Below are 57,007 nucleotides of genomic sequence, written 5' to 3' on the forward strand. Positions count from 1 at the left end.
CTAGCGCGCCGTGCGCGTGCCGTGCACCGTCGCGTAGTCCGGCGCCGCGTTCCGTCGTCCCTCGACACCTCCCCGCACGGCGCCCTGGTTCACCAGCCGGACCGCGTCGGGTCCGACACCGGTCTGCTCGGCGGTGACCGCCAGCGCGATGCTGTTGGCGCCCTGTGGCTCCAGGAAACCGGCCGGGATGACGAACTCCTTCTGCGGGCCGACGTTGTTGACGTACTGGCCGGTGTTCCAGCCGTTGACGAAGATCTGGACGCGGTACTTGTCCGCCTTCGCGCTGTCGTCGTCGATCCGCAGGCCTACCGCCGTGTCCGTACCCCTGGGAAGGTTCAGCCGGGCCGTGGTGCGGTACCACCGCACCCCGGGGCGGTCGCTCTTGAGCGAGCCGGTCCGTTCCCAGGACCCGTCCGGTGCGCCGGGCAGGTGCCAGCCCATGCGCTCGCCGTACAGACCTCCGTTGTTGTAGGGACCGCGTGCGGTGTCGGCGGGGTGCGGCCCGCCGAGGGCGCCCTGGATCCTCCAGTCGACCTTGCCCGCTCCGGCGATGTCGACGTCGGACAGGCCCCGGCCGCCCTTGGACCGGCCGTCGGAACTCCAGTCCTCGTACTGGCCCATGTTCCGGACCAGGACCGCGAGTACGGCGGGCTTGCCCGGTTCGGCCAGTCCGGCAGGGACCGTGTGGGTGGCGGTGCCGTCCCCCTGGGCGCCGAGGTAACGGCCGTTCAGCCAGACGAGAGCGTGTCCGGCGGTGCCGGTCTTCACCGTGACCTGGACCGTCCGGCCGGCGGCGGCCGGCGTGTAGTGGCCGCGGTACCAGGTGTCGCCCTCGTGGAAGCCGTACTCGTCGGTGTCCAGCACCACCCCGGAAACCGCGCCGGGCCCGTGCCGCGGATTGGCTGCCGTGGTCCGGTCCGCCACCGTCCAGTCCGAGTCGTCGAACGCTGTCGTGTGTTCGGGATCGGACCCCGCGGCGCGCCATGTGTCCAGGGCGGGCAGCGACACCTCCGCCGGGCCCGGCACGTCGGCGACGAGCGCTCCTGCCTCGTCCCGGCTCACCGCCAGGCGGCGTCTGTTCCAGGTGAGGCTGTCCACGCCGGCGGGGGCGAAGACGCGCACCCGCCCGGCCCGGCGGGTGTCGCCGGTCAGATCGAGCCGGGCGCCGGCGACCCGGGCCGTGCGGGCGAGTTCCGGCCCCAGGACCAGCACGTCGCTGCTCCCGGCGTCGAGCTGCCAGGTGGCGGCGACGCCCTCCCGGTCGGAGATCACGAGGGTGAGCACACGGTCACCGCCGCTCACGCGCACCGTCCGGGTGCCCTCGTGCACGTAGTTGATCCGCAGGTCGCCCCGCTCCGGGTCCCAGGTGGTCTCCACCGGCGCCCCGTCCAGGCTGGTGACCTCGGGCTTCTGCGCGTAGCGCAGCACGGTCTCGCCGTCCGTGCCCTTCGCGCCGTCGAGGACGAGCAGATCACGCCCGGCGTTCAGCCGGGTCAGCAGCTGCGAGGTGGAGTAGACGAGCCGGTGCGGCCCGAAGGCGTAGTCCGCGACGAGGGTCGCCGCGTCGCGCCCGCCCACGGTGATCGCGGTGCCCTGTTTCTGTGGGACGCGTGGGTAGGCGGCGGGCCCGGCGGAGGGGCCGGCCAGGTCGAGCGGGAAGGTGACGCGGCTGGTCGTGGTGTCGTCGGAGTCCGGGTGGCGCAGCGTGATCAGCCGCGTCCCGTTGCCCGAGACGGAGGTGTCGCCCGCCTTCTCGGTGGACAGGCGCTGCTGGGCCTTGACGGGGCCGCCCCCCGTGACGGTGACCGCCGGGGCGGTGACGGCCTGGGCGGAGGCGATCGGCTTCACGGCGTTCTGCAGGGAGCCGAACTCCTTCTGCACGGCGAGCTTGGGAGTGATCGCGCGGTTCTCGGCGATCGCCGCCCCGTAGTCGTAGGAGGTGAATCCGGAGCCGGGGTCGCCGGTCCAGCCCCAGTTCGTACCGCCGTACTCCATGTACGTGTTGAACATGGTGGCGCCGTTGGCCAGGTTGTTCACGGCGAACTGGCGGGTGAAAGCGGTGTCCGTGAACGTGGCGCACTCGTTCGTTTGGAAGTCGCGGCCCCAGGCGGTGAACGCGCCGCCCTGCCCCTCGGCGACGAAGACGGGCGTGCGGGGCGCGTAACCGCGGATGCGGGACTCGTAGTCCTTCAGCTGCCCCCGGCTGCCCGCGCAGTCGAAGCCCAGCGGGTAGGTGTCGAAGGCGTAGAGGTCCAGCCGGGAGCCGCCGGGCCCGCCCGGCACGTTCCAGCCGTGGCCGGTGCCGTAGTCGTTGTGGAACAGGGGCACGGTGATGCCCTGGTCGACGACGGCGCTCTGCAGTCTCTCGATGTAGTCGACGTGCTCGGGCGAGTTGTCGATCTGTTCGTTCTCGACCTGGTAGGCGATGACGCTGCCGCCTCCGTCGGTGATCTGGTGTCGGCGGATGATGCCGTTGACGGCCTTCAGCCACTCCAGGTCGGCCGCCAGGTTCTGCGGGTCGGCCGTGCGCTGCTCGCCCTGGTACGTGGTCATGTACGGCGGCAGGCCGCCCATGCTCACTTCGGCGTTGATGTACGGGCCCGGGCGGGCGATCACGTACAGGCCCTCCTGCTCGGCCATGGTCAGGAGCCGGTCGATGTCGCGGACCCCGCTGAAGTCGTACGTGCCGGGTTCGCCGGAGTGGTAGCCCCAGAAGAAGTACAGCGACACGGCGTTGAAGCCGGACGCCTTCAGCTTCTGCAGGACGTCACGCCACTGGTCGGGGCTCGGCAGCCGCCAGTAGTGGAACTCTCCGGACCACACGACCAGCCGCTCGCCGTCGACCTTGAGCGACTTCTCGTCCCAGGCGACGGTGTGGGGCCGGTGGTCGTTGCCCGGGAAGCGGTGGGGGACGGCCGACGCGGCCGCGGGGGCCCGCCCGGGCGGGCCGCTGGTGTGCGCGGACGCCGGCAGGGGCGAGGCGAGGGACAGCACGAGACCGGTGGCCAGGCCGCCGACGACGGCCCGCCGTCGTAAGACGTGCAGCCGGTGGGGGTGATGCGTCATGAACGCCCTTTCGCTGTGTGCTCATGGTGCCGCTCCGTGGGCCACGGAGCCGGTCGTGGTGAGCCGTGCGGGTCAGCCGATGCCGACCGCCACCTCGGCGGGGACCAGTCGCGTTCCGTCGGTCAGCCGGAAGTCGAGCGTGATCCGGCCCGAGCCGGGCGCCGCGTCCGCGGTGGCGCGCACGCCCACCCGCTGGACGCCGCCCCGGGTGCCGCGCACCCTCAGCGTGCCGTGGGCGGGCTCCACGAGGACTCCGCCGGGCGCGGTCGCCGACCAGTGGACGGTGTGGCCGGAGAAGTCGACGTCCTGGGCCTCCACGTCGAGTGGCACGGAGTCACCGCCCGCTTCGAGAGCCAGGAATCCCGGGTTCCCGAAGCCCGCCGCCGCACTCGCGTAGGTGTCGACGACGGCCTGGCGGATCCGCGCGTCGTCGTACGGCGCCTGGCCCGCGGGGCCGTTCCACCGCCACCACGCCTGCATGTTCGGCAGGCAGATGCCGGTGAACCGGTTGCGGTGCACGAGTGTCCGGTATTCCCGCCGTGCGGTGTCGAGTTCGGCGCTGCCGGCCGGGGCCAGGCCGATCCTCATGTCGGCCAGGGCGATGTCGAGGTTGCGGGTCAGCCGGTCGAGCAGGGTGCGGGGCGCCGCCCCGTTCACCTGACCGGTGGCCTCCTGGAGAGCGGCGCGGGCCTGCGTGTAGTGCGTGGTGAGGGCTGCGGGAGTGTGGGTGTCCGGGTCGAGGCGCGTGAGGTCGTAGTAGCGCCCCATCGCGGCTGCCGCCCCGGCGCCGAAACGTGCCTGGAGGTACCCGTCGAGGAAGGCACCGCCGTCCAGGGTGCTGTCCCAGGCAAGCGCGGCGAAGAGGTTCTGGACGTGCTCGTACGTGATCCAGTCGCCCGGCTCGCTGTACATCCCGTAGCCGTTGACACCGAGCCCCGACTCGAAGCCGATGTCGCCCGCCATGGTGGTGAGCGGGTGCACCGGCAGGCTACGCCAGCGGTAGCGCCGGTAGTACTCGTACATCGCGAGCGGGCCCCGGTGCGTGGTGCGCCAGGCACGCAGCGCGTTCGCGAAGGAGACGTTGGCCCCGACCGCGGGGTCGCCGAGGTGGCCGTCGTAGTTCCGGGAGTACGGGGCGAAGTCGACGATGACCTCGGGATCGCTCGCGTACTCCGGGTCGGGCGGCCGGACGGTGGAGGCGTACGCGATCCGTTCGACCCGGACCCCGGGCAGTTCCTGACGCAGCACCCGGACGAGTTCGTTGACCACCACCGACTCCGCGTTGGCCGCACTGCCGTACCGGTCGAGGATCGGCTTCTGGAAGGCGCCGACGTCCGGCGGCCAGCAGTCGAAGACGGTGATCTCCGGACGCTCGCGGAGGAAGGCGAGGACCTTGGCCACGTACGCGTCCAGGGCCTGAGGATCGTAGATGTCGAAGAGCGGGCCGCCGGACGTGTAGAACCGCGGGTAGTCGGCCTTCGGCAGGAAACTGTCGTACCCGTGGCCGCCGGTCTCGATGCGCAAGGAGCGCTTGGCGGCCTCGCGGACCAGCACCTCGCGCACGCCGTCGTACGTGGTGACGCCCAGGCCCAGGTAATCGGTCGGGTAGACGAAGGTGTTGAGCCGGTTCTTCGCCATCCAGTCGAGCAGGGGCGGCAGGCTCGCCGCGGTGTGGCTGAAGCCCTCCTCGGCGTACTGCCGTCGCAGCTGCGAGGCCGGCCGGTCGGTGAGGCGTACGGCGGTCAGGGCGAGGGTGCGGCTCTTCGGTACGTACTCGTGGTGGCCCTCGTACGCCGGGAACGCCGGGGCGAAGAAGCGAACACCGACCCGTTCCAGCAGGGCGTAGACGGCGTAGAGCGGCGCCCGGTCGCCCTGGCCCGTCAGCAGGAGGGAGGTGCCGTCGCCGAGCAGGGTGAAGGAGTCCTCCGGGGCCCCGGACAGTTCCCGGCCTGCGTCCCCGAGCCGGGCCTCGGGTATGCCGTCCCGTGCGCCGGATCCGGCGCGCAGGGCGACCAGGCCGGTGACGCCCTCGGGCAGGGCGGTGCCGGGAGGGGCGGCGGCGCGCAGCGGGAGGCGGGCGCCGGTGATCCTGTGGAGGTAGTCGCGCAGCTCGGTGGCGGCGAACTCGGCGCTGCCGCCGCCCCACCAGAGCACGGAGGCTCTGGCCCGGCCGCCGGAGGCGACCGGAAGCCGGGCGCCTTCCGCCGCGGCGTCCGTGGCGGTGATTCCCGGCAGGAGGGCGGCGCCGGCCAGGCCGGCGGCTCCCACCAGGAATCCGCGCCGTCTCACGGCACTCGGTGCGGTGGTGAGGTCTTGGTGCGAGGCGTCATTCATGAGCGGTCCGCCTTTCCGGCTGCGGTGTACAGGTCACCGAGGTAGTAGTCCGAGGCCTTGTCCGCCTTCGGCAGCTTTCCCATCCGGTTGAAGACGCCGGACAGTCCGTCGAACCAGCCGTCGACCGTGCCGTCCTGGGTAAGCTTCGTGAGCTCGGCCGAGGGCAGGATCTTCACGTACTTGGTGGAGCCCTTGAGCTGCCCGGCCGGCAGCTTCAGGAAGTCGGCTGCCACGGTCTCCGACTCCTCGGGGTGTGCCGCGATCCAGTCACCGGCCTCCTTGAGCACCCCGGTCACCTTCTTGACGAGCTCCGGGTCGCCGGAGGCCAGCTTCGGCTGGGTGACGAAGACGTTGGGGAAGGTCATCTCGGGGTAGTAGTCCTGCGTCTGGCTGATCTCCTTCAGATCGGGCACCTTCTTCTTCATCGTGTCGATGAGCGGGTACCAGGTGGCCGCCGCGTCGACCTGCCCCGAGGAGAACGCCGTGACGACGGTCGAGGCGTCCATGGCCACCTTCGTGACGTCGTCCGGCTTCAGACCGGCCTCGTTCAGCGCGAGGTCGAGGATCATGTCTCCGGAGGTGCCTTCGGCGACGGCCACCTTCTTGCCCTTGAGGTCGGCGGGCTTCTCGATGCCGGAGCCGGGCCGGGCGATGACCCGGTCGGCGAGACCCAGCATGTTGACGGAGACGATGGAGGCGCGGCCGGAGGCAGGCAGCCACAGTGCGCCGGGGCCGAGGTAGCCGAAGTCCAGACTGCCGGTGCCAAGGGCGGTGACCTGGAGCGGCCCGTTGGTGAAGACCCTCAGTTCGGGGGTGACGCCCGCCTTCTTCCACAGCCCCTGCTTCTGGGCGACGGCCAGCGCGACGGAACCGCTGTAGTCGGCGATGTATCCGAACGTCACCTTCCGCGCTCCGCCGGCACCGTCGGAGGAGTCGTCCCCGCAGGCGGTGGCGGTGGTCAGGAGCGCCAGGGCCATGAGCAGACCGGCGGTTCGGCGGCGGACGGCGGGGATCGACTTCATGACGTCATTCCTTCGAGAGCCGGCTGGTGGTGGACGGCGTGCCACACCCGGGCGCGCAGCTCGGCGAACTCGGGCGACAGCCGCTGTTCCTCGGTGCGCGGATAGGGCAGCGTGACCGGGATGACGGTGTGGACGCGGCCGGGGCGGGCCGCCATGACGACGACGCGGCCGGCGAGGAAGACGGCCTCGTCGACGTCGTGGGTGATGAACATGACGGTGCGCCGGTCGCGGCCCCAGGTGTCGAGGAGGGACTCCTGCATCCGGACCCTGGTGAGGGAGTCGAGCGCGCCGAAGGGCTCGTCCATGAGGAGGACCTTGGGGTCCACGGCGTAGGCGCGGGCGATGGCGCAGCGCTGTTTCATGCCGCCGGAGAGGGTCTTGGGCAGGGAGCCGGCGAAGTCGGTGAGGCCGACGAGTTCGATGACCTCGCGGGCGCGGCGCCGCCGCTCCGTCCTGGCGACACCGGCGACCTTGAGTCCGTACTCGACGTTGGCGGTGACGGTCATCCAGGGGAAGAGCGCGTACTGCTGGAAGATGACGCCGCGTTCGGGGGCGGGGCCGTGGACGGGTGTACCGTCCACGGTGACTTCGCCGCCGGTCGCGTCGAGGAGTCCGGCGGCGATGTTCATCAGGGTGCTCTTGCCGCAGCCCGAGGGGCCGACGACGGTGACGAACTCCCCGTCCTCGATGGTGAGGCTCACTCGGTCGAGGGCCAGGAAGTCGCCGTTCTTGACCGCGAAGTCGCGGGTCACGTCGTGGAATTGGATCGTGGGCATGGTTACCGCCGTTCCTGCCAGTGGGTGAGCCTGCGCTCGGCGACGAGCAGCAGCCGGTCCATGACGAGGCCGATCGCGCCGATCGCGATGAGCTGGACGAAGATGGTCGGCAGGTCGTAGTAGAGCTGTGCCTGTTGCATCCGGAAGCCCAGTCCGCCCTGGGCCGCGATGAGTTCGGCGGCGACGACGGTCGCCCAGGAGGCGCCGAGCCCGATCCGCATGCCGACCAGGATGAACGGGGTGGAGGCCGGCACGACGACGCCGAGGAAGACCTGCGGGTCGCGGGCGCCGAGCACCCGGGCCGCGTTGACGAGGGTGACGTCGACGGCGACGACGCCCTGGAAGGTGGAGACGACACAGGACAGGAACGAGGCGAGGAAGATCACGAAGATCTTGGGGGTCTCGTCGATGCCCATGAGGACGATGGCGAGCGGGATGATCGCGAGCGGCGGCACCATGCGGAAGAACTGCAGCCACGGCTCGATCAGCCGGCGGACGACGGGGTACCAGCCCATGAGGAAGCCGACGGGAATCGCCAGGAGGACACCGAGGACGTAGCCGGTGAGGACGCGTTTCAGGCTGGCGCCCGCGTCTTCGAAGAGCGTGCCGTCGGCGATGAGTTCACCCGCCCTGCGCCCCACGGAGACGGGGCCGGGGAAGCCGTCGATGCCGCTGTGGGCGAGGGCCACCCAGCTGAGCAGTCCGAGCGCGGCGGAGGCGAGGGCGAGCAGGACGGCGGTGAGCCGGCCGGTCCCCCGCGCCGTGGTGCTGGTACCGTGCGCACTTTTCGGGGGCGACGGCTTCGTGCGCGGCGGGCTCGTCCGTCGCTCCTCGGGGGCTCGGGCCGGCGCCTTCATGCCACTTCCTCCGCGACGCCGTCGACGTCCGCGGCGCGGTCGCCGCCGATGTCGGCCATGTAGCTCATCCAGGTGTAGGCCGGGTCGCCGCGGCGCAGCAGCTCGCGGTAGAGCCGGACGGTGAGGTCGCGCCGGACCTCCGCGTAGGCGGGCGCGTCATAGACGTTGTGGAGTTCGTGCGGGTCGGTCTCCAGGTCGTACAGCTCGTGCACGCTCTCCGGGTTGTGCACCAGCTTGTGGCGCCGGTCGCGGAGCATCCGCTGGGAGTACGGGAAGTGGTGGCCGTGGAACTCGGCGACGATCTCGTGGCGGCTGTCCCCGCTGTCGGCCCCGTGCAGCAGGGGCAGCAGGCTGGTGCCGTCGCACAGGCCGGGCACGGGCGCGCCGGCCAGTTCGAGAATGGTCGGGTTGAGGTCGACGAGGCCGGCGAAGTCGTCGCTGACCTGTGCGGGGGCGCCGGGGACCCGGGCGATGCCGGGGATGCGGTAGATGTCCTCGTACATCGCCGGGCCCTTGTCGTTCAGCCGGTGGGCGCCGGTGAACTCGCCGTGGTCGGCGGTGAAGAAGACCGCCGTGTCGTCCCACAGGCCGTGCCCCTTGAGCGCGTCGATCAGCCGGCCCGCCTGGTGGTCGATCATGGTGACGTAGCCCCAGTAGACGGCGATGAGCTTGCGCCAGGCGGCGGCGTCGAAGTCGTCGGACGACCAGTAGGCGCTGTACTGGCGCTGCACCTCGGGTTTCCCGGCGAAGGTCTCGGCCATCGAGGCGGGCAGGGGTACGTCGTCGGGGTCGTACAGGTCGTAGTAGCTGTCGGGGATCAGGTAGGGCAGATGCGGGCCGTACCAGTGGCACGACAGCATGAACGGCGTGCCGTTCGCCTTCCAGTCGGCCGCGTAGCGGTCGAGCAGACCGAGCGTGCGGTCGGTGAGGAAGGCCTCGATGGTGGCTTCGGCGGGCTGCTGGAGCCGGCCCGCGATGAGGTGGCCCCGGCCGGTGCCGTTGGCCGCGGTCCCGAAGACGGGCTCGCGTACGGAGAAGGGCGGGAAGCCGTTGTCCTCCAGCCACTTCTCGTACGAGGGGTGGTGGACGGGGTTGAGCGCGCCGGGCAGGTGCTCCCCGTCCAGGCCGTAGAACTCGGGGCCGCGCTCGCGGCCGATGTGCCACTTGCCGACGTGGCCCACCGAGTAGCCCTGATCCGTCAACTGCCGCCAGAGCATGGGGTGGTCGTCGGCGAGTTCGTCCTTGCTCCCCCCGTTGCGTTCCGGGTTGTTCAGCATGCCGTGACGGAACGGGTGCAGGCCGGTGGCCAAGGAGGCGCGGGCCGGGGTGCAGATCGCCGTCGGGGTGTAGAAGCGGTCGAAGCGGGTTCCCTCGGCCGCCAGGGCATCCAGGGCGGGGGTGTCGACGAGCGGGTTGCCGTAGCAGCCCAGGGTGTCGACCCGGTGCTGGTCGGTCATCAGGAACAGGACGTTGCGCGGAGCCACTCGGGCCGCCCTTTCGGTGGTCGCTCACGGTGCTGCAGGGAGGCCGGCACGCGGTACGGCGTCGGCTCGACGGGTGCCGGTGCAGGCAATTGACCGGAACTGTAAGGACGCCGAGTTTTTTACGTCAACCCTTGGGAATAAACATCGTGTGAATTCGTCCGGGCCATTGACAGAAACCCCTTGACCGATCGACCATGCGTCCATGACGGAACGCACCGATGCCCTCCAGCGCCTGCGCCGGGCCAACGAAGCCGCCGTACTCGGTGAACTGCGCAGGTCGGGCGCGCTGAGCCGCGGCGAGCTGAAGGCGCGGGTCGGTCTCTCCCGCACGACCCTGTTCGCGATCGTGTCCGATCTGCTGGAGCGCAAAGCCGTCGTCGAACAGCAGGCCCCCGACCCCGAGCAGCCACGCGGCCGTGGCCGGCCGGCCCTGGAGGTCACGCTCAACTCCCGCGGTGCCGAGCTGATCGGCATCGACCTGCAGCGTCACCACATCCACGTGGTCGTGGCCAACTGCGCGCACGAGATCGTCGGCCGCCACAGTGCCCCCGTCCCGGCGGACAGCGGCGCCGCCGAACGCGCCGCACAGGCGATCCGCGCGGTCGAGGACCTGGTGCGGCGGGAGGACATCGACCTCGCCCCCGTCGCGGGCATCGGCCTCGGCCTTCCCGGCTTCGTGCAGAACCCGGCCTCCGGTGATCCGCGCACCATGACGCCGTTCGCCGGTCATGTCGCCGACGTGCTGGGCCGGCACTTCGACGCCCCCGTGCTCACCGACAACAACTCGCGGCTCGCGGCGCTGGCCGAGGTGACCTGGGGGGCGGCTCGCGGGATCGACAACGCCGTCTACCTGCGCTGGTCGGAGGGGGTCGGTGGCGGGCTCGTCGTCAACGGCGCTCTGGTGCACGGCGCCCATGGCACCGCCGGGGAGATCGGCCACACCAGTTGCGACCCCGAGGGGAAGCCCTGCCACTGCGGTGGCCGGGGCTGCCTGGAGGGGCTCATCTCCGTCCCCGCCCTGCTCGCCGCCTGCGCCGATCGCGGCGTCACGGCGACGGACGCCGGGCAGCTGATCGCACTCGCCGCCGAGGGCCAGCCGGACACGGCCGAGGTGATCCGGAGCGCGGCCGTCGTCGCGGGGCGGGTGCTCGCGGCCCTCGCCGCCCAGGTCGACCCCGAGTGCGTCGTCGTCTACGGGGAACCGGCGTCCCTCGACACCCTGGTCCTCGCACCGATCCGCGAGCAGCTCGCCGCGCTCTCCCTGCCTTCGGCGCCCCGCACCATCGAGGTCCGCGGATCCACCCTCGGCGGTGACGCGGCCGCGCTCGGCGGGGTGGCCCTGCTGCTGCGCACCACCGGCCAGGACCTGGCGGAGCTTCTCGACCGCCCGGCCCCCGCGCTCCCTGAGGGCACCTCACGGTGAACGCCTGCTGCGGACCGGCCCGCGACAACGCCGCGACGGCGGCCGCGACCACCCTGGCGGCTCCCCCGGCGGACTTCGCCGTACCCGAGCGCCGCCGCGCCGAGCTGCTGCGCGGCATGGTGGCGGTGCCCGGCGGTCCGTTCCTGATGGGCGGCGAGGACGAGGACGCGTTCCCGGCCGACGGCGAGGGGCCGGTACGGGAGGTGACCCTCGCCCCCTTCCACATCGACGCCGCCTGCGTCACCAACGCCCGCTTCGCCGTCTTCGTCAAGGCGACCGGCTATCGCACCGAGGCCGAACTCATCGGCTGGTCCTATGTGTTCGGCGCCCTCGTCCCGCAGGAGGCCCGGCACGCCGTGCTGCCGGGCACCGTGCCCGGCGCCCCCTGGTGGCGCGCGGTGGCCGGAGCGCACTGGCGCGCCCCCGAGGGGCCCGGTACCTCGATCGGTGACCGCCGCGACCACCCGGTGGTCCACATGTCGTGGCACGACGCGACGGCCTACGCCCGCTGGGCCGGCAAGCGGCTGCCCACCGAGGCCGAGTGGGAGAAGGCGGCCCGGGGCGGACTCGTGCGGGCCCGCTTCCCGTGGGGCGACGAGCTGACCCCGAACGGCCGGCACCGCTGCAACATCTGGCAGGGCGACTTCCCCGTACGCGACACACGCGAGGACGGCTTCGCGGGCACCGCGCCCGCCAAGGCGTACGCCCCCAACGGCTACGGCCTCTACAACACCTCGGGCAACGTGTGGGAGTGGTGCGCCGACCGCTTCAGCGCCGAATGGCACGCCGACGCCCGCCCGGAGACCCGCTCCGACCCGGCCGGGCCGCCGCACGGCGAGAACCGGGTGCTGCGCGGCGGCTCGTACCTGTGTCACCGCTCGTACTGCAACCGCTACCGGACCGCCGCGCGGACCTCCAACACCCCGGACAGCACGACCGGACACGGCGGCTTCCGCTGCGCGGTGTCCGTGCGCACGTGAGGCCGGACACCGATTTCATGCTGCGTATGGGGGACGAGGCCCCGAATGGGCAACCGCCGGCTCCTCACGACCGCCTGCCTCAAGGCCTCGCGCCGCGAGCTCGACGAGGAACGCACCACGGAGGGCGCGCCCAGCCCCGCCGCGCGCGGTGCCGGTCGAGCCGGGGCATCGAGGAGTACGTTCTGCGCGTCCACCCGTTCACGGCGGCGTTCCCGCCCGGGCACAAGCGGGTCGTGGCAGGAGGTGTCGAGCCACGGCGACGTGACCGACGGGCGCGGCCGCTTCCGTCCGCCGCACGCCGCACGCCGCACGCGTCAGCGATGAGTTCGGGCGGCGGATCGAGTCTGCCCTTGCATGACTCGAATCATCGCTGACATCTCGGTCTCTCTCGACGGTTTCGTCACCGGGCCCGACCCCAGTCCGGACAACGGTATGGGCACCGGCGGCGAGGCCCTGCACACGTGGGCCTTCTCCGACGACCCCGACGACCGCCGGTTCCTGAGCGAGGGGACCGCCCGATCGGGCGCCGTCATCCTCGGCCGCCGCCTCTTCGACGTGGTCGACGGGCCGAAGGGCTGGGACGACACGTCCGGCTACGGCGCCGGAGAGGTCGGCAAGCCCGCGTTCGTCGTCGTGACGAGCTCGCCGCCCGAGTCGGTGCGGACGAACGAGCTGGACTGGACGTTCGTCACCACCGGGCTGCCCGACGCCGTCACCGCCGCGCGCGAGCGGGCCGAAGCGGCCTCGTCGGCCCGCGGCAAGGACCTCGACGTCATCCTCATGGGCGGCGGCGCCACGATCGGCTCGGCGCTCGAAGCCGGACTGGTCGACGCCCTGACACTGCACCTCGCGCCCGTCGTGCTGGGCTCCGGGACACCCCTGTTCACCGGCGGAACGCCGCGCACGCTGGTACAACGGAGCGTGATCTCGACATCGACCGCGACCCACCTGACCTACGACGTCTCCCGGTGATCCGATGACCATCGTCCACGCCCGGGGGATCGCCTTGGGCATCGAATCGTTCGGTGACGACGACGCGCCACTCGTCCTGCTCGCGGGCGGGACGACGATGCTCTCCTGGCCGGACGCGCTGTGCGAGCGCCTCGCCGCCGGCGGGCGCCGCGCGGTGCGCTACGACCTGCGCGACAGCGGGGAGTCGACGACGGCCGACCTGGACGCGCCCGCCTACACCCTGCGCGATCTCGCCGCCGACGCGGCGGCCCTCGTCGACGCGCTCGGCGGGGGGCCCGCCCATCTCGCGGGGATCGGCGTCGGCGGGATGGTCGCCCAGGTGGCCGTGCTCGACCACCCCGGCGCGTTCTCGGCGCTCACCCTGGCCGGCACCCGCGCGGTCGCCCCCGGCCCGCCCGACGACGACCTCCCCGACCATGACCAGGCGACGATGAACCGGTTGTTCACGCGCCCGATGCCCGAGTGGACCGACCGCGAGGCGGTCGCGGAGTTCGCCGCCGCCGGCGCGGAGATCCTCGGCGACGACCCCGTCGCCGCGCGTGCGATCGCCGCACGCGTCTGGGACCGCACACCCGGCACCGCGCCCCCGGTCCAGATGGCCAACCAGATGGGCCTGGTGTTCTCCCGACTCGACTGCACACCTCGCTGGCGCGAGCGTCTGACCGCGATCGCGGTCCCCACGCTCGTCGTCCACGGCCGCCGCGACCGGTTCTTCCCCGTCGGCAACGGCGAGGCGATCGCGCGGGAGATCCCCGGGGCACGGCTGCTCGTCCTCGAGGAGGCCGCCACCGCGATCCCCGACGCGACGATCGGGGAAGTCGCCGACGCGATGCTCACGCTCGGGTAGAGGACGGCGGCTGCCGCGCGGGTCCGGCCTCCCTGCGCGGCACCGGCCGTCGCACGCTCTTACCGGGCGGCCGAAGCGTCACACCGCGGAACACAGCCGCAACGTGGCGGAGCGGTCTCTGCTCACCTGTCTTGAATCGCTTCAATCACCCTGTCCGCTTCAGCCTTCCGACGGGCAGCGCCTACGCCAGGTCGATCAGTGGGGAGCCAAGGTGGACTGACGTACGACCAGCTCCGGCTGAAGCACGAGGTGCTCGTGCCGGTGAGCGGCCGTCCCGTCGCTCAGCTCCCTCAGCAGCAGTTCGGTCGCTCTGGCTCCGATGGTCAGGGCCGGCTGACGCACGGACGTGAGGGGAACCGTCGCCGCAGCGGCGAACTCGATGTCGTCGTAGCCGACGAGGGCCAGATCATGCGGAACCCGGACGCCGGCCATGTACAGGGGCTGCAGTACACCGAGCGCCAGCAGGTCGTTGGCGCAGAACACGCCGGTGGGCCGCCGCGCCGCCCCCAGAACGCGGGCTCCGGCGTCACGTCCGGCGGCGACGTCGAGACGCTCGGTGGGAATCTCCAGCAGCGCGTCGGGAGAGAGTCCCGCCTCGCTGAGCGCGGCGTGCGCGCCGAGGCGCCGGTCCCGCACCTGCGTGAGGTGGCCCGGCCCGCTGACGTCTGGGTGGTGCCGCACAGGATGCGGAGGAGTCAGAACCTGAACTGGTCGATGTTGGCCTTGTCGAAGACGGTCGGCTTGCCGAGTGAGACGACGCCGTCCTTCCCGATCGTGAACGAGCCCAGGTCGCCGGCCTTGTAGGTCTCCCCCTCGGCGCCGGTGATCTGCCCGGACTCCAGGGCGACGGCCGTGTGGGCGGCGAGGGCGCCGAGCTTGGCCGGGTCCCACAGCTCGAAACCTTCGACGGTGCCGTTCTTGACGTAGGCGCGCATGTCGTTCGGGGTGCCCAGGCCGGTCAGCTTGACCTTGCCCCTGTACTTGGAGCCGGACAGGTATTGGGCGGCCGCCTTGATTCCGACGGTGGTGGGAGAAACGATCCCCTTCAGATGGGGGTGTTCCTGGAGCAGGCCCTGGGTCTGCTGGAAGGACTTCTGGGCGTCGTCGTCACCGTAAGCGGTCTTGACGAGCTTGATGTCCTTGTACTCGGGCTTCTTCAGCTCGTCCTTCATGAAGTCGATCCAGGTGTTCTGGTTGGTGGCCGTCTGGGCCGCCGAGAGGATCGCGATCTCGCCCTTGCCCCCGATCTGCTTCGCCAGCAGCTGGATCTGGGTGCGGCCGAGGTCCTCGGCGCTGGCCTGGGAGACGAAGACCTGGCGGCAGTCGGCCTGCGTGTCGGAGTCGTACGTGACGACGCTGACGCCGTTCTTCATGGCCTGCTTCAGCGACGTGCACAGGGCGCCCGGGTCCTGGGCGGAGACGGCGATGGCGTCGACCTGCTGCTGGGTGAGCGTGTTGACGTAGGAGACCTGCCCGGACGTGTCGGTACCGCTGCTGGTGCCGACCTCCTTGTAGGTGGAGCCGAGCTGCTCCAGAGCCTTCTTGCCGCCGTTGTCCGACGTGGTGAAGTAGGGGTTGTTGACCTGCTTCGGCAGGAAGGCGACCGTGAGGCCCTTCTCGGTGGCCTTGTTCGGGTCGGCCTTGCCGGTGGCGGCTGCCGGGCCGGCTTCCTTGTTCGCGGAGTCCTTGGTGGTGCCCGAGCAGGCGGTGGCGCCGAGGGCGAGAACGGCGGAGACGGCGAGGGCGGCGGTCAGCCGAGTGCTTCTGGCGGTGGGGCCGTACATGACGGTTTCCTTTCGCTGCCGCGAGCGGCAGGGGCTGGCGGGCGGATGCCCGAAGGGTGACGGGATGCGGGCAGGGTGGTGCGCGGCTCCACGGTGGCGCGGCGTGTGGAGGCAGCGGGTGTCGTGCGGTACGGGACGGTCAGGCGCTGCCGGCCGTGGCCGTGGTTCTCCTGCGGGCCCGGGCTTGGGCCGCCTGGCGGCCGAGCCGGGGGGCGAGGACGGAGATCACCAGCAGGACGCCGGTGACGACGATCTGGGACTGGGCGGAGACGTTGATCAGGCTCATGACGTTCTGCAGCGTGCCGAGCAGCAGGACGCCGGCGATGGCGCCGCCCAGGGTTCCCTTGCCGCCGTCGAAGTCGATGCCTCCGAGCAGCACAGCGGCGATGACGGAGAGTTCGAGGCCGGTGGCGTTGTCGTAGCGGGCGCTCGCGTAGTGCAGGGCCCAGAAGACTCCGGTGAGTGCGGAGATCACGCCGGTGGTCACGAACATGGAGAGTCTGAGCCGCTTGACGCGGATGCCGGAGAACCGGGCCGCGTCCTCGCTGGCGCCGGTGGCGAACAGGGAGCGGCCGATCGGTGTGGCGTGCAGGACCACCACGGCTACGGCGAGCAGCACGGTGAAGGGGATGGCGGCGTAGGGGATGAAGGTGTCGCCGATCCGGCCGGCGCCGAAGTCGAGGTACTGGGTGGGGAAGTCGGTGACGGAGTCGGAACCGAGGACGATCTGCGCGATGCCGCGGTAGGCCGCCATGGTGCCGATGGTGACGGCGAGTGAGGGCAGTCCGAGCCGGGTGACGAGCAGTCCGTTGATCAGTCCGCAGATCACGCCGAGCAGCAGGCACAGCGGAATGATCGTCTCGATCGTCATGCCGGCGTTCCACAGCGCGCCCATCACCGCTCCGGACAGGCCCGCCGTGGAGCCGACGGAGAGGTCGACCTCGCCGGAGACCACCAGCATGGTCATGGGCAGGGCTATGAGGGCGATCGGCAGGGTGTTGCCGATCAGGAACGACAGGTTCAGCGCGTTGCCGAAGTTGTCGACGAAGGAGAACGAACAGATCAGGAGGGTCAGCAGGAGGGCGCCGACGGCGGTGTCCCATCGCACCGCTCCCCCGAGGCGCGCGAGGGCCGGCGGCTGGGCGGCGGGGGTCGTGGTCTTGGTGGTGTCAGGCATGTCGGGCGCTCCTCATCTGTGCGGCCTTCTTGCGCAGTCCGGCGGCCACCCGCAGGGCCAGGATCCGGTCGGCGGCGATTGCGAGCAGCAGCAGGAAGCCGTTGATCGCGGTGACCCAGACAGAGCTGACGCCGATGGCCGGGAGCACGCTGTTGATGGAGGTGAGCAGAAGGGCGCCGAGGGCGGCGCCGTACACCGTGCCGGAGCCCCCGGTGAAGGCGACGCCTCCGACGACGACGGCACTGACCACGGTGAGTTCGTACCCGTTGCCGGTGGCGGAGTCGACGTTGCCGAACCGGGCGAGGTACAGGGCTCCGGCGAGGCCGGCGAGGGCGCCGCAGAGCACGTAGGCCGTCATGATCCGCGCCCGGACGGGGATGCCCGCGAGGCGGGCGGCCTCCGGGCTGGAGCCGAGGGCGTAGAGGTCGCGCCCGCTGTGGTAGCTGCGCAGGTAGTAGGCGACGGCAGCCAGTACGGCTATGGCCATCAGGGCGAGATAGGGCAGTACCCAGATTCCGTCATGGCCGAAGTCCACGAAGGCGGTGGGCAGGGCGTCGGCCGTGATCTGGCGGGAGCCGACCCAGATGGAGTCGATGCCGCGGACGATGTACAGGGTTCCGAGGGTGACGACGAGTGCGGGGACCTTGCCCAGGCTCACCAGGGCCCCGTTGAGGACACCGAAGAGCGCGCCGAGGCCGACGGCGAGCAGGACCGCGATCAGGGGATTGCCGCCGTCCTGGAGGTAGAGCCCGGCAGCGAAGGCGGAGATCCCGAGGACGGAGCCGACCGAGAGGTCCACGTTGCGGGTGATCACCACCACCGCCTGGCCGACCGCGACGAGGACCAGGATGGTCGCGTTCAGCATCAGGTCCTTGATGCCCTGCTCGGACAGGAACTCGGTGTTGGACAGCTGGGTCGCGCCGAGCATCACGACGAGCACGAGGGCCACGGCCAGTTCGCGGGCCTTGAACACCGTGTCGACCAGGCGTCGCGAGGCCACCGCCTCGGGGGCCGGCTCGCGCCGCACCGGGTCTGCAGTCATGGTCATGCCGCGTTCCTTCCTCGGTCGGCACGGCCGGTCGCCGCCGCCATCACTGTCTCCTCCGTCGCCTCGGACCGGGGGATCTCAGCGGTCAGCCTTCCTTCGTGCATCACGAGCACCCGGTCGGCCATGCCGAGGATCTCCGGGAGGTCGGAGGAGATCATCAGTACCGCGACCCCTTCGGCGGCCAGTGAGGAGAGCAGGCGGTGGACTTCGGCCTTGGTGCCGACGTCGATGCCGCGGGTCGGCTCGTCGACGATCAGCACCTGCGGGGAGGTGGCCAGCCACTTGGCGAGGACGACCTTCTGCTGGTTGCCACCGGAGAGCGTGCCGACGACGTCGGCGAGCCGGGCGTACTTGACCTGGAGCTTGACCGCCCAGTCCACCGCACGGCTGCGCTCGGCCGCGCGGTTCATGAGTCCGGCCCGTGTGGTCGTGGCGAAGCCGGTCAGGCCGATGTTCCGCTCGATGGACATGTCCATCACGAGGCCCTGGGCTCGGCGGTCCTCGGGTACGAGGGCGAGGCCGGCGGCCATCGCCACGCTCGGGGCTCCGGACCGCAGCTTGCGGCCCAGGACCTCGACTTCGCCGCCGTCGAACCGGTCGACGCCGAATACGGCGCGGGCCACTTCGCTGCGACCGGCTCCGACGAGGCCCGCGAGGCCGACGATCTCGCCGCGCCGGACCTCGAAGGAGACGTCCGTGAATACGCCCTCGCGGGTCAACCGGCGCACGCTGAGGGCGACTTCACCGATCTTCGTGCTCTGTTTCGGGTACAGCTCGTCCAGATCGCGGCCGACCATGCGGCGTACGAGGTCGTCCTCGCTCAGCCCTTCGAGCGGCTCGCTGGAGATCCAGGCGCCGTCACGCAAGGTGGTGACACGCTGGCAGAGCGCGAAGATCTCTTCCAGGCGGTGCGAGATGAACAGCACGGCCGCACCCTGCTTACGGAGCGTCCTGACGACACCGAACAAGCGGGCGACCTCGCTGCCGGTGAGGGCGGCGGTCGGCTCGTCCATGATCAGGACGCGTGCGTCGAAGGAGAGCGCCTTGGCGATCTCGACCAGCTGCTGGTCGGCGATCGACAGCCCGCGCGCCGGCTGGTCCGGGTCGAGGTCGACGCCGAGGCGTTCGAACAGGTCGGCCGCCGCCCGCCTGACCGCACGGTGGTCCACCCGGCCGAGGGAGCGGCTGGGCCGGCGGCCCACGAAGATGTTCTCCGCGACGGACAGGTCCGGGAAGAGCGTCGGCTCCTGGTAGATCACCGCCACGCCGGCGTCGCGGGCGTCGGCCGGACCATGGAACTCGACCGACTCGCCGTCCAGCAGGACCCTGCCCGTATCGGGGCGGTGCACGCCGGCGAGTGCCTTGATCAGGGTCGACTTGCCGGCGCCGTTCTCGCCGGCCAGGGCATGGGCCTCCCCGGCATACAGCCGCAGGGACACGCCGCGCAGAGCACGGACGGCACCGAAGGACTTGCTCACCCCCTCCAGCGCGAGTACCGGAGTCGTCTCCGGTTCGGGGTGCGTCATGGGTGTTCTCCCGTGCTTGTGCCGAGCAGAGCGCTCGACATGAAATGTTTCAGTGGAGTTGCCGGGAAGCTAGCCCCGCCCCGCCGAACACGTCAAGGGGTGCTGCGCACCGAACGCCGCGAATCGTCCGGCGACCCCGAGGACAACCCCTTCACGCCGCCCTGAACTGCGAATGCGCGGCGGCGAGGTCCCTCGACACCTCGATGAAGACACAATCCGGTAACGCGTCGGCCATCCGGAAGGAAGTCTTGACGGCTCTCCTGCGGCCCGTTAACTTCATCCGCAGAGTGAATCGATTCATTGCATACGTTCCGGCCCCCGCTGCTCGGGCCGCCCGCACAACCCGAGGTGGACATGCCTGATATCGCCGCAGTGAAGACCGCCCTTGCCGACCAGCGGATCGAGACCCCCTCCTGGGGCTACGGAAACTCCGGCACCCGCTTCAAGGTCTTCGCGCAGGCCGGCGTGCCACGGACCCCCTACGAGAAGCTCCAGGACGCGGCCAAGGTCCATGAGTTCACGGGGGTCGCGCCGAAGGTCTCACTGCACATCCCCTGGGACCAGGTCGACGACTACGCGGCCCTGGGCGCCTACGCGAAGGAGCGGGGGCTGGAACTGGGGGCGATCAACTCCAACACGTTCCAGGACGACGACTACAAGCTGGGGAGCGTCTGTCATCCGGACGCGAAGGTCCGTCGCAAGGCCGTCGGCCATCTGCTGCGATGCGTCGACATCATGGACGAGACCGGGTCCACGGATCTGAAGTTCTGGTTCGCCGACGGCACCAACTACCCCGGCCAGGACGACATCGTGGCCCGCCAGGACCGGTTGGCCGAGGCGCTGGCCGAGGTGTACGAACGCCTCGGGGAGAACCAGCGGATCCTGCTGGAGTACAAGTTCTTCGAGCCCGCCTTCTACACGACGGACGTGCCGGACTGGGGCACCGCGTACGCACACTGCCTGAAACTGGGATCGAAGGCACAGGTCGTCGTGGACACCGGGCACCACGCTCCGGGTACCAACATCGAGTTCATCGTCGCGCTGCTGCTGCGGGAGGGGAAGCTCGGCGGATTCGACTTCAACTCCCGTTTCTACGCGGATGACGACCTGATGGTCGGCTCGGCCGACCCGTTCCAGCTGTTCCGGATCATGCACGAGGTCACCAAGAACGGCGGCCTGAAGGCCGAGACGAACGTGGCGTTCATGCTGGACCAGTGCCACAACATCGAGGCGAAGATCCCGGCTGTCATCCGCTCGGTCATGAACGTCCAGGAGTCCACCGCCAAGGCTCTGCTCGTCGACATGGACAGGCTGGCCGCGGCCCAGCGGGACGGTGATGTGCTCGGCGCCAACGAAGCCCTGATGGACGCCTACAACACCGATGTGCGTCCCCTGCTGCGCGAGCTCCGCGAGGAAAAGGGCCTCGCGCCCGACCCGATCGCCGCCTACCGGGCCTCCGGCTGGCAGGAGCGGATCGTCGCCGACCGCGTCGGCGGCGACCAGGCCGGCTGGGGCGCCTGAGGGCTGTCCGCCCGCCTGTCGGTTCCGGCTCCGCGCGTCCCGCACCTCACACCTCGAAGGAATCCCCTCATGTCCTCCGCCTCACATGTCACGGCCTCCGCACTGATCGCACGTTCCCGCCGGCTCGGCTCGGACCCGCGCAACACCAATTACGCGGGCGGCAACACCTCCGCGAAGGGCACCGGGACCGACCCGGCCACCGGCGGCGATGTCGAGCTTCTGTGGGTCAAGGGGTCGGGCGGCGACCTCGGTACTCTCACCGAGCCGGGCCTGGCGGCGCTCCGGATGGACCGGCTGCGGGCGCTCAAGGACGTGTACCCCGGGGTGGAGCGCGAGGACGAGATGGTCGCCGCCTTCGACTACTGCCTGCACGGCAGGGGTGGAGCGGCCCCCTCGATCGACACGGCGATGCACGGGCTGGTGGACGCCGCGCACGTGGACCACCTGCACCCGGACTCGGGTATCGCGCTGGCTTGCGCCGCCGACGGCGAGAAGCTGACCGCCGACTGCTTCGGCGACAAGGTGGTCTGGGTGCCCTGGCGCCGGCCCGGGTTCCAGCTCGGCCTGGACATCGCCGCGATCAAGGCGGCCCATCCCCAGGCCGTCGGCTGCATCCTCGGAGGTCATGGCATCACCGCCTGGGGCGACACCTCCGAGGAGTGCGAGGCCAACTCGCTGTTCATCATCCGCTCCGCCGAGGAGTACCTCGCGAGGAAGGGCAAGGCCGAGCCCTTCGGGCCGGTGCTGGCGGGGTACGAGCCGCTGAGCGAAGCCGAGCGGCGCCGGCGGGCAGCGGCTCTCGCCCCCGTGATCCGGGGGCTGGCCTCGCAGGACCGGCCGCAGGTCGGCCACTTCGACGACGCCGGGACCGTACTGGACTTCGTCTCCCGCGCCGAGCACCCGAGGCTCGCGGCGCTCGGCACGTCCTGTCCCGACCACTTCCTCCGTACAAAGGTCCGCCCGCTGGTCCTGGACCTGCCCCCCTCCGCCCCGCTGGACGAGGCGATCACCCGGCTGAAGGAGCTCCACCAGGAGTACCGCACGGAGTACCGCGCCTATTACGAGCGGCACGCCACCCCGGACTCCCCCGCCCTGCGCGGAGCGGACCCGGCCATCGTGCTCGTGCCGGGCGTGGGCATGTTCTCCTTCGGCAAGGACAAGCAGACCGCGCGCGTGGCCGGGGAGTTCTACCTCAACGCCATCAACGTCATGCGCGGTGCCGAGGCCGTCTCCACGTACGCGCCCATCGAGGAGTCGGAGAAGTTCCGCATCGAGTACTGGGCGCTCGAAGAGGCCAAGCTCCGGCGGATGCCCGCGCCGAAGCCCCTCGCCACCCGCGTCGCCCTCGTGACGGGCGCGGGAAGCGGTATCGGCAAGGCCATCGCGCACCGCCTGGTCGCCGAGGGCGCGTGCGTCGTCGTCGCCGACCTCAACGCGGGGACCGCCGCCGCCGTCGCCGAGGAGCTCGGGGGCCCCGACAAGGCCGTGGCCGTCACGGTGAACGTCACCTCGGAGGACGAGATCACCGAGGCGTTCGCGACCGCCGCCCTCGCCTTCGGCGGCGTGGACCTGGTCGTCAACAACGCCGGGATCTCCATCTCCAAGCCCCTCCTGGAGACCACGGCCAAGGACTGGGACCTCCAGCACGACATCATGGCCCGAGGGGCGTTCCTCGTCTCGCGTGAGGCCGCCCGGTTCATGATCGCGCAGGGGCTCGGCGGCGACATCGTCTACATCGCCTCCAAGAACGCGGTCTTCGCCGGCCCGAACAACATCGCCTACTCCGCGACCAAGGCCGACCAGGCCCATCAGGTGCGGCTGCTGGCTGCCGAGCTCGGCGGGCACGGGATCCGCGTCAACGGTGTCAACCCCGACGGTGTCGTCCGTGGCTCGGGCATCTTCGCCGCCGGCTGGGGCGCGCAGCGCGCCGCGACGTACGGCATCGAGGAGGAGAAGCTCGGCGAGTTCTACGCCCAGCGCACCCTCCTCAAGCGTGAGGTCCTGCCGGAGCACGTCGCGAGCGCGGTGTTCGCCCTCACCGGTGGCGACCTCACCCACACGACGGGCCTGCACATCCCCGTGGACGCCGGTGTCGCCGCCGCTTTCCTGCGCTGACGGCGGAGTCCCGCCGACCGCACCTGGGGCCGCCGCATCGGCGCGACGGCCCCGGGTGTACGCGTGTACGACCGGCCGGCGAAGTAGTGCAGGGGAGCCGGGACACGCCTCGGCCCCCTGAGCGGAAAGCCGCCACGGGGCCCGGGCCGGCTTTCCCGTCCTGCCCCCGCCGTCCTCCTGCGTTCCCCCTCCCCGACCGGCCGCTCCCAGCGGAGGCAAAGCCCGTGACCACCACACCCCCCTCCTCGGCGTTTCGTTCCGCGTTCGCGGCAGTCGACCTCGGTGCCACCAGCGGCCGTGTGATCCTCGGCCGGGTCGGCCCGCACAACCTCGACCTCACCGAGGTGCACCGCTTCCCCAACACGCCCGTGCGCCTGCCCGACGGACTGCGTTGGGACGTCCTCGCCCTCTTCCAGGGCGTCCTCGACGGGTTGCGGGAGGCCGCTCGGGCCGGCGGCGTCAGCTCCATCGGGGTCGACACCTGGGCTGTGGACTACGGGCTCCTGGACGCGGACGGCGCGCTGCTCGGCTCTCCCCACCACTACCGGGACAACCGGACCGACGGCGTCGCGGAACGGGTATGGGAAACGGTCGGCCCCGAGGAGCTGTACCGGATCACGGGCCTGCAGCACCTCCCGTTCAACACCGTGTTCCAGCTCGCCGCCGCCACCACCAGCGCGCAGCTGGCCGCTGCCCGCACCCTGCTCCTCGTTCCCGACCTGCTCATCCACTGGCTGACCGGATCCCTCGGCGCCGAGGAGACCAACGCCTCCACCACCGGTCTCTTCGACGCCCGTACCGGCGGCTGGTCCACGGACATCCTCGAGTCGCTCGCGATCGACCCCGGTCTGCTGCCGCCGCTGCGTGCGCCGGGTGACCCGGCCGGCACACTTCTGCCGCATGTCGCCGCCTACTCCGGTCTCGACGCCCGCACCCCGGTGACCACCGTCGCCTCGCACGACACCGCGTCCGCCGTCGTCGCCGTCCCGGCCACCGAACCGCACTTCGCCTACATCTCCTGCGGCACCTGGTCCCTGGCCGGACTCGAACTGGAGGCGCCGGTTCTGACGGAGGCGTCCCGGGCCGCCAACTTCACCAACGAGCGCGGCATCGACGGCACCATCCGCTACCTGCGCAACATCATGGGCATGTGGCTGTTCGAGGAATGCCGCCGCACCTGGGACAAGCAGGGCCTGCCCACGCACATCCCCACTCTGCTCGCCGACGCCGCACGCGCCACACCGTTCACCGCGCTCGTCGATCCGGACGCTCCCGTGTTCCTGGCCCCCGGGGACATGCCCGCCCGCATTCAGGAGTACTGCCGCCGCACCGGGCAACCGGTCCCCGACAGCCAGGGCGCCCTCGTCCGCTGCATCCTGGAGAGCCTGGCCCTGGCCCACCGGCACACCCTGCGCCAGGCGGCCGAACTCGCCGGTCGCGACGTCGCCCGCATCCACCTCGTCGGAGGAGGCTCCCGCAACGACCTGCTCTGCCAGCTCACCGCCGACGCCAGCGGACTCCCCGTCATCGCCGGTCCCACCGAGGCCACCGCGCTCGGCAACATCCTCGTCCAGGCCAGGGCCGCCGGGCTGGTGGGAGATCTTCCGGCGATGCGCCGCCTCGTCGCCTCCACCCAGCACCTGAGGCACTACCGCCCTCGTGGCGACGCGACAGCCTGGGACGCGGCAGCCGCCCGACTCGGCCCGGACCTCACCCGTGCTCACGATGACGCCCTCGGGCACGACCACGCCCTCTGGTAATGGGTCCTCTCTAGTGCCGCGGCAGCCAAGGTTCGCCCCGTCGCGACGCCATGCACGCACTCTCGCCGCACCGGCCGAAAGTCCAAGTACGTCCAGTACGAGGACTTCCGGCCGGCACGCCGAGAGCACGCACCTGACGCCGCTCCTACCGGGCAAACCTTGACTGACGCGGCACTAGTCAGGACCGCTCCAGTCGAACGGGAAGTGTTTGCTCGACTTCCCCGAGCGTTCCCAGGAGAAGCCGAACGCGTCGGCGCGGTCGGCGGTAGCCCGCCCCCAGGTGGCGACCTGGCCTGGGCCGACCTCGGCGCCCGGGGCGTTATGGACCTGGACGCGTGTGCCGTCCGGCGTCGTCGGGCCGGTGAGTGCCTCGGCGGTAGCCGTGACCTTGCCGGGAATCTCGGCTCGCCAGGTGGCGAGGTCCTCGTCGATCTCCACGTGGATGGGGGCGCGGTCCATGCCGCGCATCTCGGGGTGGAACATCTCCCCGAACTGCGCCGGCCATCCGCCCGCCTCGCCGCCGAAGATGGCCCCGAGTGCGGCGCGCTGCTGTTCGTCGGCTCGTTCGTCGAGGAAGATCGCGGCGTACGCGTCGGTGTGCGTGCCTGCCCAGGGGTTGCCGACGAAGGAGCCGAGCATCAGGACGTTGAGATCATCGAGCCGCGTGTCGCCGAAGCTGCCTTCCCGGATACGCCACACCAGCACGCCCTCGCAGTCCCCGTAGGTGGGGGGTTGTGCAAACGTACAGGGGCACGGTATGGCGCACTTGCACACATCGAACCAATCACCGGCCAGGCGCCAGCGCGTACCGGTGGTGACCTGCTCAGTCATCTCGCTTCCCTCCTGCCGAGCCCGACAGGGCTCCTCGGAGTGGCCGGACCGTGTGTACCGAGCCCGTACCCGGGATGGCGACGCGGCCTCCCTTCCAGCTTGCACCTCTCGCATTGACAGGGGGAACCCGGTGCTTGCGCGCGAGCTTCGGCCCCGGCCACCTTCTCTTCACGCTGTGTGACAGATCGCACGCGTCGCGGAAGCCTTGGGGCCGTGCCAGGTCCCGCCGATGGAGCGGACGAACGTCGCGATCGCCACCAGGGGGCCGAGGAGCGCTCCGATCAGCTTGGTGGCGAGCGGGTGGTCCGCCAGGAAGAAGGTGTGCCAGAAGTCGTCCGGCACCCAGGCCGCGATCACCCCGTGATCAGCAGCCCGGCCATCAGGCCGTGAACTGCCGGCCCATCAACAGCGCCAGGATCACGCCGAGTTCCACGACCAGATGGGTGGAGGCGATCTCGAACGCCATCGCCGCTGCGAAGTACGCGCCCTGCGGAACAGCGAACGGGCCCGAGCCACGGCCGCGTACGGGCAGGACGACGAGGCCGCCCCGAGCCCGGCCGGAAGGGCGAGTGTGCACGGCCGGTCATCGCCCAGCAGCCGGACGACCGTCGACCGGCGCACGACCGCCTGTACCACCGCCGCCAAGACGAACCCGAGGATGCGCCCAGGTGCCCTTCCAGGTCATCGATCCGGCGATGGACAACGCGTGGCCGATCGTGTCCACAGTGTGTCTGCCCGTCGCCTGATCTGGCGCGGATCTGAGCGAGTACACACATGAGAGCCGGCGAAGCCGCACGGCTCGTGGCGACGGTGTTCTCGGCCGCCTCGTCGTTGAGGTGCGTACCGCTCGGCCTCGTGATCGGCACGCTGCTCTCACTGATCGACCAGGTCACGGTGACAGCGTCCGGCGACGCCACGGTCGCGACCTGGCTTCGGGTGCTGTTCACCTACCTGGCGCCGTTCCGCGTGTCCAGCGCGGGATTCTTCGGCTGCCGGCGTGCCACCGGGCGAGCAACACCGACAACGCGGACAGCACGGCCTTCAGGACCGGGCGCGTCACATGCCGCCCATTGACGGCATTGCCCCCTGCAGCCCCGGCAGCAGCCAGTCGTGGAACGGCGCAAGCACGGCCAGCACGAGAAACGCGACGCCCATGACCCGGCCGAGCAGCGGGCCGCGGGACCACAGCTTCTCCAAGAAGACCACCACGGCCAGTCCAGCCATCGCCGCCACGTTCATCACGCCGAGCGGGATCAGGACGACCATGAGTCCCGCGCAGCAGCCGACACAATAGGCGCCGTGATGGACACCCACCCGAAGGTCCCGGGCCGGCTGCGGGAACCCGGCGTAGCGCACCAGGTGGCTCATGGGGTCGCGGCAGTGCCGCAGACAGACGTACTTGAGGGGGCCCAGCTGATAGAGGCCCGCAAGCAGGAAGGCCGCCGCGCCGATCCAGCGCCCGGCGGTCGGATGGTCGTCCACCAGGCCGCCGGTGAGGGCCAGGGCCGCGTAGGCGAGTAGTCCGAAGGCGGTCCACACCAGCAGATACCCGCCCGCGAACTCCACGGTGCGCGCGGTCCGCGTCCAGCCGGAGGACTGCCGGCCGATCCCGCGCACCCACGTGATGGCCACCGGCGCCATGGACGGCAGCATCATGGCTGCCATCATCGTCAACCACAGCAGCAGGAACAGCGGCAGCGCCATCCCCATCGTGCCGGGCTCGACCCCCATGTCCCGGGCCTGCCCGATCGTCAGCGCCCAGGCGGGCACCGCGATCAGGACGACCAGGAACCAGGCGGCCGCGAGATGCCGCGCCGGCAGCAAGCCACCACCCGCTCCGGTCGGCGAGGGCGACCGGGCGGGTACGACGGTGAATTTCCGGCTGTGACGCATCGGCGTGTACTCCAGCGGGGGCTTCCAGGACAGCACGCATCCCCCCACGGCGCGACCCCGCTCGGCGCTGGTGGACCGAGACACTTCCTCGAGCAGGGCCGGCGCACACGGTGGTGCCGACGGAAGACCGATCCCCTCTGCTCGGACGCCCAGGACAAAAGGTGCTGCTGACGGTCGAGGCGATATTCTTCAGCCCCCTCCCGCCGAGTGCACGGATGCGGCGACGTGCGCGAGCATGAGAACGCACTGGCGGGTTCTGTCCTGCCGCCTCGACGGCACCGCGGCACCCCGGAGGGCGGAAAGTGCACACGTCAACGGAACGTATGGCGCCCCTTGACCGAGTCAGGGAGCGCTTCAGCCCCGTCAAGTGTGCGGGTCCCCAACCGGGTCCCCAAAAAATGATCAAGGGGCCGTTTCAGATCTCCTCTGAAACGGCCCCTGACCTGCGACTTCGCAAAGTCGGGACGACAGGATTTGAACCTGCGACCCCTTGACCCCCAGTCAAGTGCGCTACCAAGCTGCGCCACGTCCCGCTGCCAGTCACCCGGTTGCTCCGGGCGGCTGCGCAGGACAAACATTACCTCACTCCGAGGACCGGATCGACGCCCGTGCCTGCTGGGCGCGGGTCGCCAGGGCCTCGGCCCCGCAGGCCGTGGCCAGTTTCTCCGCCCGGGCGAGCTCTCGGCGCGACCGGATGGCGACGCCGTGGTCGAACAGGGCGAGGGCGAGTTCGTAGCCGGACGGCGACGCCTCCAGATGGCGGACCGCCTCGCCCAGCAGGTGAGCCGCCTCCTCCGGGCGGGCGAAGAGGGAGACGCACCGCAGGGCCTCACCGATCGCGGTGTCGGTGCCGAACCGCTCGGCGTGCACGCGGGCGGAGTTGGCGAGCTGGGCGGCGCGGGCCGGGTCGTCGTCGGCCAGGGCCCGGGCCAGGTCACCGGCCCAGGGGGCCCAGATGCCGTTGAACCTGCCGCGTGGTTCGAGGGACTGGCCGGCCGCCTCCAGTTCCGTGACGGCCTCCTTCGTACGGCCTTCGGCGAGCAGCAGGCGACCGCGGACGCACGGGGCGTCGGGCAGCACCATCGCGCTCGGGTAGGGCAGGCCGAACTGGTACTGGTCGGCGATCTTGCGGGCCTCGGTGATCCTGCCCCGGGCCAGCAGCGTGTCGATGAGCAGACAGGCGGCGTCCCAGTGGACGGGCAGTCCGCTGCCCACACGGTCCGCGAGGCGGAGTCCCTCGCGGAGGAAGCCCTCCGCCTCGGCCAGCCGGCCGCGACGGCGGTGGACCAGACCCAGCAGCGTGTGGGCGAAGGCCAGATGGGCACCGCTCCAGCCGGAGATCTCGAAGGCGCGCACGGCCTCGCCGAAGAGTTCCTCGGCGCGGTCGACCCGGTCGGTGAACGCGTAGGTGATGCCGAGCAGGGCCGGGAACTCGAAGCCCCATTCGGTGTCGGTCCAGCCGAGACCGCGGGCGGGGTGGCCGTTGACCAGGGCGCGTTCGCACAGGTCCACGATCAGCTGGGAGTTCTCGCCCCGCAGCATCGCGTCGAAGGCGCGCAAGGTGAGCAACGCCCGTTCGGCGTTGTCCCGGCCGTCGAGGTGGTCGGCGTTGGCGGCGAGCCGGCGGGAGCGGCCGGGGCCGTCCTCCTCGGTGGCCTGCATGCCCTCCCAGAGGAAGTGGGCGGCCTGCAGACGCATCAGACCGGGGCCGGGCGCCGTGCGCTGGGCCTCGGCCGCCAGGGCGAGAGCCGCCTCCTTCAGCTGGTTGTTGTGCGACAGCGCGGCGGCGAGCCGGAACGTGGCGTCGACCCGCAGCTCGTCGGCGAGGCCCGGCATGTCGAGGGCGGCCCGCAGGTGCTGCACGGTGGTGGGCGGCGAGCTGAGCAGCGTGGCGCAGCCCAGTTCGTAGAGCAGAGTGGCGCGCACGTCGTGGCGCGGAGGTTCCTGGAGCGCCCGTTCCAGGCAGCGGCGGGCTGCTTCGGGGCGCCCACCGCGAGGTGCTGGCCGGCGGCCGCCCGCAGTTGCTCGACCAGCTCCTGGTCGTCGTCGGGGTGGACTTCGAGCAGGTGCCGGGAGGCGGCGGCCGGGCCGAGTCCGGCCCGGGTGATCGCCCAGGCCGCCCTGCCGTGCATGGCGGTGCGGGTGGCCGGTGGAATGGAGCGGTACACGGCGGTGGCGATGAGGGGGTGCACGAACTCCAGCGGGTCGAATCCACTGACGATACGCGCCTCGCGCAGCCGGGCGGTGCAGTCCGCCGCCTCGGCGGAGCTCATGCCGGCCAGGGTGGCGGCGAGGTCCTGGGAGATGTCGGTGCCCAGGACGGCGGCGGCCCAGGCGAACCGGTTGGCGTTGGTGCCGAGCCGTTCGAGCCGGGCGACGAGTCCGCTGCCCCGGGCGGAGGCGCCGAGTTCCCGCAGCAGTCCGGCTGACTCCTCCAGCGGGGCCAGTTCGCGGTCCTGGACCTTGGCGACGAGTTCGACCGCCTCGTACGGGTTGCCGCCCGTGACGGCCCACACCTCGCGGCAGAACGGGTCGTCGGCGTGTTCCCCGAGGGCTGCCCGGACCAGTTCGGCGGTGGCGTCGGGGGTGAGCGCGCGCAGGGCGACCCGGATCTGCGCCGGATGGCTGCCCGCGGCGGTGCGCTGCGCCTCGCGGGCCGCGAACTCGTCCGGGCGGTGCGCCTGGACGACCAGGACCTTCAGTTCGCCGAGCCGTGCGGTGAACGAGGAGAGCCAGGCGAGGGATTCGCCGTCCGCCCAGTGCGCGTCGTCGATGACGAGCAGCAGCGGACGGTGGCTCAGGCGGGAGGCGAGCTGGGAGACGACCCAGTCGAGGCCGTCGCGCACACCCTGCGGGTCGGGCTGCGGGCCGGTCGGCTCGGAGAGACCGAGGGCCGGTGCCGCGATCTCGTACCAGGACCCGAACAGGGCCTTCACGTCGTCGGCGGGGAACTGGTCCAGTGCGGGCTGGAGCAGTTGGCGTACGACGTGGAACGGCACCGAGGTGACCGTCTCGCCGCCGCGGGCGGACCAGACCGTGCACCGGTCGGCCGCCATGGCCTGGATCTCGGCCAGCAGCGCCGTCTTTCCGATGCCCGCTTCGCCGCTGAAGATCAGCAGACCGCCGGTGGCCTGCGCGCCGCACAGTGCGTCAACGGCTTGTGCGGCAGCGGCGAGTTCCGGTTCGCGCTCGTACAGCAGCCGGGACGGCTTCATGCCTACCCTCCCCCAAAGTCGTATCGATGACAGTCGAGCCTAGTCGTGCGCGGGGGCCCACCGACAGGGGTTCAGGCAGTTCGTCGCAGGTGCGAGGCACAATCGAGGGGTGGACGAGACGCGCAGGGACCGGGATACCGAAGGCAGGGCGCACAATGCGCGCCCCCGGGACGGGCTGGGGCGCCCGCTGCCGTACGGCACGCCAGGGGTGGAGCGGCAGCCCGAGGGCGTGGTCCGCGCCCCCCGGGAGACCGTACGGGAAGCACAGCGCCTGTTGGACGCGGGCATGCCGTTCCACGCGCACGAGGTCTTCGAGGACGCGTGGAAGTCCGGCCCCGGTGCGGAACGGGAGTTGTGGCGCGGGCTGGCCCAGCTGGCCGTGGGGCTGACCCACGCGGCCCGGGGGAACGCGACCGGCGGGGCCCGGCTGCTGCGGCGCGGTGCGGCGGCGCTGACGGAGTTCGCGGCGTCCCAAGGGGGCGATCGGGCCCCGGAAGCCCGCGGGGCGACGGCGTACGGGATCGGCATCGACGCACTGACCGGCTGGGCCCTGGAGCTGGCGGCGCGGGTGGAGGAGGCGGGCGCGCCGGCCGTCGACGCGGCCGCCGAGGCACCACGGCTGCGTGCGGACGGCGGGTGACGCCGGCGCCGCCCCGGCTGCCGGCCAAGGCCGGCGCGGGAGTCGCGCGGCGCGAACTCCCCTTACTTTCCCTGCCCTTGACCGAGAGCGGTGAACAGCGCCGCGCGAAACCATTACCATCCGGCGTCATGAGCACTTCTGACCAGGACCAGGACCAGGCCGTGGACGCACCGATATCCGCCCCCGAGGACACCGAGGAAGCCGCGGAGACCGGGGACCGCAGACTGACGCCACGCCAGGCCAGACGTCTGCGCGTCGTCCTCTCCTCGGTCGGGATGGCGGCGATGGCGGTCGTCCTCGGGCTGCGGATCGCGAGCCGGTCCTCGGTCCTGGTGGTCGGGGTGTACGGGCTGGCGCTGATCCTGTGCGGGATCGTGATCGAGCTCAGCAGGAACGGCCGGACCCGGCTCGGCAGCTGGCTGCTGGGGGTCGGCCTGGTGGCGGCGATCGGTTCGGACTGGCTGCTGATCCCCTGAGTGACCGGTCGGCAGCCCCTCGCGGCTCCGCCTCCCTGAGACTCGGTCAGCGGGCCGAGATCCGCACCGTGCCCCCGTGCGGATCGGCCCGGTCCAGCCAGTCGGCGGGGAGGTGGAAGGGGCCGCCCGGCCGGGCGGGGCGCAGCAGCCGTCGGCGGTACAGCTCCCGCCCGTCTTGACGGGCCACGAGGAGCGGGGCCGTCAGCTGCCGGGCGGTGCGCAGGACGAAGCGGTCGTTCAGGGGCCGGTCCCCCTCGGGGCCGAGCAGATTGGGTGCGATCCACTCCAGCGGGGCCTCGACGGCGAGCGCGGGCCGGCCCGCGGGCCAGGTACCGGTGCCCAGATGGCGTCGTACGGACGCGGCGAGGGCGCGGCCCTCCGCCGCCGCGGTTGCGGCGCTCTCCACGGCGTGGAGGAGATTGCCGACCGCGAAGACCCCGGGCACGCCGGTGCGGTAGCCGGTGTCGTACGCGGGGCCGCGGGTGCCGGGGTCCAGGGGCACGTCGCCGCGCCGCGCCAGTTCGTGGTCGGGGATCCAGTCGCCGGTGAACACGACCGTGTCGCACCGCAGGGTCGTCGTGCGGCCGTCCTGGTGGCGGACCGCGACTCCGGTGAGCCGGGTGCGGCCGGTCAGGGCCGTGACGGTGGTGCGGGTGAGAAGCGGGGCGCCATGGCGTGAGGCCGGCATCGGGGGAAAGGCCGGCGGGCGGTCGGTGACCCGGGCGACGAGCTCGACTCCGGCGGCGCGCAGGGTGCCGGCCGCCGCGATGCTGACCGCTTCGTCGCCGACGATCACGGCGCGGGTGCCGATGGTCTGGTGGTGGATGTGGACGGCCCGCTGGAGTTCGCCGGTGGTGTAGACACCCGCCGGGCGGGTGCCCGGGACGAGCCGGGCGCTGCGTGGGCGTTCGCGGGCTCCGGTGGCGAGGACGACGGCGTGCGCGGTGATCCGTTCGAGTCCGCCCGGTCCGGTGGTGTCGAGGGTGCGGGGTCCGGCCCAGCCGGTGACGGTGATGCCTGTCCGCAGGACGGCTCCGGCCCGGGTGGCCGCCGCCGTGCAGCGCCGGGCGTACTCGGGGCCGCTCGTCCGGCCGTCCGTGCGGTCGCCGAAGCCCCCGTGGTGGCAGTGGCGCGGGATGCCGCCCGCGCTCTGTTCGCGTTCCAGGACCTCGACCCGCGGCACGCCGGATGCGGCGAGCCCGGTCGCGGCGCCGAGTCCGGCGGGTCCTGCTCCGACGATCAGCACGTCGACGGTCCGCTCTCGGCGGGTCATGGCCGTGCTCCTTCGAAGAGTGCGCGCGTCATGGCCGGGCCCCTTCGGTCCGTGCGCGCGTCATGGCCGGGCCCCTTCGAAGAGTGCGCGCAGCCGGGCTCCGCAGTTGAAGCCCTGGCAGCGTCCGTTGCCTGCCCGGGTCCTGCGGGCGAGTCCCGCCACGGACCGAGGCGGGAGGGTGGAGGCCAGTGCGTCACGGATCTCGCCCGCGGTGACGCGTTCGCAGTGGCAGACCAGGGTGCCGTAGGCGGGGTCCCGGGCGATGAGTTCCGCGCTCAGGTAGGGGCGTTCGGCCGCCTCGCCGAGGTAGGGCATGCGGAGGGGCGGGAGTTCGGCGGCGGCGCCCAGGTCGAGCCCGGTCCGGGAGAGCAGGGAGGTGACGTGGTCCGCGATGGCCATGGACGCGGTCAGCCCGGTGGAGCGGATGCCGCCGACGGCGATGTAGCGCCGGTCGGCATACTCCTGGATCCGGTAGTCCTCCTGGCCGGTGGCCGCCCGCAGTCCGGCGTAGACGGCCGTCACCTCCTCGTCGAGGAGCCGGGGCAGGATCCTGCGGCCCTTCTCCCTCAGCAGGGCGATGCCTTCCTCGGTCGACTCGGTGGCGGTCTTGTCCTCGAGTTCCTCCGCGGTGGGGCCGAGGAGGACGTTGCCGAAGACCGTCGGCGCCACCAGGACGCCCTTGCCCGCGGCGGTGGGGACGGGGAGCAGGATGTGCCGCACCAGGCCGCGGGCGAGTTCGTCGAACACGATCAGCTGGCCTCGGCGCGGGGTGACGGTGAAGACGTCATGGCCGAGCAGACGGTCGACTTCGTCGGCGTGCAGTCCGGCGGCGTTGATCAGGAAGCGGGTGCGCAGCGGCCCCCGGCCGGTCGTGAGGGTGTGGACCGCGTCGCCCGGTTCGATGTGGCGGACCGGGCAGTCCAGGTACAGATGGACGCCCGCGCGAACGGCCTGGGTGGCGTAGGCGAGGGGGGTGCTCCAGGGGCAGATGACGGACTCGTCGGGGACCTCCAGCGCGCCGAGTGCTCCCGGACCCAGGTGGGGTTCCCGTTCGGCGACCTCGTCGGCGTCCAGCAGCCGGGCCGCGTCGTAGCCGTTGGCTTCGGCCTTGGCCAGCAGGGCGGGCAGCGCGGCGAGTTGTCCGGCGTCCCAGGCGACCAGGAGCGCGCCGACGCGTTCGACGGGGATGCCCGTCTGCGCCGCGTACGCGGAGAGCCTGCGCTGTCCTTCGCGGACAAGGCGGGCCTCCAGCGAACCGGGGACGGCGTCGAAACCCGTGTGCAGGATCGCGGTGTTGGCCTTGGACGTGCCGTCGCCGATGTCGTCCGAAGCCTCGACCAGGGCGGTGCGCACGGGGTAACGGGCCAGTTCGCGGGCGATCGCGGTGCCGACCACGCCCGCTCCGATGACGGTGACGTCGTACGGGGCGCCGTCGGGGAGCGCCGGCAGCGGTTCCCCGGCGGTCGTGACGGTGGGCGTCATCGGGACGCTCCGGCAGGGCTCATGACCGTTCCAGGAGGACGTCGACGGCCGCACGGAACGCGGCGAGGCGCTCGGCCGCCTCCTCGGGGCCGATCCGTGGTGCGTAGACCGCGGCCGGCCGCCAGGGGGGTACGACCTCGGTGAGGGAGAGCCCGGGGTCGAGGCCGAGCCGGGCGACGGCTCCGGCGCCGAGCGCCGTGACGTCGGGCAGCGCGGACACTTCGACGGGCCGTTGCAGCAGATCGGCCTGGGTCTGCATGAGGAGCGCGGACCGGGTCAGCCCGCCGTCGACGCGGAGCGCGGACAGCGGCGAGCCGAGATCGTCCGCCACCGCGTCGACGAGCCCGACGACCTGCGCGGCGATCCCTTCGCACAGCGCCCGCACGAGGTGACCGGCGGTGGTGTCCAGGCTGAGGCCGGTCACCGAGCCGCGCAGGTCGCCCCGCCACCAGGGGGCGGCGAGCCCGGCGAGTGCCGGTACGAAGGTGACGCCGCCCGAGTCCGGGACGCCGCCGCCGACGGGATCGAGGTCGGCGGCGCCCGAGATCACCTTGAGGTCGGTGAGCCAGCGCACCGCGGAGGCGGCCGTGTAGACCTGTCCGTCCAGGCAGTAGCTGGTACGTCCGCCGAGCCGCCAGGCCACGCAGCTGACCAGGCCGCTGGAGCCTCGTCGCGGTACGGGACCGGTCTGGGCCAGGAGGAACGCGCCGGTGCCGTACGTGCACTTGGCGGTGCCCGGTTCGAGGGCCCCCTGCGCCAGCAGGGCGGCCTGCTGGTCCACGAGCAGCCCGGTCAGCGGGATTTCGCCGCCGAAGGAGGCCGTCGTGCCGAACTGCCCGGCCGCGTCGACCACGGACGGCAGGCGTTCGCCGGCCAGGCCGAAGACGTCCAGGGCGGCGGGTGACCAGGCGACGTCGTCGAGATCGAGCAGCTGGGTGCGGCCGGCCGTGGCCGCGTCCGTCACGAACGCGCCGGTGAGCCGGTGGACGAGCCAGGCGTCGCTGGTGGTGACGACGCCTTCCCTCGTCAGTTCGCGACGGATCCAGGCCATCTTGGGCGCGGCGAAGTAGGGGTCCAGCGGAAGACCGGTGAGGCGTTTCAACTCTGCCTCGCGATCGCCGAGTTCACCGCAGAGCTGCTCGGATCTCCGGTCCTGCCAGACGATGGCCGGGGTGAGCGGCCGCCCGGTGTCCGGGTCCCAGGCGAGCACCGTCTCGCCCTGGTTGGCGAGGCCGACGCCGACGACCGGTTCGGCGGCGTCGGCCAGGGCCCGCGCCCCGGCGTCGAGGACCGAGCCGAGCAGTTCGGCGGGGTCCGCCTCGACCGCCCCCGCGGGCCCGTACCGCGGGCGCACCGGAGCGGAACCGGAACCGATCACACCCCGCTCGGGGCAGATCACCAGCGCCTTCGTCCCGGAGGTGCCCTGGTCCACGGCGAGTACCGGGCCTGTCATCGGGTCTCCAGCGGTACGCAAGCGCTACGGCTTGAACGGAATCGTGATCTTCGGTCGCGGGACCCCAGGGTGGTGCAGCCCGGCGGCTACGTCAAGCGCCCGCAAGGCATACGCCCAGAAGCCACCCCGGTGGCTCAACGTCCTGTTTGCAGACGTTACTTGAAGAAGATCCACGAATCGTTCAGACTTCGGCACCGAGGGCTCTACACTCACCGCCGAGCAACAACCGGACACTTCACAGCAGTTCGTATTTCAACTGCTGCTTCGCCCCCCACGCGCTGAGGATCGATGAGCCCGACACCACGCCCCGAGCACGTCCATGGCCAACAGTGACTTCCGGCCGGTCTACCATCCGGCCGGCCACGACAACGAACTCCGGTCCGCGTTACAGGACTTACGCACCGGGCGCTGGCTCTCCATGCGCGACCTGCTGGAGAGCACCCCGGACTGGTCCCTGTGGACCCAGCGGACCCAGGTGCTCGGGGCGGTCGCCGCGGGATCGGACGCGGTACAGGCCTGGCTGACCGAGGAGCCGCGCAGCGTCGCGGCCGCCGTGATGCACGCGCGGGTGGCCGTGGAGCGGGCGGTCCGCGCCCGGCGCGCCGGCCATCCCAGCGGTCAGGAGCTGTGGCAGGAGGCCTGGGAGGCGTGCCGTTCGGCCGCCCACGCCTCACCCGCGGACCCGGTACCCTGGGTGTGCCTGCTGGCCCTCTCCCAGCTGGACGAGCGCCAGCGGCTGGAGGAGCACCGGCTGCATCCGCCCGGGCCCATGCTCTTCCCCGGGCCGTGGGGCCTGCTGGCGGAGGCCGACAAACGCGATCCGTACAACCGCGAGGCCTACCACCGCATGCTGCAGTTCGTCTACGCACGCAAGGCCGGGGGCTCTCTCTCCGAGGCGGTCAACTTCGTCCAGTGGGCGGCCTCTTCGGCGCCGGACGGATCGGCGCTCCATGTGCTGCCGCTGTACGTGAGGGTGGAGCGCTACCGCCGCGAGCGCGGCCAGGAGAAGGCGCTCGACCTGCACTGGGTCACCGAGGACGCGGAGCGCGAGGCCTTGCGCGCCCTGGAGATCTGGTTCCGCCGCACACCGCGGGCCGCCCACACCCTGCTCGATCTCAACCACCTGGCCCACGCGCTGTGGGGCGCGCTCCAGTTCGCCGAAGCGGCTCCCGTGTTCCAGGAGCTCGGGCCGTATTTCACCTCGCTGCCCTGGGCGTACCGCACCCGGACGCCCAAGGACCCCGGCGGCGCCGAGGAAGTGTTCCTGCGCGCCCGTAGCCGCGCCCTCGCCGCCGGCCGCGATCCCGGCCGGGGGCCGCACGGCTGAACGTGACCACGCCCTCTCCCCCTTTTCTGTGTCCCGTCCCCTCACCGCTCACGGAGGTCCCCCATGTCCCTGTCCACCTCGAACCGGAAGGGTGCCGAGGCCGCGCCGCCCAAGGACGAGGAGCAGCGGCTGCGCGAACTCGGCTACCAGCCGGTGCTGGCCCGCCGCATGGGCGGCTTCGGCAACTTCGCCATCAGCTTCTCCGTCATCTCGATCCTGTCCGGCTGCATGACCCTGTACGGCTTCGGCATGTCCACCGGCGGCCCGGCGGTGATGCTCTGGGGCTGGGCCGGGGTCGGCCTCTTCGTCATCTGCGTCGGCATGGCGCTCGCCGAGGTCACCAGCGCGTACCCGACGTCCGGGGCGTTGTACTACATGGCGGACCGGCTCGGCGGTCGCAAGTGGGGCTGGTACACCGGTTGGCTGAATCTGCTCGGCCTGCTCGGCGCGATAGCCGGCATCGACTACGGGGCCGCGCTGTTCACCGGTGCGCTGATGAACCTCCAGTGGGGTTTCACGCCCACGCCGGGCAAGACGATGATCATCTTCGTGTGCATCCTGCTGCTGCACGCCGTGCTCAACCTCTTCGGCGTCCGGCTGGTCAGCGTGCTCAACTCGATCAGCGTGTGGTGGCACCTGGCCGGTGTCGCGGTGATCGTGTCCGTGCTCGCGATCGTTCCCTCGCACCACCAGTCGCCGTCGTTCGTCTTCACCGAGTTCGTCAACGACACCGGCTGGGAGAATCCGCTCTACGTGGCGGCGATCGGCCTGTTGCTGGCCCAGTACACCTTCTGCGGTTACGACGCCTCCGCCCATCTGTCGGAGGAGACCTCGAACGCCTCGGTCTCGGCGGCCCGCGGCATCGTCCGCTCCATCTGGGTGTCGTGGCTGGCCGGTTTCGTCCTGCTCGCGGGCCTGACCTTCGCGATCCAGGACTACGCGGGCACCCAGAACAGTGCCACGGGTGTGCCGCCCGCCCAGATCCTGATCGACGCGCTGGGCACCTCGGGCGCCACGGCGATGCTGCTGATCGTGATCGCCGCGCAGTTGTTCTGCGGCAACGCCGAGGTCGCGGCCGCCAGCCGGATGGTGTTCGCCTTCAGCCGGGACAACGCGCTGCCGGGGTCCTCGCTGTGGCGCAAGGTGAGCGCCCGCACGCAGACCCCGGTCAACGCGGTGTGGCTGTCGGTCGCCGCCGCCGGGGTACTCGCCCTGCCGTCGCTGTACTCGGCGACCGCGTACGGGGCGGTGACCGCGATCAACGTCATCGGCATCACGCCGGCGTACGCGATCCCGATCTTCCTGAAGCTGCGCGCCGGTGACCGCTTCGAGCGCGGGCCGTGGCACCTGGGCCGCTGGTCGAAGCCGGTCGGCTGGATCGCCGTGGTGTGGGTCGCCCTCGTGACCGTGCTGTTCCTGCTGCCGCAGAAGTCGCCCGTGACGATCGACTCGATGAACTACGCGTCGATCGCGCTGGTCGCCGTGCTGGTCCTGGCCACCGTGTGGTGGTTCGTCGCCCGTGGTGCGTACGGCACGCCCTCGGCGTACGGAAACGCCCGCGAGCAGGCGGAGATCGAGGAGGACATCGTCTGACGGTCAGCGCCCCGTCCGCTTGCCGGCCCTCCCGGATCACCACGGTCCAGGGGGGCCGTCACGGGTTCAGGAGCAGTTGCAGACCGCCCAGCACGGTGGCGCCGATGACCAGGCGCTCGAAGAGCCGCTGGTTGATCCGGTCCACGCACCTGCGGCCGATCCAGGCTCCGGGCAGGACGAACAGCAGCATGCAGGCGTCCAGCAGCAGTGACCGCGCGTCGATCAGCCCCAGGCCCACACTGAACGGCACCTTGGACGTGTTGACGATGAGGAAGAACCACGCCGACGTGCCGAGGAAGCCTAGCTTGCGGAAGCCCGCGGAGAGCAGATAGAGCGACATGACGGGGCCGCCCGCGTTGGCGACCATGGTGGTGAACCCGCCCAGCACCCCGTACGAGCGGGCCTTGAGCCGCTCGGCCGCGGTGGGCGGCCCCGACCCGGCCGCCGGCTCCGCGACCGCGTTCGCGGTGCGGCGCCGCCAGACGGTGACCCCCGCCATGAAGATCAGGATCGCGCCGATCGAGGTCCGTACGGCCGCGTCGCCCGCCCACATCATGAAGAGCGTGCCGGCCACCACGCCGACGGCGACCGCCGGGAAGAGCCGGAGCAGGGTGGGCCAGTGCGCGTGGCGCCGGTAGGTGAGCACGGCGAGCACATCGCCCGCGATGAGGATCGGGAGCAGCACTCCGGTGGACTCGCGGGCGGGCAGCACCGCCGCGAAGACCGCGAGACTGATCGTGTTGGCACCGCTGACGGCCGTCTTGGAGAAGCCGACGAGGGCGGATGCCGCGGCCAGTGCCGCCAGTTGCCAGAGAGTGAGGGTGTCCATGCCAGGCACAGATGGTAATCGCTGCGGCGCGCGACCTTGAGCGACCCCTGGCCCGCGCATGGTTATGCTGCGCTCCAAGCGCTCACACGAAGCGTTCAAACGAACAACGCACGGCGGTAGGGCGAGGGGGCCAGCAGCATGCGGGAGCCGGTTGAACTCAGGCGTCAGCGAATCCTGGCGGTGGTGGAGTCGCGCGGCGCGGTCAAGGTCAGCGCGCTCGCGGCCGAACTGGCTGTCTCGGTGGTCACGGTACGGCGGGACGTGGAGGAGCTGGCCCGGGCGGGGCGGCTGCGGCGCGGGCACGGGGTGGCCCGCCCGACGCGCGATCCGGCACAACCGCCGGTGGTGCCCGCGGCGCGGGGCGGCGATCCCGCGGGCGACGGGGGCGCCGTCGCCCTGGTCGTCCCGGAACGGCATTCGTACCTGTACGAGACGCTGCACGGTGCGCGGACCGTCCTGGAGGATGCCGGGATCCGCATCGCCCTGCACATCGCACCGCAGTCGGCCGGCGCCGAACGGCCGCTGGTGGAGCGGGCGCTGGCAGACGGTGCGCGTGGTCTGCTGATCGCCCCGCGGTGGCGCAACGCGCTCTCCGAGGAGCTCGACTACGGCTGGCTGGCGGACGTGGGCGTGCCGACCGTGCTGATGGAGCGGCGGCCCCGGCCGGGCAGCGCCCTGCACGCCCTGGACTCCGTCTGCTCCGATCACTGGTACGGGGTCCACCTCGCCGTGGAACACCTGGTGTCGCTCGGACACCGCCGGATCGTGCTGGCCGCCCGTGACGACAGTCCGACGGCACGCACGGTGCGGGCCGCCTTCGCCTCCATCGCGGCGGACCGGCCCGAGGTGGAGGACTGGACGGTGGTGCTGAGCGCGCCGGACGCGGTGCCCGGACCGGGCCCCTGCGAGGCGGGGTACGAGAGCGGCGGGGCGCCCCGGAGCGAAGGCGCGCCCCTCGATCTCGCCGCGCTGCTGCACGAACGCGGCGCGACCGCCGTGGTGCTGCACGGCGACGTGGACGCGCTGATGCTGGTGCAGCGCCTGGCGGAGAGCGGAGTGCAGGTGCCGCGGGACTGCTCGGTGGTCGCGTACGACGATGTCGTCGCGGCGCTGGGGAGCACCCCGTTGACCGCGGTGGCGCCGCCCAAGGCGGACATCGGCCGGGCCGCCGCCGAACTGCTGCTGCACCGGCTGTCCGGAGCCCCGGGGGCGTCGGGTCCGGTGCGCAGGACGGAGCTGCTGCCCGCGCTCAAGGTCCGGGGATCGGCGCAGGGCATCACCTCCCTCTCGAATTGAGCGTTTGACCGCTTTAATTTTCTTCTGAGCGATCTATTGACCGCTACCGATCAGCCGATCAGGATTCCCCGTGTCTTCATTCAGCAGCCGCGGGAGGCGCCCATGCCCGGTCGACAGAGCCGTCGATCCGTGCTCGCCACGATGACCGCCCTACCGCTGGCGGGCGCCCTCGGCGCCTGCAGCGGCGGGACATCGGGGACGGACAGCACGAGCAGGACCAGCACCGTCAGCAACAAGGCCGGCCGTAACGCCACGCACATCACCTTCTGGTCCGCACTGCGCGGGAGCCAGGAGGTGGTGGACGCGTTCAACCGGACGCACGACACCGTCCAGGTCGACTTCCAGCAGATCCCGGCCGGCGGTCAGGGCGGGTACGCGAAACTCAGCAACGCCTCACGGGCCGGCAACGCCCCGGACGTCGCGACGATCGAGTACCCCCAGCTACCCGGCTTCGCGATCGACGGAGTCGCCCTGGAACTCACGGACCTGCTGAGCGACACCCTGCGGTCCAAGCTGCTTCCGCAGGCACTGGGCCTGACCACCTTCGAGAAGCGCGTCTTCAGCATTCCGCTCGACGTCGAGCCGATGGTGATGCACTACCGCACCGACCTCTTCGACCAGTACGGGATCGAAGTCCCGCGCACCTGGGACGAGTTCGAGGAGGCGGCCCGTACCGTACGCGCGAAGGCGCCCGACCGTCGCCTGGTGGCCTTCGCCACGGACGGCGAGCCGCATTTCGCCGCGTTCGCCTGGCAGGCGGGCGCCCAGTGGTTCGACACCAGCGGCGGCGCCTGGAACGTCTCGCTCGCCGACGGGCCGACCCGCCGCGTGGCGGCCTACTGGCAGCGGATGATCGACCAGGACCTGGTCTTCATGACGCCCGTGGACAGCCGCCAGTTCGACTCACAGGTCAGCAAGGGCAAAGTGCTGGTCCGGCTCAGCGGCGCCTGGGAAGCCGGGGCGCAGATGAACGCACGGCCCGGCCAGAAGGGCAAGTGGGCCATCGCGCCACTCCCCCAGTGGAGCGCGGGCGACGCAGCCCTCGGCACCCATGGCGGATCCACCTTCGCCGTCACCAAGGACAGCGAACACCCGGAAGCCGCGCTGGAGTTCATCGCCTGGCAGGTCTCGCACCCGGACGCGCTGCGGGCCCGGCTCTCCAGCGGGGCCAGCAGCCAGTACCCGGCGGCCCCCGGTCTCGTCTCCGTCGGCCGCGAGGCCTTCGACCGCGCTTACTACAGCGGCCAGGACATCTACACCCTCTTCGAGCAGGAGGCGCACAAGATCCGGGACGGCTGGACCTGGGGGCCGCGGATGACCGCCACGCAGAAGGTCATGCAGGACGGCTTCGCCCGGGTGGGCGGCGGCCAGGGCTCGGTGCTCGAAGCCGTGCGCGCGGCCCAGCGGGGCACCATGCCCGATCTCAGGGCGCTGGGCCTGTCCACCACCGAGCACAGCAGCTGAGCCGTGATCCGTCCCCCTTCCCAGCAGCAGAGAGGCAGGTGACACCGATGACCGGTCCCGTCACGACGCCGGCTCCCGCCCCCGTGAGCGCCTCGGCGACGCGGACGCCGTCCACCACGTCCCCGCGCACCGCCCGAAAGCCGGCCCGCCGCCGTGAGCTCGGCGCCGCCGGCGCGCTGATGACCCCCTTCTTCATCCTTCTGGTGACGGTCTTCCTGATCCCCGTCGCCACCGCACTCTGGCTCAGCTTCTTCAGCGACGACCAGCCGGGGCTCGGTTTCGGCCCGGAGCGCACCGTCTTCGTCGGACTGCGCAGCTACGCCGCCGTACTGACCGACCCGACCTTCCTCACCGGCCTGGGCACCGTCCTGCTGTACTGCGTGATCTACATCCCGGCGATGGTGCTCGGCGCACTCGCGCTGGCCCTGCTGCTGGACTCCGGCGTGGTACGGCTGCGCTCCTGGGCCCAGCTCGGGCTCTTCCTGCCGCACGCCGTGCCGGGCATCATCGCCGCCATCATCTGGCTCTACCTCTACACGCCGGGGCTGAGCCCGGTGATCGACCTGCTCGGCAAGGCCGACATCACGATCGACTTCCTCGGTGTGCACACGGTGGTCCCGTCGATCGTGAACATCGCCCTGTGGAGCAACCTCGGCTACAACATGGTGGTCTTCTACGCCGCTCTGCAGGCCGTGCCCCGTGAGGTCATCGAGGCGTCCGTCGTCGACGGCGCCGGCCCCGTCCGCACCGCCCTCCAGGTCAAGACGCCCCTCGTGCGCCCGTCGGTCGTGATGGTCGCCATCTTCACCCTGATCTTCGCGCTCCAGCTGTTCACCGAGCCGATGCTGCTGAGCCAGTCGACCCCGATGATCAGCTCGCGGTTCTCGCCCAGCATGTACATCTACGACGCCGCCTTCACCCGTAACAACTACGGTCTGGCCGCGGCCGCCTCGGTCGTCCTGCTGGTCTGCACGATCGCCCTCTCCTACGGCGTGACCCGCTGGACCAACCGTTCCGCCGCAGCCGAGGAGGACGCCCGATGAGCGCGACCGCTCCCACCCGCACCGCCGCCGTCCTGCGCCCCCGGCTCCTGGGCCGCTCCGTCGTCAATCTGGTCGTCGGCATCTCCGTGCTGTACACGCTGCTGCCGGTGCTGTGGCTCGTGCTGGCCGCGTCCAAGGACAGGGACGCGCTGTTCGGCAGCGAGGTGCTGTCGCTGGACCACTTCTCCTTCGCTCAGAACATCAGGGACCTGTTCGCGATGGACGGCGGTCTGTACACGCGGTGGTACGGCAACAGCCTGCTGTACGCGGTGCTCGGCGCCGCGCTCGGGGCGCTGATCAGCATCGCCTGCGGGTACGCCTTCGACAAGTACCGCTTCGCGCACAAGGAGAAGCTGTTCGGCCTGGTGCTCGCCGCGGTGATGGTGCCGCAGACCGTGCTGGCCCTGCCGCTCTATCTGATGGCGTCGGGCACCGGGCTGGTGAACACCTTCTGGTCGGTCTTCATCCCGGTGCTCTTCAATCCGTTCGGCGTGTACCTCGGCCGGATCTTCAGCCAGGGCTACGTACCGAACGAGGTACTCGAAGCGGCCAGGGTCGACGGGGCCGGGGAACTGGCCACCTATGTCCGGGTCGCGCTGCGGATGCTCGGCCCCGGCCTGGTCACCGTGTTCCTCTTCCAGCTCACCGCCATCTGGAACAACTTCTTCCTGCCGATGGTGATGCTCTCCGACCAGGACCTCTATCCCGTCAGCCTCGGCCTGTACACGTGGAACAGCGCCGCCACCGTCTCACCCGAGTACTACCCCGTGGTGATCATGGGTTCGCTGCTCGCGGTCCTGCCGTTGATCCTCGCCTTCGCGCTGCTCCAGCGCTTCTGGAAGTCGGGGCTCACCGCGGGCGCCGTCAAGTGACCGGACCCCGTACCAGCCTCCCGGACCAGGAGAAGAATGACCGGCACCTCCCCCCTCGCCCCTGCCGACCGGCGACGGCCCCGCGCCGCCTTCGCCATGCAGCCGGGCACCGCGGCCGCCCTGCTGGGTGACCGTTCGCTGACCGCGCTCTCACAGGTGTGCGACCTCGCGCCCCTGCCCGTACTCGACGACTTCACCACCGACCGGGCCCGGGCCGTGCTCGCGGACACGGAACTCCTGATCACCGGCTGGGGCTGTCCGCCGCTCGACGCGGCGGCGCTCGCCTCCGCACCCCGGCTGCGGGCGGTGGTGCACACCGCGGGCAGCGTGCGCGGGCACATCACCGACGCCTGCTGGGAACGCGGCATCGAGGTGTCCTCCGCCGCGGCCGCCAACGCGCTCCCGGTCGCGGAGTACACCGTGGCGATGATCCTGCTCTCCGGCAAGCGGGTCCTGGAGCGAGCCCGCGACTACCGGTCGCAGCGCCACCGCGACGACTGGCTGACCACCTCCCCCGCCGTCGGCAACTACGGCCGCACGGTGGGCATCCTCTCCGCCTCGCTCATCGGCCGCCGGGTCATCGAGCTGCTGCGCCCCTACGACCTGCGGGTGCTGCTGCACGATCCGTACGTCTCCGAGGCGGAGGCCGCCGAGCTCGGCGTCCGGTCCGTCGGGCTCGGTGAACTCTTCGCGCGCAGTGATCTGGTGAGCGTCCACACGCCGCTGCTGCCCGCCACCCGCGGACTCGTCAGCCGTGAACTGCTCATGTCCATGAGCCCGGACGGGGTCCTGCTCAACACCGCGCGGGGCGCCGTCGTCGACCAGGACGCGCTCACCGACGTGCTGCGGCTCGGCCGCATCCGCGCGGTCCTCGACGTCACCGAACCCGACACCCTGCCGGCCGGCCACCCCCTGTGGGAGTGCGAGAACGCCCTGATCACCCCGCATCTCGCCGGCTCCCAGGGCAACGAGTGGCAGCGGCTCGTCGACCTCGCGGTGGGCGAGACCGAGCGCTGGGCCGCGGGCGACGGTTTCGCCCATCCCGTACGACGCGAAAGGCTGGCCTTCCTCGCATGACCGATCCGCACCCGAACTCCCCGCTGGAACTCCCCGCGGACGACCGGACCGCGAGCCCCTTCACCGGTTACACCCGCGCGCACTGGGAGGCGGCGGCCGACGGTCTGCTGAAGGCCGCCTGGCACTGGGCCTCCCCCGGTGGCGCCCTCCTCGACCTGCCCGGCCGGCCGTCCGCGTCCGGGGTCCGCTCCGACGGTCTGGAGGGCTACGCGCGCACGTTCCTCGCCGCCGCGTTCCGGGTCGCGGGCGCGGACGGCAAGGACCCGCACGGCTGGCTCGACCGGTACGCGGACGGGCTCGCGGCAGGTACCCGTACGCCGGGCCGGGACGACGCCGAGTCCTGGCCGCTGATCCTCGACCACACCGTCTTCGGCCAGCCCATGGTGGAGTCCGCCTCGGTCGCCATCGGGCTGCGGCTCACCCGGCCGTGGCTCTGGGACCGGCTGGACCCGGCGGTGCAGGACCGCGCCGAGGAGTGGCTGCGCGGCGCCCTGCGCCACACCCCCGCACCGAACAACTGGTACCTGTTCCCCTACTCGGTGGCCGGTTTCCTGGAGGCCGTGGGCCGCGGGGACGCGGAGACCGCCCGGGCCCGCGAGCGGGCACAGGACCTGATGGAGGGCTGGTACCGCGGCCAGGGCTGGTACGCGGACGGCGACGGCCGCGCCTTCGACCACTACAACGGCTGGGCCCTGCACCTGTATCCCGTGCTCGACGCCCACCTCGGCGGCGACGCCGAACTGTCCGCGCACTACGGGGCGCGGCTGCGCGAGCACCTGGAGAGTTTCGCGCTGCTGTTCGGCGGGGACGGGGCGCCGATCCACTTCGGCCGTTCGCTGACCTACCGGTTCGCGGCCGGTGCGGCGGTCGGGCTCGGCGCGCTCACCGGCGACACCCCGCTGACACCGGGTACGTCCCGCCGGATCATCAGCGGGTCGCTGCGCTACTTCCTGGACCGGGGCGCGACCGGCACCGACGGCCTGCTGAGCCTGGGCTGGCACGGTCCGCACGACGCGACGCTCCAGCCGTACTCGGGCCCTGCCTCCCCCTACTGGGCCTCCAAGGCCTTCGTCTCCCTGCTGGCCCCCGCGGACCATCCGCTGTGGACGGCCACCGAGGAGGCGGCCCCGAGCGAGGGACCCGACCGGGTGCTCGCGCTGCCCGCCCCGGGTCTGCTCGTCCAGTCGACGCAGGCGGACGGGATCGTGCGGCTGCACAATCACGGCAGCGACCATGTCCGGCCGCACGAGGGCGAGTCGGGGGTGGCGGACGACCCGCTGTACCAGCGTCAGGCGTACTCGACGGTCACCGGTCCCACCGCGCGGGCGAACACGGCCGACAACCATCTGGCCGTGGTCGTCGCGGGGGCCCGCAGTGGCCGCCGGGCCATCCGCCCGCTGGGCGCGGGGGGCGGCGACGGCTGGGGCTGGGCGGCGTCCTGGCACCGGCCGGTGTTCGCGGGCGGGGCGCCGATGGTGCCGGGTCTGCGGGTGGAGAGCGTCACGGTGGTCCGCGGCCGGTACGAACTCCGGGTACACCGGGTGCTCGGCGCCCCGCACGGCGCCCGGGTGGAGCAGACGGGCTGGGCGACCGGCCCCGGGTCCCCGGTGACGTCCGCGCTGCGCGGTCTGCACGGCTGGGAGTCCCGGGACGAGGTGCGCGCCCCGCAGGGGACGGCCTACACGCGGTGGGCCCTGCTGCCGCGCCTTGGGGCGGACGCGGAGGGCACGGCGGTCCTGGTGGCGCTGGCGTCGTTGAGCGCGGAGCCGGGAGCGGACGTGCTCGACGCGGTGGTGAGCGGGGTGAACGTCGACGGGGAATCCGTCGAGGTGTGCTGGGCCGAGGACTCGGCGACGACCCGGGTCACCTTCGGCCCGGTGACGGTCACCCATGGGTGAGGCCGGGAGGGGGTGCGCCGGCGTGCCCCCTCCCGTCACACGTCCGTGCGGGATCGCGACCGCGAGGCTGCGCGGCCCGTAGACGCCCCCGCGCGGTCAGACGTCCGTGCGGATCACGACCGCGAGGGTGCGCGGCCCGTGGACACCCTCGACCCGTTCGAGTTCGATGTCGGACGTGGCCGAGGGGCCGCTGATCAGCGTCGTGGGCCGCTCCGGCACCAGCCGGGCCACCGCCTCCGGTACGCCCACCTGCACGGCCGACAGATCGACGACGCAGACATGGAGGTCGGGCACCAGGGACAGTGCCCGCCGCCCCTGGTCGGGCGAACCGTCCAGGAAGATCGTGCCGGTCTCGGCGCAGCCGGCGGCCGAGGCGGTGACGACCCCGTCGAGGGCGTCCAGCCGGGGTGCGGGGATGTCGGCGGAATCGTGCTGGACCTCGCCGTCGTAGGCGGTGAGCCACTGCGGGTCGAGGCCGGCGGGCACGCCGATCCGTCCGGCGCCGCGCTGCCGCAGCACCTCGGCGACGACCTCGGCCGTGCGGTCGGCGGTGCACGGATGGACCTGGGCCTTGTAGTCCACGAGCCGGTCGGTGAACAGTGCCAGGCGTTCCCCGTCCGGGAGGGTGCGCCCGGTGCGGTAGGCGCGCGGGACGGGGGTGTCGGCGGCGGGCGCCAGGGCCAGGGCGTCCCGGACTCGGCCGAGCACCGTTTCGCGAGCGGTCGTCACTTCTCCTCCTCCTGCTGCTGGTCCTGCGCGTGCTCATCGGCGGCGGCCCGCATCGTCGCCGCGCCTTCGGCCGATGCCAGCCAGGCACGGAAGGTCTCCTTGGGCGGGGCCGGGGTGTCGCGGCTGTCGCTCCAGCCGTTGAGGGGCGGGGGCAGATGTGAGAATTTCCCGTCCCGTCCGGCGAGGACCCGCCCGAGCCCGGACGCCTTCTGCGCGGCCGTGAACAGCTTCGGGCTATTCATCACCCCGGCCGCCGCCTTCATGGCGAGCTTCTCGGCCGTGGTGCCGGACCGCTCGGTGTGCTGGTGGCGCAGCTCGACCAGGAGCGAGGGAATGTCGATCTTGACCGGACAGGCGTCGAAACAGGCCCCGCACAGGCTGGAGGCGTACGGCAACGAGCTGTTGGGGTCGTCCTTGGCGGCGTGCATCCCGGCGAGCTGCGGGGTGAGTACGGCGCCGATCGGGCCGGGGTACGTCGATCCGTAGGCGTGACCGCCGGCGCGTTCGTACACCGGGCAGACGTTGAGACAGGCCGAGCAGCGGATGCAGTTCAGCGCCTCGCGCCCGATGCGGTCGGCGAGGGCCGCGGTGCGTCCGTTGTCGAGCAGCACCAGGTGGAAGGTCTGCGGCCCGTCCCCGGGAGTGACTCCGGTCCACATCGACGTGTACGGGTTCATCCGCTCACCGGTGGAGGAACGCGGAAGGAGCTGGAGGAAGACCTCCAGGTCCTGGTAGCGCGGCAGCACCTTCTCGATGCCCATGACGGTGATCAGGGTGTCGGGCAGGGTCAGGCACATGCGTCCGTTGCCCTCCGACTCGACGACGGACAGGGTGCCGGTCTCGGCGATGCCGAAGTTGGCTCCCGACACGGCGACCTTCGTCGTCATGAACTTCTCCCGCAGATAGGCGCGGGCGGCGGCGGCCAGGTGGGCGGGGACGTTGTCCAGGGACGGGTCCACGCCCGGGATCTCCTTGAGGAAGATCTCCCGGATCTCGTCGCGGTTGCGGTGGATGGCGGGCACCAGGATGTGCGAGGGCTTGTCGTGCGCGAGCTGCACGATGAGTTCGGCGAGGTCCGTCTCGTACGGGGCGATGCCGATCGATTCGAGGTGCTCGTTGAGGCCGATCTCCTGGGTGGCCATCGACTTGACCTTGATGACCTCCGTGCTGCCGGTCTCCTTGATCAGCCGCGCGACGATCTCGTTGGCCTCGACGCCGTCCCGTGCCCAGTGGACCGTTCCGCCGCGTTCGGTGACCTTGCGCTCCAGCTCCTCGAGGAGTTCGGGGAGGCGGTTCATGGTGTCGGTCTTGATGGCCGATCCCGCGTCACGCAGCTCCTCCCAGTCGGGCAGCTCGCCGGTGACGTTCAGCCGTTTGGCGCGGATGGTGCGCGTGGCCCTGCCGAGGTTGCGGCGCAGTTGTTCGTTGCCCAGTTCGTCGTGTGCGGCCGCGGGGAACTTCCGGTCGCCGCGCAGATTGCCCGTCCCGTACGGGGAGCGGGGCGGGGTCGGGGGCATGCCGAGAAAGGTGCTGCTCATCGGGCGGCCTCCGTCAGGACGTGCGGCGAGGTGCGGGTGGCGGAGAGGATCTGGGCGAGGTGCAGGGTGCGGGTGCCGGACTTGATCCGGGAGAGCCCGCCGCCGATGTGCATCAGACAGGACGAGTCGCCGGCGGTGCACACGGCGGCGTCGGTGGTGGTGATGTTGCGCATCTTGTCCTGGAGCATCGCGGTCGAGGTGTCCGCGTTCTTCACGGCGAAGGTGCCGCCGAACCCGCAGCAGGCGTCGGCCTCGGGCAGCTCGACCAGGTCGATCGAGTCGACGGCCCGCAGCAGCCGCAGGGGTTTGTCGCCGACCCGGAGCATGCGCAGGGAGTGGCAGGTGGGGTGGTAGGTGACCCGGTGCGGGAAGTAGGCGCCGACGTCGGTGGCGTCCAGCACGTCGACGAGGAACTCCGACAGCTCGTACGTCTTGGCCTTCACCGTGGCGACGCCCGCGCGCAGCGCCGCGTCCCCGTAGCGCTCGGCGACGAGTGCGTGCTGGTGGCGGACCGAGCCCGCACAGGAGCCCGAGGGCATGACGACGGCGTCGATGGAGGCGTCACCGAACTGCTCGGCGAAGTTGCGGACCAGCGGGACGGGTTCGCGCTGGTAGCCGGTGTTGACGTGCATCTGGCCGCAGCAGGTCTGGCCCGGGGGGAAGACCACCTCGTGGCCCAGGCGGGCCAGCAGCACCGCGGTCGATTTCACCGCCTCGGGGAAGAGCGTGTCTCCCAGACAGGTGGCGAAGAGTCCGATGCGCATGGGTCTCCCCGATCAGTTCTCTGCGAATGTGATGTTGTTCGGTGTGCCGGATGTTCCGTGGTGATGTTCGGGCGCTTTATGGTCCGACCATACTATCCTCCAGCCGCAGCGGGAAGGAAGACGTCACCGGCGGACGGGGGCACCCGGGACCGGCGGAGGGGGACACCCGGGACCGGCGGGCACGCACAAAGCCGTCGCGGCGCGCCTGTCAGGGCGCCGCGACGGCTCGGTTCATAACCCAGAGGGCCCAGAGGGCCTGTACGACTCTGCGGGCTCGGACCGCTCCGAGGGCTCAAACGGCTCGGACCGCTCCGAGGGCTCTATCGGCTCGGACCGCTCCGAGGGCTCTATCGGCTCAGACCGCTCAGACCGCTCAGACCGCTCAGACGATGATCTTCTCGTCGACCAGCTTTCCGTGCAGCCCCCGGATGTGCGCCTCGACCACGTCGGCGGCCCGCGCACCCTCGCCCGCCCGCACCAGGCGCAGCAGTTCGGCGTGGTCCGCGTTGAGCGCGGCGGCGGTGGCCGGCCAGTCCTCGGCGGCCTCCAGGGCACGCAGGATGAGCGGCCGGACGGACTCGCGGACGGCGGAGGTGAGCGTGGAGGTCAGCTCGTTTCCGGAACTGCGGGCGAAGTGGACGTGGAAGCGGGTGTCGAGGTCGTTGAACTCGGGCACGTCGACATCCGGCTCTCCCATCCGCACGAGCAGCGCCTCGGCCTCGTCCAGATCCGCTGCGGACGCGTGCCGCGCGGCGGCTTCGAAGCTGGACCGCTCCAGGACGACGCGCGCCTCCAGGACGTCCTCCAGGCTGTAGCTGCCGAGGGCGAAGTGGAGCCGGAGCAGCCGTCCGAGCGCGTCGTCGGGGTTGCGGACGATCCGGGCCCCGGCGTCCGGGCCCCGGCCCGGCTGGGCCACCAGGACGCCGATGGTCTCCAGCACCCGCAGCGCCTCGCGCAGGGCGGACCGGCTGACACCGAGGACCGGGGCGAGCTCCCGTTCGGGCGGCAGCCGGTCACCGGCCTTGAGGTCACCGGCGAACACCCGTTGCTCGATGCTCTGGAGGACCAGTTCATGCGTCCGCGACTGCCGTACGGGCTGCCATTCGACGGGCATCCGTCACCCCCTGCCCCGGCCGGAGCCGTTCCGCGGCCGGACCGCTCTTTCTCGAATCTCCCACTATGTCACACAGGGCATGTGGTCGGACCAAATCCGTCGCGGAGGGGAACGAGGCCCTCCCCTCACGCATTTCGCGGAACGCTCGCGTCCTCTTGCCCGTGAGCCGAGCCCCTATAGAGCGGCTATGGGAGGTGCTGGTGGGCTGCGTCGGCCACTTATCGACAGGAAGGTGAATCTGTTGTCGGATCGACGGAGAAAGCGCGTGCTCGCGACAGTGCTGGGGACGGTAGCCGGGCTGGGACTGGTGACGCTGCCCGCAGGCCCCGCCGGGGCTGCGGCTGCGGCCTGCACCTGGCAGAAGTCCGTGTGGGACCTTCCCGCGGGCAGCGACCAGGGGACGATCGACGCTTACGCAGGCGAGCGCTGGGCCATCGGCGTCAGCGGCAACCGGCCCTGGCTCGGTGGGGGCCTCAGCAACCCGCACGCCACACTGTGGGACAACGGAAAGGTCGCCCTGCGGCTCGACGGTGACGTCCCGCACCTCAGGGATGTGAACGCGTCCGGCTTGATCGTCGGCGACACCGTCGTCAACGACGAGTTCGTGGCGGTGACCGTCGACCACGACGGCACGACCCACACCCTGCCGGGCGACCCCGCGTGGGACGGCTACGATGCCTGGGCCGTCAACGACAGGGGCGACATCGTCGGCTGGGGCGGCACCGATCTCAAGCCCCAGATCGTGGTGTGGCCGGCGAGTGCGCCGGCCACCTACCGCGTACTGCCCGCCCCCGGAGTCATGCACATCCAGGACATGGACAACCAGGGCAGGATCATCGCCCAGGGCACCTACAACGTCGGCAGCGTGGTCTGGGACACCGACGGCCAGTGGCGCGAGCTCGAGTCGGGCGGGGCCCCTTATGCCATCCGGGACGGCCGTGTCGTCGGCAGCCCGGACAGCGTCAACACCGTGGCCGAATGGACCGCGCGCGGCGCGCTCGTCCGCACCATAGGCGACGGAGCCATCAGCGCCATGGCCATCGGCGGCAACGGCACGGTCGGCGGCAACAGGTTCGTGGGCTCGCAACGGCACGCGGTCCTGTGGCGGGACGGCGTGGTCAGCGACCCACTGACCACCGTCGCGGCCGGGTTCGCCCTGCAAGGCCTCAGCAATGACGAGAAGACGCTGGTCGGCATCGAAGCGAAGCGGCCGACCGAGTACCGCTGCAGCTGATCCGAGATCACAGGACAAGCGGAACGCCCGGTTCGTGCGCTCGTCGTGAGAGCACGAACCGGGCCCTGCGCGGGTGCCACGCCGAGAGCCACCGGCGTGGGCCCCACCGCGCGGTCGGACCTCCCGGATGGCCCGGGGCTCGATACGCGCCCTAGTAGGTCACCACGACGCGACGGGCCACGCCGTCCACCCGCACCTGCCCGCCGTACGGGATGACCAGCTGCGGGTCCGTGTGGCCGAGGTCGACGTCGAGGACGGCCATGGTCTCGGGGGCGTACTCGTGCAGGGCGCGCAGCACGGCCTCGCGCTGCCGATCGCGGTACCGCTCTCCCTCCCCGGCTTCGAGGGGCTGGTCGAAGGACCAGTTCTTGGCCCGTCCCATCAGCAGTGCGGGGAAGCGGTGCAGCATTCCGCGCTCCCCCATGCTCCGCAGGATCCAGTACACCTCGTCGGCCCGCGGCATGTCCTCGGACGTTTCGAGGAACAGCACCCGCCCCTCGTAAGCGGCGGCCGGACGGATCTCCCGGTCGGCCATGAGCAGCCAGGACAGGATCTCCAGGTTGCCGCCCCAGCTCGCCCCCTGCACCACTCGGCCGGCGTTGTGCCAGGTCCAGTCGTCGGCGGGCAGCATGCCGGGTTCGTCGTCGAAGGTGTGCGGGTCCTCCCAGGGGCTGTTGACGCTCCCGGTCTCCTTCGCCGGGGCCAGTTCGTACGCGTCGTGGGTGAACAGGGCCGCCCGCAGCGAGTCGGCGGTCCGGGGGTGCATCGCGCCCGGCCGCCCGAACTCGACCATCACCGAACCGCCGTGGTAGCCGACGATGCCCAGGTTGTCGAGGAACACCAGCAGATTGGTGTTGTCGCTGTAGCCGAAGAACGGCTTGGGGTGGGCGCGCAGCAGTTCGCGGTCGAGGTGCGGCAGCACGGTGATCTGGTCGTCCCCGCCGATGCTGGAGATGACCGCCTTGATCGTCGGGTCGGCGAAGGCGGCGTGGATGTCGGCGGCACGCTCCCGGGCGGTGGCCCCCATCCTGCGGGTGGCCGGGTACTCCACGGGCTCCAGTCCGAAGTCGTCGCGGAGCCTGCGCAGCCCCAGTTCGTACGGCAGCGGCAGGATGCCGGGAAGTCCGGACGAGGGGGACAGCACGGCGACGCGGTCACCGGGCCGGGGCTTGGAAGGGGAGCGGGATGCCGTCATCAGGTGACCCTATGCGGCACGCCGGGGGCTGTCGCCGGATATTCCGCCGGTGCTCACGACGTGCCGGCAGGCGTCCCCTGGTGGAAGTACAGCCGCCAGCCCCGGTCCGAGCACCTCCAGAGCGAACTGCGCCTGACAGGACGGCCGTCGGCCTGCGTGGTGTACGTCAGGTGCACGAGGCCCGGGGCCAGCAGCACACCGGACATCCCGGTGGCGACCGTCGGGTCGGGAGCGTCCTCGTCCACCGCGGAGGTGACGGCCAGGATCGATGCCCTGTCGTAGCGCCGTCCGGACGCGCCGAACTCGGTGAATTCCGGGTCGAGGAGTCGGGTCACCGCCTCGGGCGACGCGCGCACGGCCGGATCGAGCAGCCGCAGCTCCCCCTCGATGGCGGCCTGTACGGCCCGTTCCTCCTCGTCGCTTCCCGTCATGCGGAGACCCTAGGACGCGGCGGCCTCGTGCGCACGGCCATTTCGGTGCGTCAGGACAGAACCAGCAGGTCCATCCAGCTGACGGCCGGCCGGTCCGGCTCCTGGGCCGCGGCCCGTCGGAGCCGCCGCATCCCGTGCTCGAACTCCTCGTCGTCGAGAGCGCGGAGTTTCGCGTCGGTGTCCCGGCGGACCCGGTCGGCGAAGGTGGCCAGATCCGGAGCGCTCTCCTGCGGCACCGCGTGCAGCGCGACCCGGGAGAAGCCCGCGGAGGCGAACGCGGCGCAGGTCTCCTCCACGCTCGGGTAACCGTCGACGATCCGCTCCGCACCGGGGAAGAACCGCACGCGCAGGTCCCGCGCGCACCGGCCGGGGAAGGAGTTGCGGATGAGCACCGGGGCGCCGGGCTTCAGCACCCTGCGCAACTCCCGGGCCGCGGCCCGCAGATCATCGATGTGATGGACGACGGAGCCGAGCCACGCCGCGTCCGCACAGTGGTCCGGCACCGGCAGCGCCTCGGCACGACCGTCGAGCGCCTCGATGTCCGCGGTCCGCGGGATCAGCGCGCGCATGGCCGCGGCCGGCTCCACCGCCAGCACCCGCACGCCGAACCAGTCGGCGAACGCGGAGGCGAAGGCCCCCGTGCCCGCCCCGACGTCGACGACGAGGGCACCCGGTGACAGGGCGACCTCGGCCGCCACCGCGGCGCGCCACGCTGTCAGTCCGTCGCGTGGTATCTCCCGGGCGAGTCGGTACTCCTCGGCGAACCGGTGGTCGGCGGCGGTCGCTTCCATGAGCCCTCGTTCCTGCCGTGGCCGGCCGGCCGGACGGACGGACTACGGTCGCGCGGCCCGCCTCGCGGCGGATGCTAGCGAGCCGCCCACCACTTGTCTAGACCAAGCGGCCGGATCGCCGTTCCGCACCCGCGCCCCTCACGGCTCAGTCGGTGAACGATCCATGACGGCCCGCGCCGCCGCCGAACCGGGCGGCGCCCGCCTGCGTCTCCCCCGCCGTCAGCGGCACCAGCCCGTGGCGGTACTCCGCGGCCAGCGCCTCCTGCTCGCCCAGACCGTGCTGTCCGCGCACGGAGAGCCGGTCGTGACGCAGACACAGCTGCGGGAATCCGGAGATCTCCCGGGCCAGGCCCTCCGCGGCGCGCCGGGATTCGCCCGGAGGGACGAGCCGGTTGACCAAACCCATGCCGTACGCCTCCTCGGCCGGTACGGGCCGGCCGGTGAGGATCATGTCCATGGCCCGGCTCTCACCGATGAGGCGCGGCAGCCGTACCGTTCCGCCGTCCACCAGCGGCACGCCCCACCGGCGGCAGAACACCCCGAACACCGCGTCCTGTTCGGCGACCCGCAGGTCGCACCAGGCGGCCAGCTCCAGGCCTCCGGCCACCGCGTGCCCGGCGACCGCGGCGATGACCGGTTTACCGAGCCGCATCCGGGTGGGTCCCATCGGCCCGTCCCCCTCGGCGGTGACGCTGTTGCCGCGTTCGGTGCCGACCGACTTGAGGTCGGCCCCCGAGCAGAACGTGCCGCCCTCGCCCCACAGCACGGCGACCGCCGCATCCGGATCGGCTTCGAAGGTACGGAAGGCGTCGGCGAGCCGGCGCGCGGTCGGGCCGTCGACCGCGTTGCGGGTCTCGGGCCGGGACAGGATCACCGTGAACACCGGGCCGTCGCGTTCGATCCGTACGGCGGGGCTCTCGCTCATCGTTCGCCTTCCCACGGTGCCGGCCGGGCCCTGCGGTGGACCGTACGCGGGCCGCACCTCGCTCCCCTGCACGGTACGGGAGGAGGCACGGCCTCCGGACAGGCCTCCGACAGCCACCGCGACTTCGGCCGGCCGCAGGATCACCGGCCGCTGCTGGTAGCCGTCGGGGCCCGGGCGCCGTTTGGGTGACGCGCGGCCCCGACGGCGAGCGCCTTGCCGGGGAGAGGGTCCAGGCTCGTCTTCCGGACGGTCGCCGTGCTGCTGGTCCGGTCGGTCGGGGCACCCGGTTCACAGAATTCTCACGCAGCCCGGCTACGGTGTCGGGCGTGACGCAGACGAGCCCGCCCGGCTGGCATCCAGACCCCGGGTACACAGGATTTGGTCCCATCCAGGAACGCTGGTGGGACGGCACTCAGTGGACCGATCAGCTCCGGGTCCCGCCGGCCGCGCTCCGCAGCCGACGGATACGCATCGGCGCCGGCATCACCGCGGCCGTGGTGGTCCTCGCCGCCATCGGCGGCGGCGTGTACCTGCTGACGGACGATTCCGGCACGGACAGGAGCACCGCGACGGCCCCGTCCACCTCGCCCTCCCCGGCCCCCAGCCGTCAGCCCGGCGCCCCGGGCGGCAGCGGGGGCGGCGGCGAGAGCCCGGAGCAGCGGCAGCCGCAGGGCGAGGACGGCTACGCGACGGACATGGCCAGCGGCATCAGCATCCCGGTCCCCGACGGCTGGACGGGCGAGTCGGGCATGGGTGCCGGCGTGACCACGGGCACGTACGCCTGCCCCGGGGACAGCGGGGAGAAGTGCGTGCGCGGCGGGGTGTTCTCCGCGCCGGCCGCGGCACTGAAGCTGACCACCAAGACGGCGAAGGCGACGGCCGAGAAGGACATCGCGGCCAACGCCGAGGAGTCCTACGGCGAGAAGATCTAC

At 71.6% G+C, this 57,007-nt stretch carries 44 protein-coding genes, 1 tRNA gene and 3 pseudogenes (1 of these 48 cut by a window edge); 20 read left to right on the forward strand and 28 right to left on the reverse strand.

Annotated features, from left to right (window positions below; translation table 11 throughout):
- The 6 genes from ABZ454_RS27240 to ABZ454_RS27265 form a co-directional block, all read right to left on the reverse strand.
- On the reverse strand, positions 1–3,066 hold the full coding sequence (locus ABZ454_RS27240) for a beta-galactosidase (RefSeq protein ID WP_359541723.1): 3,066 nt from the start codon (positions 3,064–3,066) through the stop codon (positions 1–3).
- A gap of 72 nt (positions 3,067–3,138) precedes the next feature.
- Positions 3,139–5,400: a DUF4838 domain-containing protein gene (locus tag ABZ454_RS27245; protein WP_359541724.1), complete on the reverse strand. Its 2,262-nt coding sequence runs from the start codon at positions 5,398–5,400 to the stop codon at positions 3,139–3,141.
- A complete protein-coding gene (locus ABZ454_RS27250) occupies positions 5,397–6,422 on the reverse strand; it encodes an aliphatic sulfonate ABC transporter substrate-binding protein (protein ID WP_359541726.1) in 1,026 nt (341 codons plus the stop codon). The genes ABZ454_RS27245 and ABZ454_RS27250 overlap by 4 nt, the downstream gene beginning before the upstream one ends.
- The gene (locus ABZ454_RS27255) at positions 6,419–7,198 is read right to left on the reverse strand and encodes an ABC transporter ATP-binding protein (RefSeq protein ID WP_359541728.1); all 780 of its coding nucleotides are present in this window, start codon (positions 7,196–7,198) and stop codon (positions 6,419–6,421) included. The genes ABZ454_RS27250 and ABZ454_RS27255 overlap by 4 nt, the downstream gene beginning before the upstream one ends.
- 2 nt (positions 7,199–7,200) lie before the next feature.
- Positions 7,201–8,055, reverse strand: coding sequence for an ABC transporter permease (locus ABZ454_RS27260; RefSeq protein ID WP_359541730.1), 855 nt, complete (start codon positions 8,053–8,055; stop codon positions 7,201–7,203).
- Positions 8,052–9,539, reverse strand: coding sequence for a sulfatase-like hydrolase/transferase (locus tag ABZ454_RS27265; RefSeq protein WP_359541732.1), 1,488 nt, complete (start codon positions 9,537–9,539; stop codon positions 8,052–8,054). Before ABZ454_RS27265 ends, ABZ454_RS27260 begins: the two co-directional genes overlap by 4 nt.
- A 202-nt stretch (positions 9,540–9,741) precedes the next feature.
- Here ABZ454_RS27265 and ABZ454_RS27270 point away from each other — a divergent pair, with 202 nt between their 5' ends.
- From ABZ454_RS27270 to ABZ454_RS27285, 4 genes are all read left to right on the forward strand, one after another.
- A complete protein-coding gene (locus tag ABZ454_RS27270) occupies positions 9,742–10,962 on the forward strand; it encodes an ROK family transcriptional regulator (protein ID WP_359541733.1) in 1,221 nt (406 codons plus the stop codon).
- A complete protein-coding gene (locus tag ABZ454_RS27275; RefSeq protein ID WP_359541735.1) occupies positions 10,959–11,942 on the forward strand; it encodes a formylglycine-generating enzyme family protein in 984 nt (327 codons plus the stop codon). The genes ABZ454_RS27270 and ABZ454_RS27275 overlap by 4 nt, the downstream gene beginning before the upstream one ends.
- Before the next feature lie 354 nt (positions 11,943–12,296).
- A complete protein-coding gene (locus ABZ454_RS27280; protein WP_359541737.1) occupies positions 12,297–12,914 on the forward strand; it encodes a dihydrofolate reductase family protein in 618 nt (205 codons plus the stop codon).
- A gap of 4 nt (positions 12,915–12,918) precedes the next feature.
- On the forward strand, positions 12,919–13,761 hold the full coding sequence (locus tag ABZ454_RS27285) for an alpha/beta hydrolase (protein ID WP_359541739.1): 843 nt from the start codon (positions 12,919–12,921) through the stop codon (positions 13,759–13,761).
- 195 nt (positions 13,762–13,956) lie between these two features.
- Here ABZ454_RS27285 and ABZ454_RS27290 read toward each other — a convergent pair.
- The 5 genes and pseudogenes from ABZ454_RS27290 to ABZ454_RS27310 form a co-directional block, all read right to left on the reverse strand.
- A pseudogene (locus ABZ454_RS27290) lies at positions 13,957–14,424 on the reverse strand (substrate-binding domain-containing protein); the annotation flags it as partial.
- 32 nt (positions 14,425–14,456) lie between these two features.
- Entirely contained in the window at positions 14,457–15,545 is a 1,089-nt protein-coding gene (gene rhaS / locus ABZ454_RS27295; protein ID WP_359541741.1) for a rhamnose ABC transporter substrate-binding protein, read from the reverse strand.
- 139 nt (positions 15,546–15,684) lie between these two features.
- On the reverse strand, positions 15,685–16,722 hold the full coding sequence (locus tag ABZ454_RS27300) for an ABC transporter permease (protein WP_359541743.1): 1,038 nt from the start codon (positions 16,720–16,722) through the stop codon (positions 15,685–15,687).
- Positions 16,715–17,770: an ABC transporter permease gene (locus tag ABZ454_RS27305; protein WP_356322060.1), complete on the reverse strand. Its 1,056-nt coding sequence runs from the start codon at positions 17,768–17,770 to the stop codon at positions 16,715–16,717. The genes ABZ454_RS27300 and ABZ454_RS27305 overlap by 8 nt, the downstream gene beginning before the upstream one ends.
- Positions 17,767–19,296, reverse strand: a complete 1,530-nt coding sequence (locus ABZ454_RS27310; RefSeq protein ID WP_356322061.1) for a sugar ABC transporter ATP-binding protein — start codon at positions 19,294–19,296, stop codon at positions 17,767–17,769. The genes ABZ454_RS27305 and ABZ454_RS27310 overlap by 4 nt, the downstream gene beginning before the upstream one ends.
- Before the next feature lie 354 nt (positions 19,297–19,650).
- Between ABZ454_RS27310 and rhaI the strand changes: the two genes are divergently transcribed.
- The 3 genes from rhaI to ABZ454_RS27325 all read left to right on the forward strand — a co-directional run bounded on the left by rhaI (position 19,651) and on the right by ABZ454_RS27325 (position 24,692).
- On the forward strand, positions 19,651–20,817 hold the full coding sequence (gene rhaI / locus ABZ454_RS27315; RefSeq protein ID WP_359541748.1) for an L-rhamnose isomerase: 1,167 nt from the start codon (positions 19,651–19,653) through the stop codon (positions 20,815–20,817).
- Positions 20,818–20,886: 69 nt separating this feature from the next.
- A complete protein-coding gene (locus ABZ454_RS27320; protein ID WP_359541751.1) occupies positions 20,887–22,932 on the forward strand; it encodes a bifunctional aldolase/short-chain dehydrogenase in 2,046 nt (681 codons plus the stop codon).
- A 224-nt stretch (positions 22,933–23,156) separates the two neighbouring features.
- Entirely contained in the window at positions 23,157–24,692 is a 1,536-nt protein-coding gene (locus ABZ454_RS27325) for a rhamnulokinase family protein (RefSeq protein ID WP_359541753.1), read from the forward strand.
- Between the two features lie 174 nt (positions 24,693–24,866).
- On the opposite strand, the gene ABZ454_RS27330 is transcribed toward ABZ454_RS27325, so the two are convergent.
- Both ABZ454_RS27330 and ABZ454_RS27335 read right to left on the reverse strand, forming a co-directional pair.
- A complete protein-coding gene (locus tag ABZ454_RS27330) occupies positions 24,867–25,523 on the reverse strand; it encodes a DUF1326 domain-containing protein (RefSeq protein WP_359541755.1) in 657 nt (218 codons plus the stop codon).
- Between the two features lie 225 nt (positions 25,524–25,748).
- Positions 25,749–26,247 (reverse strand): annotated as a pseudogene (locus tag ABZ454_RS27335) (permease); the annotation flags it as partial.
- Positions 26,248–26,297: 50 nt separating this feature from the next.
- Between ABZ454_RS27335 and ABZ454_RS27340 the strand changes: the two are divergent.
- Positions 26,298–26,597: a hypothetical protein gene (locus tag ABZ454_RS27340; RefSeq protein WP_359541757.1), complete on the forward strand. Its 300-nt coding sequence runs from the start codon at positions 26,298–26,300 to the stop codon at positions 26,595–26,597.
- On the opposite strand, the gene ABZ454_RS27345 is transcribed toward ABZ454_RS27340, so the two are convergent.
- The 3 genes and pseudogenes from ABZ454_RS27345 to ABZ454_RS27355 form a co-directional block, all read right to left on the reverse strand.
- Entirely contained in the window at positions 26,580–27,452 is an 873-nt protein-coding gene (locus ABZ454_RS27345) for a DUF2182 domain-containing protein (RefSeq protein WP_359541759.1), read from the reverse strand. The genes ABZ454_RS27340 and ABZ454_RS27345 overlap by 18 nt on opposite strands.
- A 423-nt stretch (positions 27,453–27,875) precedes the next feature.
- Positions 27,876–27,949 (reverse strand) — tRNA-Pro (locus tag ABZ454_RS27350).
- Positions 27,950–27,998: 49 nt separating this feature from the next.
- Positions 27,999–30,631 (reverse strand): annotated as a pseudogene (locus ABZ454_RS27355) (AAA family ATPase).
- A 109-nt stretch (positions 30,632–30,740) separates the two neighbouring features.
- Between ABZ454_RS27355 and ABZ454_RS27360 the strand changes: the two are divergent.
- On the forward strand, positions 30,741–31,271 hold the full coding sequence (locus ABZ454_RS27360; RefSeq protein ID WP_359541762.1) for a DUF309 domain-containing protein: 531 nt from the start codon (positions 30,741–30,743) through the stop codon (positions 31,269–31,271).
- Positions 31,272–31,399: 128 nt separating this feature from the next.
- Positions 31,400–31,747, forward strand: coding sequence for a hypothetical protein (locus ABZ454_RS27365; protein WP_356322071.1), 348 nt, complete (start codon positions 31,400–31,402; stop codon positions 31,745–31,747).
- Positions 31,748–31,793: 46 nt separating this feature from the next.
- Here ABZ454_RS27365 and ABZ454_RS27370 read toward each other — a convergent pair whose 3' ends face one another.
- Genes ABZ454_RS27370 through ABZ454_RS27380 form a run of 3 tightly spaced genes read right to left on the reverse strand, consistent with a single transcriptional unit; the run spans position 31,794 to position 35,955 of the window.
- Positions 31,794–33,020, reverse strand: a complete 1,227-nt coding sequence (locus tag ABZ454_RS27370) for an FAD-dependent oxidoreductase (protein ID WP_359541764.1) — start codon at positions 33,018–33,020, stop codon at positions 31,794–31,796.
- Positions 33,021–33,080: 60 nt separating this feature from the next.
- The gene (locus ABZ454_RS27375; protein WP_359541765.1) at positions 33,081–34,502 is read right to left on the reverse strand and encodes an NAD(P)/FAD-dependent oxidoreductase; all 1,422 of its coding nucleotides are present in this window, start codon (positions 34,500–34,502) and stop codon (positions 33,081–33,083) included.
- A gap of 19 nt (positions 34,503–34,521) precedes the next feature.
- Positions 34,522–35,955, reverse strand: coding sequence for an FGGY family carbohydrate kinase (locus ABZ454_RS27380; protein WP_359541768.1), 1,434 nt, complete (start codon positions 35,953–35,955; stop codon positions 34,522–34,524).
- Positions 35,956–36,274: 319 nt separating this feature from the next.
- Here ABZ454_RS27380 and ABZ454_RS27385 point away from each other — a divergent pair, with 319 nt between their 5' ends.
- Complete coding sequence (locus ABZ454_RS27385) at positions 36,275–37,282, forward strand: hypothetical protein (protein WP_359541770.1); 1,008 nt, start codon at positions 36,275–36,277, stop codon at positions 37,280–37,282.
- A gap of 63 nt (positions 37,283–37,345) precedes the next feature.
- Positions 37,346–38,875, forward strand: a complete 1,530-nt coding sequence (locus tag ABZ454_RS27390; RefSeq protein ID WP_356322076.1) for an amino acid permease — start codon at positions 37,346–37,348, stop codon at positions 38,873–38,875.
- 58 nt (positions 38,876–38,933) lie between these two features.
- Here the strand turns inward: ABZ454_RS27390 and ABZ454_RS27395 are convergent, their stop codons facing one another.
- Complete coding sequence (locus ABZ454_RS27395; RefSeq protein ID WP_356322077.1) at positions 38,934–39,704, reverse strand: sulfite exporter TauE/SafE family protein; 771 nt, start codon at positions 39,702–39,704, stop codon at positions 38,934–38,936.
- 138 nt (positions 39,705–39,842) lie between these two features.
- On the opposite strand from ABZ454_RS27395, the gene ABZ454_RS27400 reads away from it, so the two are divergent.
- The 6 genes from ABZ454_RS27400 to ABZ454_RS27425 all read left to right on the forward strand — a co-directional run bounded on the left by ABZ454_RS27400 (position 39,843) and on the right by ABZ454_RS27425 (position 47,354).
- Entirely contained in the window at positions 39,843–41,000 is a 1,158-nt protein-coding gene (locus ABZ454_RS27400; RefSeq protein WP_359541773.1) for a substrate-binding domain-containing protein, read from the forward strand.
- 102 nt (positions 41,001–41,102) lie between these two features.
- Positions 41,103–42,464 (forward strand): sugar ABC transporter substrate-binding protein, encoded by a 1,362-nt coding sequence (locus tag ABZ454_RS27405; protein ID WP_359541776.1) that lies wholly within the window; start codon positions 41,103–41,105, stop codon positions 42,462–42,464.
- A gap of 47 nt (positions 42,465–42,511) precedes the next feature.
- Entirely contained in the window at positions 42,512–43,507 is a 996-nt protein-coding gene (locus ABZ454_RS27410) for a sugar ABC transporter permease (protein ID WP_359541778.1), read from the forward strand.
- Positions 43,504–44,379: a carbohydrate ABC transporter permease gene (locus tag ABZ454_RS27415; RefSeq protein WP_359541780.1), complete on the forward strand. Its 876-nt coding sequence runs from the start codon at positions 43,504–43,506 to the stop codon at positions 44,377–44,379. The genes ABZ454_RS27410 and ABZ454_RS27415 overlap by 4 nt, the downstream gene beginning before the upstream one ends.
- A 36-nt stretch (positions 44,380–44,415) precedes the next feature.
- Positions 44,416–45,456: a hydroxyacid dehydrogenase gene (locus ABZ454_RS27420; protein WP_359541783.1), complete on the forward strand. Its 1,041-nt coding sequence runs from the start codon at positions 44,416–44,418 to the stop codon at positions 45,454–45,456.
- Positions 45,453–47,354, forward strand: a complete 1,902-nt coding sequence (locus ABZ454_RS27425; protein WP_359541786.1) for a DUF2264 domain-containing protein — start codon at positions 45,453–45,455, stop codon at positions 47,352–47,354. Before ABZ454_RS27420 ends, ABZ454_RS27425 begins: the two co-directional genes overlap by 4 nt.
- Positions 47,355–47,450: 96 nt before the next feature.
- Here the strand turns inward: ABZ454_RS27425 and ABZ454_RS27430 are convergent, their stop codons facing one another.
- The 4 genes from ABZ454_RS27430 to ABZ454_RS27445 all read right to left on the reverse strand — a co-directional run bounded on the left by ABZ454_RS27430 (position 47,451) and on the right by ABZ454_RS27445 (position 51,499).
- Entirely contained in the window at positions 47,451–48,083 is a 633-nt protein-coding gene (locus ABZ454_RS27430) for an LUD domain-containing protein (RefSeq protein WP_356322084.1), read from the reverse strand.
- Positions 48,080–49,621, reverse strand: a complete 1,542-nt coding sequence (locus ABZ454_RS27435) for a LutB/LldF family L-lactate oxidation iron-sulfur protein (protein WP_359541791.1) — start codon at positions 49,619–49,621, stop codon at positions 48,080–48,082. Before ABZ454_RS27435 ends, ABZ454_RS27430 begins: the two co-directional genes overlap by 4 nt.
- Positions 49,618–50,385 carry a (Fe-S)-binding protein gene (locus ABZ454_RS27440; RefSeq protein ID WP_356322087.1) on the reverse strand — a complete coding sequence of 256 codons (768 nt, stop codon included), beginning with the start codon at positions 50,383–50,385 and terminating at the stop codon, positions 49,618–49,620. The genes ABZ454_RS27435 and ABZ454_RS27440 overlap by 4 nt, the downstream gene beginning before the upstream one ends.
- 382 nt (positions 50,386–50,767) lie before the next feature.
- Entirely contained in the window at positions 50,768–51,499 is a 732-nt protein-coding gene (locus ABZ454_RS27445; RefSeq protein ID WP_356322088.1) for an FCD domain-containing protein, read from the reverse strand.
- A 265-nt stretch (positions 51,500–51,764) separates the two neighbouring features.
- Here ABZ454_RS27445 and ABZ454_RS27450 point away from each other — a divergent pair, with 265 nt between their 5' ends.
- Positions 51,765–52,733, forward strand: coding sequence for a hypothetical protein (locus tag ABZ454_RS27450; RefSeq protein ID WP_359541793.1), 969 nt, complete (start codon positions 51,765–51,767; stop codon positions 52,731–52,733).
- A 151-nt stretch (positions 52,734–52,884) separates the two neighbouring features.
- On the opposite strand, the gene ABZ454_RS27455 is transcribed toward ABZ454_RS27450, so the two are convergent.
- From ABZ454_RS27455 to ABZ454_RS27470, 4 genes are all read right to left on the reverse strand, one after another.
- Positions 52,885–53,928 (reverse strand): S66 peptidase family protein, encoded by a 1,044-nt coding sequence (locus ABZ454_RS27455; protein WP_359541795.1) that lies wholly within the window; start codon positions 53,926–53,928, stop codon positions 52,885–52,887.
- A 53-nt stretch (positions 53,929–53,981) separates the two neighbouring features.
- Positions 53,982–54,359, reverse strand: coding sequence for a DUF4440 domain-containing protein (locus ABZ454_RS27460; RefSeq protein ID WP_359541797.1), 378 nt, complete (start codon positions 54,357–54,359; stop codon positions 53,982–53,984).
- Positions 54,360–54,409: 50 nt separating this feature from the next.
- Positions 54,410–55,150, reverse strand: a complete 741-nt coding sequence (locus ABZ454_RS27465; protein ID WP_359541800.1) for a class I SAM-dependent methyltransferase — start codon at positions 55,148–55,150, stop codon at positions 54,410–54,412.
- Between the two features lie 145 nt (positions 55,151–55,295).
- A complete protein-coding gene (locus ABZ454_RS27470) occupies positions 55,296–56,075 on the reverse strand; it encodes a crotonase/enoyl-CoA hydratase family protein (RefSeq protein ID WP_359541802.1) in 780 nt (259 codons plus the stop codon).
- 326 nt (positions 56,076–56,401) lie between these two features.
- On the opposite strand from ABZ454_RS27470, the gene ABZ454_RS27475 reads away from it, so the two are divergent.
- Positions 56,402–57,007: the 5' portion of a DUF2510 domain-containing protein gene (locus ABZ454_RS27475; RefSeq protein ID WP_359541804.1), read on the forward strand. The gene runs 279 nt beyond the window's last position; only the first 606 of its 885 coding nucleotides appear in the window; it begins with the start codon at positions 56,402–56,404; its stop codon lies beyond the right edge, outside the window.

It is taken from the genome of Streptomyces sp. NPDC005803 (assembly GCF_040630435.1).
Lineage (GTDB): Bacteria > Actinomycetota > Actinomycetes > Streptomycetales > Streptomycetaceae > Streptomyces.

Excerpts from the sequence above, each read along its gene's own strand:
- ABZ454_RS27240 (WP_359541723.1), bottom strand. The coding sequence starts at position 3,066 with ATGACGCATCACCCCCACCGGCTGCACGTCTTACGACGGCGGGCCGTC.
- ABZ454_RS27245 (WP_359541724.1), bottom strand. The coding sequence starts at position 5,400 with ATGAATGACGCCTCGCACCAAGACCTCACCACCGCACCGAGTGCCGTG.
- ABZ454_RS27250 (WP_359541726.1), bottom strand. The coding sequence starts at position 6,422 with ATGAAGTCGATCCCCGCCGTCCGCCGCCGAACCGCCGGTCTGCTCATG.
- ABZ454_RS27255 (WP_359541728.1), bottom strand. The coding sequence starts at position 7,198 with ATGCCCACGATCCAATTCCACGACGTGACCCGCGACTTCGCGGTCAAG.
- ABZ454_RS27260 (WP_359541730.1), bottom strand. The coding sequence starts at position 8,055 with ATGAAGGCGCCGGCCCGAGCCCCCGAGGAGCGACGGACGAGCCCGCCG.
- ABZ454_RS27270 (WP_359541733.1), top strand. The coding sequence starts at position 9,742 with ATGACGGAACGCACCGATGCCCTCCAGCGCCTGCGCCGGGCCAACGAA.
- ABZ454_RS27280 (WP_359541737.1), top strand. The coding sequence starts at position 12,297 with ATGACTCGAATCATCGCTGACATCTCGGTCTCTCTCGACGGTTTCGTC.
- ABZ454_RS27285 (WP_359541739.1), top strand. The coding sequence starts at position 12,919 with ATGACCATCGTCCACGCCCGGGGGATCGCCTTGGGCATCGAATCGTTC.
- rhaS (WP_359541741.1), bottom strand. The coding sequence starts at position 15,545 with ATGTACGGCCCCACCGCCAGAAGCACTCGGCTGACCGCCGCCCTCGCC.
- ABZ454_RS27300 (WP_359541743.1), bottom strand. The coding sequence starts at position 16,722 with ATGCCTGACACCACCAAGACCACGACCCCCGCCGCCCAGCCGCCGGCC.
- ABZ454_RS27305 (WP_356322060.1), bottom strand. The coding sequence starts at position 17,770 with ATGACCATGACTGCAGACCCGGTGCGGCGCGAGCCGGCCCCCGAGGCG.
- ABZ454_RS27310 (WP_356322061.1), bottom strand. The coding sequence starts at position 19,296 with ATGACGCACCCCGAACCGGAGACGACTCCGGTACTCGCGCTGGAGGGG.
- rhaI (WP_359541748.1), top strand. The coding sequence starts at position 19,651 with ATGCCTGATATCGCCGCAGTGAAGACCGCCCTTGCCGACCAGCGGATC.
- ABZ454_RS27320 (WP_359541751.1), top strand. The coding sequence starts at position 20,887 with ATGTCCTCCGCCTCACATGTCACGGCCTCCGCACTGATCGCACGTTCC.
- ABZ454_RS27330 (WP_359541755.1), bottom strand. The coding sequence starts at position 25,523 with ATGACTGAGCAGGTCACCACCGGTACGCGCTGGCGCCTGGCCGGTGAT.
- ABZ454_RS27340 (WP_359541757.1), top strand. The coding sequence starts at position 26,298 with ATGAGAGCCGGCGAAGCCGCACGGCTCGTGGCGACGGTGTTCTCGGCC.
- ABZ454_RS27365 (WP_356322071.1), top strand. The coding sequence starts at position 31,400 with ATGAGCACTTCTGACCAGGACCAGGACCAGGCCGTGGACGCACCGATA.
- ABZ454_RS27370 (WP_359541764.1), bottom strand. The coding sequence starts at position 33,020 with ATGACCCGCCGAGAGCGGACCGTCGACGTGCTGATCGTCGGAGCAGGA.
- ABZ454_RS27375 (WP_359541765.1), bottom strand. The coding sequence starts at position 34,502 with ATGACGCCCACCGTCACGACCGCCGGGGAACCGCTGCCGGCGCTCCCC.
- ABZ454_RS27380 (WP_359541768.1), bottom strand. The coding sequence starts at position 35,955 with ATGACAGGCCCGGTACTCGCCGTGGACCAGGGCACCTCCGGGACGAAG.
- ABZ454_RS27385 (WP_359541770.1), top strand. The coding sequence starts at position 36,275 with ATGGCCAACAGTGACTTCCGGCCGGTCTACCATCCGGCCGGCCACGAC.
- ABZ454_RS27390 (WP_356322076.1), top strand. The coding sequence starts at position 37,346 with ATGTCCCTGTCCACCTCGAACCGGAAGGGTGCCGAGGCCGCGCCGCCC.
- ABZ454_RS27395 (WP_356322077.1), bottom strand. The coding sequence starts at position 39,704 with ATGGACACCCTCACTCTCTGGCAACTGGCGGCACTGGCCGCGGCATCC.
- ABZ454_RS27400 (WP_359541773.1), top strand. The coding sequence starts at position 39,843 with ATGCGGGAGCCGGTTGAACTCAGGCGTCAGCGAATCCTGGCGGTGGTG.
- ABZ454_RS27405 (WP_359541776.1), top strand. The coding sequence starts at position 41,103 with ATGCCCGGTCGACAGAGCCGTCGATCCGTGCTCGCCACGATGACCGCC.
- ABZ454_RS27410 (WP_359541778.1), top strand. The coding sequence starts at position 42,512 with ATGACCGGTCCCGTCACGACGCCGGCTCCCGCCCCCGTGAGCGCCTCG.
- ABZ454_RS27415 (WP_359541780.1), top strand. The coding sequence starts at position 43,504 with ATGAGCGCGACCGCTCCCACCCGCACCGCCGCCGTCCTGCGCCCCCGG.
- ABZ454_RS27420 (WP_359541783.1), top strand. The coding sequence starts at position 44,416 with ATGACCGGCACCTCCCCCCTCGCCCCTGCCGACCGGCGACGGCCCCGC.
- ABZ454_RS27425 (WP_359541786.1), top strand. The coding sequence starts at position 45,453 with ATGACCGATCCGCACCCGAACTCCCCGCTGGAACTCCCCGCGGACGAC.
- ABZ454_RS27435 (WP_359541791.1), bottom strand. The coding sequence starts at position 49,621 with ATGAGCAGCACCTTTCTCGGCATGCCCCCGACCCCGCCCCGCTCCCCG.
- ABZ454_RS27440 (WP_356322087.1), bottom strand. The coding sequence starts at position 50,385 with ATGCGCATCGGACTCTTCGCCACCTGTCTGGGAGACACGCTCTTCCCC.
- ABZ454_RS27445 (WP_356322088.1), bottom strand. The coding sequence starts at position 51,499 with ATGCCCGTCGAATGGCAGCCCGTACGGCAGTCGCGGACGCATGAACTG.
- ABZ454_RS27455 (WP_359541795.1), bottom strand. The coding sequence starts at position 53,928 with ATGACGGCATCCCGCTCCCCTTCCAAGCCCCGGCCCGGTGACCGCGTC.
- ABZ454_RS27460 (WP_359541797.1), bottom strand. The coding sequence starts at position 54,359 with ATGACGGGAAGCGACGAGGAGGAACGGGCCGTACAGGCCGCCATCGAG.
- ABZ454_RS27465 (WP_359541800.1), bottom strand. The coding sequence starts at position 55,150 with ATGGAAGCGACCGCCGCCGACCACCGGTTCGCCGAGGAGTACCGACTC.
- ABZ454_RS27470 (WP_359541802.1), bottom strand. The coding sequence starts at position 56,075 with ATGAGCGAGAGCCCCGCCGTACGGATCGAACGCGACGGCCCGGTGTTC.